44 protein-coding genes and 1 pseudogene (2 of these 45 running past the window's edge) are annotated in these 57,671 nt (G+C 50.2%); 6 read left to right on the top strand and 39 right to left on the bottom strand.

The annotated features are described in order from the left end of the window. The 7 genes from AC50X8_RS16430 to AC50X8_RS16400 all read right to left on the bottom strand — a co-directional run. On the bottom strand, window positions 1-73 hold the 5' end (the start) of the coding sequence (locus tag AC50X8_RS16430; RefSeq protein ID WP_494880412.1) for a dihydrodipicolinate synthase family protein. Its footprint begins 833 nt before the window's first position; 73 of the gene's 906 nt are visible here — the first part of the coding sequence; the start codon lies at window positions 71-73; its stop codon lies beyond the left edge, outside the window. A gap of 140 nt (window positions 74-213) precedes the next feature. Further along, window positions 214-903 carry a GntR family transcriptional regulator gene (locus AC50X8_RS16425; RefSeq protein ID WP_056028404.1) on the bottom strand — a complete coding sequence of 230 codons (690 nt, stop codon included), beginning with the start codon at window positions 901-903 and terminating at the stop codon, window positions 214-216. Between the two features lie 43 nt (window positions 904-946). Beyond that, on the bottom strand, window positions 947-2,398 hold the full coding sequence (gucD, locus tag AC50X8_RS16420) for an alpha-ketoglutaric semialdehyde dehydrogenase GucD (protein WP_494880410.1): 1,452 nt from the start codon (window positions 2,396-2,398) through the stop codon (window positions 947-949). 189 nt (window positions 2,399-2,587) lie between these two features. After that, complete coding sequence (locus AC50X8_RS16415) at window positions 2,588-3,187, bottom strand: DUF6630 family protein (protein ID WP_494880408.1); 600 nt, start codon at window positions 3,185-3,187, stop codon at window positions 2,588-2,590. Window positions 3,188-3,204: 17 nt separating this feature from the next. Then, on the bottom strand, window positions 3,205-4,182 hold the full coding sequence (locus AC50X8_RS16410) for a hypothetical protein (protein ID WP_494880407.1): 978 nt from the start codon (window positions 4,180-4,182) through the stop codon (window positions 3,205-3,207). A 19-nt stretch (window positions 4,183-4,201) separates the two neighbouring features. After that, entirely contained in the window at window positions 4,202-4,981 is a 780-nt protein-coding gene (locus AC50X8_RS16405; RefSeq protein WP_155972693.1) for an SMI1/KNR4 family protein, read from the bottom strand. 42 nt (window positions 4,982-5,023) lie between these two features. Next, the gene (locus tag AC50X8_RS16400) at window positions 5,024-6,691 is read right to left on the bottom strand and encodes a DUF6138 family protein (RefSeq protein WP_494880404.1); all 1,668 of its coding nucleotides are present in this window, start codon (window positions 6,689-6,691) and stop codon (window positions 5,024-5,026) included. 396 nt (window positions 6,692-7,087) lie between these two features. Here AC50X8_RS16400 and AC50X8_RS16395 point away from each other — a divergent pair, with 396 nt between their 5' ends. After that, the gene (locus AC50X8_RS16395) at window positions 7,088-7,510 is read left to right on the top strand and encodes a VOC family protein (RefSeq protein ID WP_056028419.1); all 423 of its coding nucleotides are present in this window, start codon (window positions 7,088-7,090) and stop codon (window positions 7,508-7,510) included. Between the two features lie 307 nt (window positions 7,511-7,817). On the opposite strand, the gene AC50X8_RS16390 is transcribed toward AC50X8_RS16395, so the two are convergent. The 12 genes from AC50X8_RS16390 to AC50X8_RS16335 form a co-directional block, all read right to left on the bottom strand. Next, window positions 7,818-9,035 (bottom strand): hypothetical protein, encoded by a 1,218-nt coding sequence (locus AC50X8_RS16390; protein WP_494880400.1) that lies wholly within the window; start codon window positions 9,033-9,035, stop codon window positions 7,818-7,820. A 21-nt stretch (window positions 9,036-9,056) separates the two neighbouring features. Next, window positions 9,057-10,277 (bottom strand): tetratricopeptide repeat protein, encoded by a 1,221-nt coding sequence (locus AC50X8_RS16385; RefSeq protein WP_494880481.1) that lies wholly within the window; start codon window positions 10,275-10,277, stop codon window positions 9,057-9,059. A 91-nt stretch (window positions 10,278-10,368) separates the two neighbouring features. Further along, window positions 10,369-11,718 (bottom strand): ATP-binding protein, encoded by a 1,350-nt coding sequence (locus AC50X8_RS16380; RefSeq protein ID WP_494880398.1) that lies wholly within the window; start codon window positions 11,716-11,718, stop codon window positions 10,369-10,371. 513 nt (window positions 11,719-12,231) lie between these two features. Beyond that, window positions 12,232-17,934 carry a type I polyketide synthase gene (locus AC50X8_RS16375; RefSeq protein WP_494880395.1) on the bottom strand — a complete coding sequence of 1,901 codons (5,703 nt, stop codon included), beginning with the start codon at window positions 17,932-17,934 and terminating at the stop codon, window positions 12,232-12,234. A gap of 23 nt (window positions 17,935-17,957) precedes the next feature. Continuing rightward, window positions 17,958-20,501 (bottom strand): NHL repeat-containing protein, encoded by a 2,544-nt coding sequence (locus AC50X8_RS16370; protein ID WP_494880393.1) that lies wholly within the window; start codon window positions 20,499-20,501, stop codon window positions 17,958-17,960. A gap of 21 nt (window positions 20,502-20,522) precedes the next feature. Then, window positions 20,523-23,045: a pentapeptide repeat-containing protein gene (locus AC50X8_RS16365; protein ID WP_494880391.1), complete on the bottom strand. Its 2,523-nt coding sequence runs from the start codon at window positions 23,043-23,045 to the stop codon at window positions 20,523-20,525. A 31-nt stretch (window positions 23,046-23,076) separates the two neighbouring features. Then, on the bottom strand, window positions 23,077-23,790 hold the full coding sequence (locus AC50X8_RS16360; RefSeq protein WP_494880389.1) for a hypothetical protein: 714 nt from the start codon (window positions 23,788-23,790) through the stop codon (window positions 23,077-23,079). Window positions 23,791-23,822: 32 nt separating this feature from the next. After that, entirely contained in the window at window positions 23,823-25,079 is a 1,257-nt protein-coding gene (locus AC50X8_RS16355; protein ID WP_056028445.1) for a hypothetical protein, read from the bottom strand. Between the two features lie 34 nt (window positions 25,080-25,113). After that, window positions 25,114-25,674: a hypothetical protein gene (locus AC50X8_RS16350; RefSeq protein ID WP_494880387.1), complete on the bottom strand. Its 561-nt coding sequence runs from the start codon at window positions 25,672-25,674 to the stop codon at window positions 25,114-25,116. Window positions 25,675-25,813: 139 nt separating this feature from the next. Further along, entirely contained in the window at window positions 25,814-29,725 is a 3,912-nt protein-coding gene (locus AC50X8_RS16345) for a hypothetical protein (protein WP_494880385.1), read from the bottom strand. 296 nt (window positions 29,726-30,021) lie between these two features. After that, on the bottom strand, window positions 30,022-31,062 hold the full coding sequence (locus AC50X8_RS16340) for a serine hydrolase domain-containing protein (protein WP_494880383.1): 1,041 nt from the start codon (window positions 31,060-31,062) through the stop codon (window positions 30,022-30,024). Between the two features lie 412 nt (window positions 31,063-31,474). After that, on the bottom strand, window positions 31,475-32,176 hold the full coding sequence (locus tag AC50X8_RS16335) for a hypothetical protein (RefSeq protein WP_494880381.1): 702 nt from the start codon (window positions 32,174-32,176) through the stop codon (window positions 31,475-31,477). A 293-nt stretch (window positions 32,177-32,469) separates the two neighbouring features. Between AC50X8_RS16335 and AC50X8_RS16330 the strand changes: the two genes are divergently transcribed. Continuing rightward, on the top strand, window positions 32,470-33,093 hold the full coding sequence (locus AC50X8_RS16330) for a hypothetical protein (protein ID WP_056032618.1): 624 nt from the start codon (window positions 32,470-32,472) through the stop codon (window positions 33,091-33,093). Between the two features lie 47 nt (window positions 33,094-33,140). On the opposite strand, the gene AC50X8_RS16325 is transcribed toward AC50X8_RS16330, so the two are convergent. Next, window positions 33,141-33,563 (bottom strand): DUF4259 domain-containing protein, encoded by a 423-nt coding sequence (locus AC50X8_RS16325; RefSeq protein ID WP_494864478.1) that lies wholly within the window; start codon window positions 33,561-33,563, stop codon window positions 33,141-33,143. A gap of 345 nt (window positions 33,564-33,908) precedes the next feature. Next, entirely contained in the window at window positions 33,909-34,286 is a 378-nt protein-coding gene (locus AC50X8_RS16320) for a MerR family DNA-binding transcriptional regulator (RefSeq protein ID WP_056028462.1), read from the bottom strand. Between the two features lie 133 nt (window positions 34,287-34,419). On the opposite strand from AC50X8_RS16320, the gene AC50X8_RS16315 reads away from it, so the two are divergent. Then, window positions 34,420-35,058: a nitroreductase family protein gene (locus AC50X8_RS16315; protein ID WP_056028465.1), complete on the top strand. Its 639-nt coding sequence runs from the start codon at window positions 34,420-34,422 to the stop codon at window positions 35,056-35,058. 300 nt (window positions 35,059-35,358) lie between these two features. On the opposite strand, the gene AC50X8_RS16310 is transcribed toward AC50X8_RS16315, so the two are convergent. From AC50X8_RS16310 to moaA, 4 genes are all read right to left on the bottom strand, one after another. Further along, window positions 35,359-36,447, bottom strand: coding sequence for a low temperature requirement protein A (locus tag AC50X8_RS16310; RefSeq protein ID WP_056032621.1), 1,089 nt, complete (start codon window positions 36,445-36,447; stop codon window positions 35,359-35,361). Window positions 36,448-36,621: 174 nt separating this feature from the next. Next, the gene (gene cysI, locus AC50X8_RS16305; RefSeq protein WP_494880378.1) at window positions 36,622-38,343 is read right to left on the bottom strand and encodes an assimilatory sulfite reductase (NADPH) hemoprotein subunit; all 1,722 of its coding nucleotides are present in this window, start codon (window positions 38,341-38,343) and stop codon (window positions 36,622-36,624) included. A 35-nt stretch (window positions 38,344-38,378) separates the two neighbouring features. Beyond that, the gene (locus AC50X8_RS16300; RefSeq protein WP_494880479.1) at window positions 38,379-40,241 is read right to left on the bottom strand and encodes an assimilatory sulfite reductase (NADPH) flavoprotein subunit; all 1,863 of its coding nucleotides are present in this window, start codon (window positions 40,239-40,241) and stop codon (window positions 38,379-38,381) included. Window positions 40,242-40,871: 630 nt separating this feature from the next. After that, window positions 40,872-41,882 carry a GTP 3',8-cyclase MoaA gene (moaA, locus tag AC50X8_RS16295; protein WP_056028476.1) on the bottom strand — a complete coding sequence of 337 codons (1,011 nt, stop codon included), beginning with the start codon at window positions 41,880-41,882 and terminating at the stop codon, window positions 40,872-40,874. Between the two features lie 160 nt (window positions 41,883-42,042). Here moaA and mobA (AC50X8_RS16290) point away from each other — a divergent pair, with 160 nt between their 5' ends. Continuing rightward, window positions 42,043-42,642 (top strand): molybdenum cofactor guanylyltransferase, encoded by a 600-nt coding sequence (mobA, locus tag AC50X8_RS16290; RefSeq protein ID WP_056028479.1) that lies wholly within the window; start codon window positions 42,043-42,045, stop codon window positions 42,640-42,642. 3 nt (window positions 42,643-42,645) lie between these two features. Here mobA (AC50X8_RS16290) and AC50X8_RS16285 read toward each other — a convergent pair whose 3' ends face one another. The 12 genes and pseudogenes from AC50X8_RS16285 to mobA (AC50X8_RS16230) all read right to left on the bottom strand — a co-directional run bounded on the left by AC50X8_RS16285 (window position 42,646) and on the right by mobA (AC50X8_RS16230) (window position 54,103). Next, window positions 42,646-44,364 (bottom strand): ABC transporter ATP-binding protein, encoded by a 1,719-nt coding sequence (locus tag AC50X8_RS16285; RefSeq protein ID WP_494880376.1) that lies wholly within the window; start codon window positions 44,362-44,364, stop codon window positions 42,646-42,648. Between the two features lie 178 nt (window positions 44,365-44,542). Beyond that, the gene (locus AC50X8_RS16280) at window positions 44,543-45,517 is read right to left on the bottom strand and encodes a diacylglycerol kinase catalytic domain-containing protein (RefSeq protein WP_494880374.1); all 975 of its coding nucleotides are present in this window, start codon (window positions 45,515-45,517) and stop codon (window positions 44,543-44,545) included. Next, window positions 45,514-46,578, bottom strand: a complete 1,065-nt coding sequence (locus tag AC50X8_RS16275) for an SPFH domain-containing protein (protein ID WP_494880372.1) — start codon at window positions 46,576-46,578, stop codon at window positions 45,514-45,516. Before AC50X8_RS16275 ends, AC50X8_RS16280 begins: the two co-directional genes overlap by 4 nt. A 154-nt stretch (window positions 46,579-46,732) precedes the next feature. Then, window positions 46,733-47,026 carry a hypothetical protein gene (locus AC50X8_RS16270; RefSeq protein WP_494880370.1) on the bottom strand — a complete coding sequence of 98 codons (294 nt, stop codon included), beginning with the start codon at window positions 47,024-47,026 and terminating at the stop codon, window positions 46,733-46,735. Next, window positions 47,026-47,379, bottom strand: a complete 354-nt coding sequence (locus AC50X8_RS16265) for a hypothetical protein (protein ID WP_494880368.1) — start codon at window positions 47,377-47,379, stop codon at window positions 47,026-47,028. The genes AC50X8_RS16270 and AC50X8_RS16265 overlap by 1 nt, the downstream gene beginning before the upstream one ends. Window positions 47,380-47,515: 136 nt before the next feature. Further along, a pseudogene (locus tag AC50X8_RS16260) lies at window positions 47,516-48,661 on the bottom strand (nitrate/nitrite transporter); the annotation flags it as partial. Continuing rightward, entirely contained in the window at window positions 48,658-48,843 is a 186-nt protein-coding gene (locus AC50X8_RS16255; RefSeq protein ID WP_046233447.1) for a hypothetical protein, read from the bottom strand. The pseudogene AC50X8_RS16260 and the gene AC50X8_RS16255, both read right to left, overlap by 4 nt. Beyond that, window positions 48,833-49,366, bottom strand: a complete 534-nt coding sequence (locus AC50X8_RS16250; protein ID WP_056028502.1) for a Rieske 2Fe-2S domain-containing protein — start codon at window positions 49,364-49,366, stop codon at window positions 48,833-48,835. Before AC50X8_RS16250 ends, AC50X8_RS16255 begins: the two co-directional genes overlap by 11 nt. Window positions 49,367-49,535: 169 nt before the next feature. After that, a complete protein-coding gene (locus AC50X8_RS16245) occupies window positions 49,536-50,099 on the bottom strand; it encodes a 4Fe-4S dicluster domain-containing protein (protein WP_046233445.1) in 564 nt (187 codons plus the stop codon). Continuing rightward, window positions 50,096-52,273, bottom strand: a complete 2,178-nt coding sequence (locus tag AC50X8_RS16240; protein ID WP_494880366.1) for a molybdopterin oxidoreductase family protein — start codon at window positions 52,271-52,273, stop codon at window positions 50,096-50,098. Before AC50X8_RS16240 ends, AC50X8_RS16245 begins: the two co-directional genes overlap by 4 nt. Beyond that, window positions 52,260-53,300, bottom strand: a complete 1,041-nt coding sequence (locus AC50X8_RS16235) for a hypothetical protein (RefSeq protein ID WP_056028508.1) — start codon at window positions 53,298-53,300, stop codon at window positions 52,260-52,262. Before AC50X8_RS16235 ends, AC50X8_RS16240 begins: the two co-directional genes overlap by 14 nt. A 182-nt stretch (window positions 53,301-53,482) precedes the next feature. Beyond that, the gene (mobA, locus tag AC50X8_RS16230; RefSeq protein WP_494864458.1) at window positions 53,483-54,103 is read right to left on the bottom strand and encodes a molybdenum cofactor guanylyltransferase; all 621 of its coding nucleotides are present in this window, start codon (window positions 54,101-54,103) and stop codon (window positions 53,483-53,485) included. Window positions 54,104-54,336: 233 nt separating this feature from the next. Between mobA (AC50X8_RS16230) and AC50X8_RS16225 the strand changes: the two genes are divergently transcribed. Continuing rightward, window positions 54,337-55,053 (top strand): Crp/Fnr family transcriptional regulator, encoded by a 717-nt coding sequence (locus tag AC50X8_RS16225; RefSeq protein ID WP_056032624.1) that lies wholly within the window; start codon window positions 54,337-54,339, stop codon window positions 55,051-55,053. A gap of 63 nt (window positions 55,054-55,116) precedes the next feature. Here the strand turns inward: AC50X8_RS16225 and ric are convergent, their stop codons facing one another. Next, window positions 55,117-55,824: an iron-sulfur cluster repair di-iron protein gene (gene ric / locus AC50X8_RS16220; protein ID WP_494880364.1), complete on the bottom strand. Its 708-nt coding sequence runs from the start codon at window positions 55,822-55,824 to the stop codon at window positions 55,117-55,119. A 106-nt stretch (window positions 55,825-55,930) separates the two neighbouring features. Continuing rightward, window positions 55,931-57,391: a protoporphyrinogen oxidase gene (gene hemG, locus AC50X8_RS16215; protein ID WP_494880362.1), complete on the bottom strand. Its 1,461-nt coding sequence runs from the start codon at window positions 57,389-57,391 to the stop codon at window positions 55,931-55,933. A 163-nt stretch (window positions 57,392-57,554) separates the two neighbouring features. Here hemG and AC50X8_RS16210 point away from each other — a divergent pair, with 163 nt between their 5' ends. Then, window positions 57,555-57,671, top strand: the beginning of a protein-coding gene (locus AC50X8_RS16210) for a Crp/Fnr family transcriptional regulator (protein ID WP_056028519.1). It continues 570 nt past the right edge of the window; only the first 117 of its 687 coding nucleotides appear in the window; its start codon is at window positions 57,555-57,557; the stop codon falls past the right edge of the window.

Genomic DNA, 57,671 nt, shown 5'->3' with positions numbered 1-57,671 from the left:
CGAGCTGTCCATCAAATGGTGTCACATTAATCGCATTGATGCCTCTTAGTTTAGCTTTAATGCCTTCATGCATCGTCACAGCATCTCCTTTCTCTTAATCTTCTATTGTTTGCTCCAGCGGTTTGCCTGCGGAATGAAGATCAGCCATCGTTTCATCCCGCCCGCTGCCGAAGCTGCTATTGCTTGGTGCCTGTCCCGTCTACTCCCAGCATGCTAGCTCTTCGCTTTCGCCGCCGCCTTGCTTTCCTTCACAAACTCAATCGTCCGGCGAATATGCCCAATCATCAGCTTCTCGGCAAGATCAGCATCTTTCGCCACAATGGCCTGATAGATGGCATAATGCTCCTGAAAGCCCCGCTCCAGCTCATCCTCATGCGACAGCGCCTTTTTACGGAAGGAACGGTCAAAGGAATGAATCGCTTCAATCTGTTGAAAAATATAATTATTTTTCGCATACGTTCGGATCAATTTGTGAAAATGTCCATTAAGCGCAATGAGCTGCTCTGTATTTTTCGCTTCGGTATAAATGCGCATCTGCTCCGTTGTTTCCGTTAGCACACTGGCTTCCTCGTCCGTTATTTTGAGCGCCGCGAGCCTTGCGGCTACACCCTCCAGAGCCGATCGCGCCCAGTTGATTTCCTCAACCGAATTCATAATGTCGCTGGAGACGAACGTTCCCCGTCTGGCGCTTGTCGTAACAAGCCCCTCCTGCTCCAGCCTTCGCAGCGCTTCCTTCAGTGGCGTTGTGCTGATGCCGAACTGCTTGGCCAGCTCCCGTTCCTTCAAATGATGGCCCGCCTTATATTGCTCGGACAAAATCGCTTCCTTCAGCTTCTCGTATATGACGTCGCGAATCGAGCGCGTCTGCAAAGCTATATCTTCCTCTTGACCATGTATGCTCATCATTACCGCCCCCTAATTTTGCAGCAGGCCTCGCGCCTGTTTCTCAGGATTTAATAAATACGGTTTTGATAGAGGTGAAAAATTCTATCGCTGCCTGCCCTTGTTCCCGCGAATGCGAGCTGGACTGCTTCATGCCGCCAAACGGCGCTTGCAGCTCCACACCCGCACTCTCCGAATTGATTCGAATAAGGCCCGCATCCATGTCCTGAATAAAGGATAGCATATGAGCGATATTTTGCGTAAATATGGAAGCGCTTAAGCCAAATTCCGTATCATTTGCAATCGCTAACGCTTCCTCTATCGTATCAAATCGCATAAGCGCCAGCACTGGGCCAAAAATTTCCTCCCGCGCAATCGCCATACCCGCATCTACCTGATCAAAAATCGCCGGCTCAATGTAATAGCCTTCCTGATCAAGCCCTTCCGGCTGCCCGCCACCATGCAGCAGCAACGCACCTTCCTCTACGCCTTGGCGAATATAGGAAGCAACATTATTATATTGCTGCTCGCTGGCGCAAGGCCCCATCCATGTATCGGGCGCCAGCGCGCTGCCGACTTTAAGCTCCTTCGTTCGGGCCAGCAGCTTCGCCACAAAAGGCTCGAAAATATCATTCGCGATAATAACCCGGCTCGTAGCCGTGCATTTCTGACCGGTTGAGCGGAAGCCGCCGTTTACAGCCGCTTCTACCGCTTGATCGAGATCAGCGTCAGCAGCGACGATTAGCGGATTTTTGCCGCCCATCTCCAGCTGATATTTCGCTCCCCGGGCGAGCGCCGCCATGCCAATCCGTTTTCCCGTCTGGTTCGAGCCGGTGAACGTAATTCCTTGGATGAATGGATGCTCAGCCATCGCTTGACCAACGACGGAGCCTTTGCCCGTTACGAGATTGACCGTCCCGGCTGGAAAACCCGCTTCTGCCAAGCATTCCATCAGTTTGACAGCGGTTACAGCAGTTTCCGTAGCTGGCTTAAGCACAACCGTATTGCCATATATTAGGGCGGGAGCCATCTTCCAAAGTGGAATAGCTATTGGAAAGTTCCACGGCGTAATGACGCCGACGACGCCAAGCGGAACACGGGTTGTCAGCATAAGCGCTTCGCTGTCCGTTGACGGAATGACATCGCCTGTCTTGCGCATGCCCTCGCCAGCGTAATACCGCAATATCGCCACGCCTCTTGCCGTCTCGCCCTTTGCCTCTGGCAGCGTCTTGCCCATCTCGCGTGCCATCGTTTCAGCAACTTCATCGAGCCTTCGCTCAAGCGCCGCTGCTGCCTTAAACAAATATTCGCCTCTTGCCGGAGCGGCCAGCTTGCGCCATATGGGCTGGGCTTCTTTCGCGGCCAGCACTGCTGCATTCAAATCATCGGTGCCGGAGCTTTGCACCCAGCCGACAATTTCGCCTTTGGCAGAAGGATTCAAGCTCGCTTCTACTTCGCCGGACGAGGAAGATACCCACTCTCCCCCAATGTAATTGAAAGCGGTATGCGTAGACATAGTTACCAATCGCCTCACCTCTGCAATTTTATATTTGATATCTGATATATCAGATATTATATTGAATCTCTTTAATCGTCAACCCCTTTCACGAAAAAAAACTCCCGCCAGCGAAATGGCAGGAGCTTCTTATCATTTTTCACAAGCTAATATTAGCTGCTTACGGCTATGCTTGAACAATTGCTATCCTTATTCAAATTCATGAATCCGATAGCCTGCACGCAGCGCGAGCGCTTGAAGCTTGCTAATCTCATCGGTAGGAACGGTGATCAGCACGTAGCAGTCACTATTAATATCCATGCAGGCGAGCGTGATCGAATGCACTTGAAGCAGCTTGAACATTTTCACTAAAAAATCGTAGGTTGGGATGATTTCTTCCACTTCATTTTCCCAATTCCACTCTTCTTCAGGCAGCAGCTGCTTTCTTGCAAGCAAATCTTCAATGACGCTAGCCACCTCATAGCTGTCCTCTTTCCAGTCGATTTCCCTTGCAAGACCTTCCGCTTGCAAGGAATCGACGAGCGCAAACCATGGAAGCTCAGGAATCGGGCAGCTAATTCCCCGCTCATCCAGTCGATCAAACCAGCGCACAAAATAGTCCTCTTCATGCAGCATAGCCTCAGTCACTTCGTCCACGATCTGCGACTGCCCGAAGGCAAGCCGTCTGCTCAGCTCCAGCAGCGCTGAGTTGCGAAGCTGCGGGTCATCCTTTTCAGCCGGAGAGGCTTGCTCCAGCCTTTGCTGCTTCAATCCTTTTTTCCGCGCAAATCCGAATCCGAACCATCCCACGCTGCTCGCCCTCCCTATTACAAACGGATTATACGTCTAAAACGCAAATTGCCGACAATATCCTCGAAGTCTAGCTCAAACACATTAGGATCGCGATAATAGACCGCTGCCGCTGGCAAATAACCGACAACCGGGCCTGTTCCGCCGCATACCAAGCTGCCCCCATCTCCGCCCTTTGGGAAAAACTCCGCATCCTTCAGCGTCATTTCATATTGATAAGGATCACCTGAGAAGCAAATGCCGAAAGCATTCGGCAGCTCCAAATCGTAAGGCCTGCTCTCGCCTTCGGCGAGCTCCTCAAAATGCCTGAGCTTCATCCCATAGTCAAAGCTGTCGCCCCATGGATACAACGTCCGGCAGCCGCCGCCGTAAAGATATTCCCACTCATCCTCCGTAGGCAGGCTAAAGCCGGATTGCTCGATTTGCTCAGCGACGCTATCCGCGTCCAGCTCATCGTTAAACAAATAAGCGATAATTTCCTCTCCATCGCGTACGAAGCGGAAATTTTGGTGACGCTCATATTCTGAATAGGTGCTCAGCTTGAATTTTTTCAATTCCTCCTGAAAATCTTCATCCTCCGCCAAATCCTCGTCATCAAGCTCTACCTCGTACCAGCCTAGCGAATGCGTCTCGCATTCGACGAGCAAAGCGCCAATTTGCGCCTCGCGGACCAGCGACATTTGATCACGAATAAAGGCATCCCGATCCTCAACACCAAACTCGTCCAGCGTCGCTTGAAAATCTTCAGCTGTTGCAGCATCCAAGCCTTGCTCCCAGCGATCCCAGCCCAGCGTCGCTTTATCTCCTGGCACATAAACGAACTTATAGCCCTCATATTCATAGACACCCGTTTCCATCCGGCTGCCATAACGTTCGAACGTTTCCAATCCTTTATATTCAAAGCCTTCCGGAAGCTTTTCCAGCAGCATTTTCAAGACAATTTCCTTCTCCTGGCTCGGCAGTCCGTTCCAGATCGATCGATTTAATGTTTCCATTGTGCGCCCACCTTTTCCATTAAGTTAACAATTTGCAATTATGAGCTACCAAAAAAGCGGTTATTTGTTGCAAAAGCGGCTCCTGCCCCTCCTCATAGAAAACGGCAACCTCCAGCCTGTAAGCATAATTAAACCGAATATATCCGCCCAAACGCTGCAAAAACAAAGTGCACGTATAGGCATTTTCAATCTGAAAATCCGGCTGGAAGCTTTCCTTGCACTCACGTGCCAGCTCCGGCAGCTCATATCCGGCCTTATCCGGGGCAAAATGAAAAAATTGATGCTTACGCGTTTGTGTCCATGGCTCAAAATAAGGCGGAGCCGCCGCTTCCTGAGCAAGCTTTTCGCTATAAATCTGATCCAGAAGCTCCGTATAGTCGGCATGCTCATTCGCAACCTCAGCATACAGTTCAATGATTTCCGAATGCCGCGGCAGCCAGAGAATGCCCTTTACATCGGAATGCACCGCGAGAAAATCGCCATCAATGGTCGTGCCAATCGACACGCATTCGGCAATTTGCTGCTGCGTAATCGGGGAGGCATCATTATGCTCCCAAAACTCCTCCTCGGCAAACGGCTCCAGCACGCCGGAATCCGGCACTTCAATATTAAACCAACCGCGATAAGTGCCGGGCCCGTTAAGAGTCAAAAAGCGCACATACGCTTCAGGCAGTGTCAACTGCCGCTCCTGTTCCAGCTGATGCAGCTTCGCTGCCGATATAGGTGAACCATTAGTCGATACGATATACATGGGCAGGCCTCCTTTTATAAAAAACGCTTCATATAGCTCATTGCTCATTACTCATTTGCTCCCGCTCCTGCATGCGCTGCTCGCGTTGTATTAATAGGCGGCTTGCAGCAGCTGCTCCATAAGCGGCTGGCGCGTATCCTTCGTTTTGCGAGCTGCTGCTTTCAGCTTGTCGGTCCCGCCCCAGATCAAATAAATGAGATGCTCCACTTCATAATTTTGCAGCCCCGCCGCTTGCTCCAGCAGCAGCTCCAAATTGACTTCCTCTTCAAAGGCCGGCTTGATTTTGAGCTTGAGCTCCTCCGTGCTATGCAGCATGCAAACAACGAGCGTTGCAATAGAATCGGCATTAACACCATAGCGGGCCGCGAACTCGGCGGTAAATTTATTTTGTACGGATTGATGCTCTACATCAACCAGCTTCATATACTGCTCGACTAGCGAAAAATACCGCGGATCGGCTAGGCCCAAGCCGAAAACAGCATAGCTACCCGGCATGCAGCTTTTCTCATCCTCCGCATCGCCATACCATTCGAACTCCTCCATTGCCTCGCGCGCATATTGCTCCAGCTGCGAATGCAGCTCATCAAAGGCGAGTGCATTTGCAAAGAAACGGTGCGTATCCGATTTGGCCAGCCCTTTCAGCGGCAAATAGTGCTTCTCGCTCGACTTAAGCTTGATCTTATAGCTTTTGGGGAAGCCCTGCTGCAGCAATCGAAGGATGAACGACACCGCTCGTCCGTAGCTCTGCTGCTCCTCCTGCTTGATGACGATCGTAATCGTTGAAAATACATCATTAGCTTTACAATGTACAAACGCATCACTATAATCGCTATCTTCCTTCGGATAGGCGCCGCTGCCTTCTTCAAGCAGCTGTGTTGCTTTGTCGCTTCCTAGTTGCCGAGCACAATCGATAAAGCTGAGCCCTCTTGACTTGCTATAGCTTGGCTCGAAGCGCAGAATAGCGACAGCCGCATAAAGCAGCAGCGTGATCAGCCCAGGCTGTACGGAGTCGTCAGCAGCCTCAGGCTTCAATATATACTGCTTCTGTCCATCCTCGCCCTCCTCTATGGCGAAATACGTAGGCAGCAGTTGGTTTTCCACCCAGGCTTTCAGCATCATAATGATATAGCTGCGATGTTCTTGGAGCGCTTCTTTACGGGATTTATTGAGCTCTAAAATTTTCTCGAATTTGGCAATGATCCATTCGCCGTCCAGCTGCGGGAAAAGCTGCTCACTCAGCAGGTGCCGCACCAAAAAAAACGTATCCAGCGGCTTCGTCGGAAATTTGCCGGCATCCAGCTTTTGCGCCACATAAGTTTGAATATGTCCCAGCAGCTCCTGCTTTTTCGCCTCATTCACGTATTCTACGAGCGTAAGCTCGAAGACGCTTTCCACAGCCCGGAACTTCCCGCAAAAAGTAAAGCGGTAATCCGTAACAGGTGAAGCCGCCAGCAATTCCAAACGTTCCCCGATTGCTTCCGCCAGTTGAGGCTTAATGAGCGTCTGGATCTGCTCTATCGTAAACAGCGCATGCGGATCAGGCTGCTCATCCTTTTCATCCGGCCAACCAAATCCCAAATCGTGATCTACAATTTGTATAGGCTCCGCCGTACAGTCTATTAACGCGTAATCAGAGACGCCTACTTGCAGCTTCGTACGTTTAACAGTATCCGCTGCATCCTGCTTCTCCAATTGGTCGAACCATTGGTGAATCTCTCGTTTCATCTCATCTATTGCCGCTCGTTGTGCTGCTTCCATCCAACTGTTCACCTTCCACTTTCCATATTTAAAGTTAAAGCAATAACCGTTATGTATCCCATCCATTAAATACCCGATTTCATTAAACCTGAACAGCCCGCTTTTTAAAAAATGAAAGGGCACCCGCTGCGGGTACCCGGCTTTTAAGCACAGCTATGATCATCTTCAGGGGCATGCTTCCAGCGTCAACTGCAAACGAAGCTTGTCCTCTTATTTTATCTGCGGCAGATGCCGGGAACAATAAGTCTTATGGACGGTTTTCCCCTAATTGCTGGTAAAGAAGCCCTCAGCTTAGCTGCACAGATTCCAAGTTTGAACATGCTCGGTTTAATGATACAATAGGAGCGTAATTGACCAAGCTTAACCCCAACTCAAACCTACGAAGGAGTGACGTAAGTGGCTGTTCAGGCGTATTTGAATTTTAATGGCAACTGTCGTGAAGCGGTATTGTTTTATGCAGAGGTTTTCGGAACGGACAAGCCTGAAATTATGACATTCGGGGATTCTCCTCCAAATCCGGAGTATGAGATGCCGGAAGCAGTAAAACCTTTGGTTATGCATACGCGGCTGAAAATAATGGGCAGCACAATTATGTTTTCTGATGTATTTCCAGACTCTCCTTACGTTGAAGGCACAAACATCAGCCTCTCCGTCGTCAGCAAGGACCTTGAAGAACTGCAGTCAGTCTTCAACAAGCTCAAAGAAGGCGGCACTGTAGAGATGGAGTTACAGCAAACCTTCTGGTCTAAAGGCTACGGCAGCCTGAAGGATAAATTTGGCATTCAATGGCTCATCAACCAATCCGACGAAGAGCTTTAATCAAGCCTCATTCATAAGGCTTTGCATATAAATACCCGCCTGCCCTGTTTGGAGTTCGTCCAAGCAGCGGCAGGCGGGTATTTTTCTGACATTTACTTGAACGTTTGTGGTCTTGCGCAGTGAGCAGAATATCGTATAGCCTCATTCCTGTTTCAAGGGAACGCTGAATTTAGCGTGATTTATCAAAAGCCGGTTTCAAGCTTTCGCCGACATCTTCAAGAAATGTGTCCATATGCCACTTCAGCCTCGTGCCGAGCTGCCTTCCATAAGGCGTTTCTGGCGGAAGAGCGGAGGGCCTCAGTCGATTTTAACCTTCCGCACTCTCGATGCGCTTGCCAATGACACCTGTGAGCGATTCAATGTGCTCGGCGTTTGTCCAACCGGAGAGACCTCTTCTCCATACCATGAGCATCTGCCAGTCGACCTGCCGCGTTTCTATCGCCCAAAGCAGCTCGTTCGTCCGCATCGGCGTTAGCGGCATGCCGTTCTCTGCCGGTATCCAAAGTGTATCGTCCGAATTGGAGACGGTCGGCATTGCTCGAACGTTGGAATAGGATGCGTCGTAGGCGTAACGGATTGGGCAGTCATCCGCCTCCAGGGCCTCCAAATACAGCCTGATATCGTCCAGTAATTTCTTTGCGGTTGATACATATTCCACAGGACCCTCCAGCAGCGGCGCTCCTCCCGCAGTAATGCTGCGGTCCGTCATTTCAAGCTCCGCATTTTTCAGCGCCGACCAGTTCCAATTCACGGGCGGGTAATCGTCCTTTTTCCACTGCACGCCGCGCGATTCGACAACCATACCGTAACGCCCCGACTTGAAATTGCGAGGATACACGATCCCATGGACCAAACTGGTATGGCCGATTGAATAATGGCTCCGTATTTTGTCCAGCTTTTTCGGCGACAGCGAAGCGCCCGCCGAAAAATGAGGGGTCCACTGATGCCGCGAGCAAAGCTCGCGCAAATACAGCTCGTCAACCCTGGCGTCGAGGCTGGACGGTTCCAACAACAGTGAACCGCCGTTAACGCCGAGATCGATTATTTCGCCGCTATCGTCTCCTTCAAGAACAATCATTTCCTCGACAAGCGGTACCTTCACCGCTTTAAGCTTATCCACGCGTTGAACGGCTAGCTTCTGTATTTCCCGCAGCATTTCCTCCAGCAGATATGCCGACATTCCTTCCCTCGTATTGACGCTTTCGTATTTCGAGAAATAGACGGTTTTTTCGTTACGGGCCTTTATATCCAAATGAACATAAGCCTCCCAGGAACAACGATAACGAAACCACAATATTTTTTCATACAATGCCATATCGGTTACGACAAGACTGTCTTTTGCACTGTTCATTAAGGATTGATCCAATACAGCGACGATGGTTTCGCTAGAGGGAATGCGATGCGCTCGCCGTATAGCCGGCTCCTTATTCGCCGGAATCTTACTCCAGTAATGCTTGTAGCCTTGCATATAACGGTCGAAAACCGCTCTCAGCTCGTTTTGCCATTCCATGCTTGTTTCGTCCACGATCCCCCCTCCTTTCGAACACTATACGGATAAAGAATTTTTACGATCGGCGCGTTTCTGACTCAGGTTTTGGAAATACGTGATAGAAAATGCGATAGCGATAGGAATGCTAATAAGCATAATCCACAACGTCATTCCTATCGCAATAATCGTAAAGCTTCTGGCCGAGCGAAGCGGGTTGGCAATCCAATAGCGGTAACGCACCTCGCCAGGTGTAAGATTCGATACTTGCTGAACCCACGCTTCAACTTGCGGGTGACCAGGATGCCGTTCCGAGCATTGCTTGAAATGCGCAATCGCTTGTTGGTAAAACTTACCCTTATACAGTATATTTCCGTAATGCAGGCTCATTTCCAAATCATTGGGATGCTTCTTCAAGTATTCCTTCAACAACGTATTCGGACTAATTTTCTTCTCTAATTGTGCGATCCTGATGCCCCGTAACAGTATTGCCGGATCGTTGTCGTTCAGTTTGGCGAGCACAAAGGTTTCGCTGAATAGACTGCGTAAATAATGGATATATCGTTCTTGGTTTTTGCGAACGCTATCGTGCGTGCCAACGACGAACTTGTTGAACGGATCGAGCTCCACAGCCGACTCTACCACCTGTACAGCCTCCTCAAGCCTGCCCAAATTTTGCAGCACGACTGCATGCTCCGCCAAAAATTCGGCGTTTTGCGGTTCAAGCTGAAGTGCGGTTACAATGAGCTTCTCCGATTCTTCCATCCTTCCTACTATCCGAAGCACATAGGAGAGGTAGGCATACGACCAACTGTATTCTGGATCGAGACGAATGCTCGTCCGCAGCAGCTTGCATGACTCGTCCAGCCGTTCCTTCAATCTTTTTTTCCAACTGACACGAAACCAAACTCTCTGGTATGGCTTTCTGCCGTAACGATATACTGCCTGTTCGCAGAATGTAACGGCCAAATGATAGTTGGATGGCGCATCGTTCGGGTCCAGCTCCAGGCTGCGCGTCAACGACTCTACCGATTCTTCGAATCTTGTAAGCTTTCTATAAATAAGGCCAAACAATCGATGCACATACAAATCGTCGGGCTGCTGCTTGATTAACAGTCTGCCAAACTCCAATGCCTCGCCGTATCTTGCTAGCTCGTAACAATTCCATCCGCAGGTGTACAAGGCGTCGTAATGCTCAGGATCGATTCGCAGCGCTTCGGCTGCTTGCTCCAACGCGGCCTCATGCTTGTTCATGTCCCAATAGTTTCTCGCAAGCTCCATTATCTTATCGATTTGACGTTCCTGATTTGTCATATGCTTATCTTGCCTTTCTGTTCCGTTAGTAAAATATCTAGTCCGTACACGGCTTCCATTAAATCAATCTCCCGAATTGCCGCAGATAATGCTCCACCTCGTTGTAGATACCGCTCTGATTGGAATATTTGACGTAGTTTTTCGCCGTGCGTAGCCATTCCAGCGTCGTCGGACGAATTTCTCCGAGCGCCTGCTCCATATCCTTTATTCCGATCGGCCGCTCGACGCCCGTCTCGAGAATATGCTCCAGCACGATTTCCGTCGCTCTTTCGACGACGTTGTCGATATCGGCGCCCGAATAAAACTCCGTGGACGCGGCCAGCTTTGCGATATCCATTTGCTTGACGTAACGGCCATGCAGCTTCATTTCGAACGTACGTTTTCTCGCTTCCACATCAGGCGGTGCCACAAATACCATCCGATCGAACCGGCCCGGCCGCTTCAGCGCGCCGTCCACATCCCACGGCAAATTCGTCGCTCCAAGAATAAGCACTTGATCTGTGTTCGTATCGATTCCCTCCATCTCCGTAAGGAAGGTGTCGATCACGCCTCGCATCGAGCTGCTTGAAGATTTGGAACGATTGTATCCTAACGTATCGATTTCATCGAAAAACATAATGCTGGGCTTTTGAGAACGGGCCTTATCGAACATGTCTTTTAAGTTTCGTTCGCTGACGCCTATGTAAGGATCCAAAATATCCGTAATATGGACGGGAATGAAGGACGCCCGGCACTCTCCCGCCGTCGCTCTCGCGATATATGTTTTGCCACAGCCGGGCGGGCCATACAGCAGTACGCCTCCGCCGATTTTTTTACGAAACTTGGAAAAGAGCCCTTGATTGTAAAACGGACTAATAATGCGGATATGAATCGACTTCTTGAGCTCGGTCAAGCCTGCGACATCCTCGAACGTAATTTTGGGCACGCTGACCGCTTCCTGCTTCGGGTCCACTTGTCCACCGTCAATCACCTTCAATCCGATATGTCCCTTTGTTAAAAAAGACCTGCCGTCCGCTCCCGGCTGTTCGGCGATACCACGATCTTCGTCGTTTTCACCATCTTGTCCATCTTCCTCGAACTCTTCTTCATCGTCGCTTGCTACAATACTATCGGATTTGTCCGTCCATCCGCTTGCTGAATTCTGATTCTGTTCGCTCTTCGCTTCGCTAGCGGCAGCAGCTAGCGCCACCGCGCCACCTTGTAGGCGCATCGATGCATGAGTAAGCTCCTGCAGCAGTTGAGCGCGAAGCTCTTCTTGCCCCGTACAGCATGAAAGCCCTGCGGAATAGGCGCCAATTGCTTCCACGTACTGTCCGTCTGCGGCATATTCCATCCCCAGCCAATAATGGGTTTGAGGGTCTTCCGGTCTTTCGGACGCCATCTGGCGCAGCCAATCGATTTTGTTCATCTGTGTATGCTCCCCACTCCTGAAAAATAGTCTCTCTATATATGTCGTATACTTTCTGTCCAATTTCAATAGATGCACAAAAATGGACCTTAATTTCCACCTGAACTCCATCATCATTCAAAAGGATACAATAGCGTTTCATTCATGATTTCTGATTTTTTATACTTTCTATCTCAACTTAAGCAGCATGAAATCGGTAAACAAGCCTTGATATAGCTATCCTGAAAATGTGTTCACGTTTACCATAAGTAGAGCGCAAGTTTTTTCCTATTATTCGATCCATCTAATATTTATATCAACCTTTCGTATGAAGGTATAAGTAATATCGGTAAAATATGGATGTATTATTATATTAAATGACGAAGATGAGCGCAATACGGGGAAAACCTTCTTTTAGCTTCATTCAGGCCTCAAAACAAAGAGAAACCCAAGCGTCTTGAGACAAGACGTAGGGTTTCTCTACAATTTGACAAGAAAAGCCGTCAAAACGGCGACTTTTTTTTGTTAGCACTATTACAGTACACTCGCTTCCAGATTCTGCTCTACAGCCTGTTGCTCCTCTTCCAATAAGCTGACTAACACATCCGATAGCATTTCAATCGTGTTGCCGCTGAGAAGATCGCCCACCATTGGCGCACAGCCAAATTCGCTAGTAATGCGATTACGGAGTTTAATAGCCATCATAGAGTCGAGGCCAAGCTCCGGAAGGCTGCGTGTCGTTTCAAGAAATTCCTGATCGTAGCGAAGCAGCTCCGCGATAATTGCCGTGAGCTGTGCCAATACAGCAGCCGCTCTTCCTGCTGGCTCTAATGCTGCCAATTTCTCTGACCAGTTAATGGTTTCCTCAATCTGCTGCCCCTCGCTGCGCGCCTTTTGTTCTAGCAGATTAAGCAGCGGCGTGTCCGGGTACAGCATGCGGACGGAATTCCATTCTGCGGAAAGCACAGCCACCTGAGCAATCGGTTGACCGAGCAAATGCTCCAGCAGTCGCTCCCCTTCTCCATCGAGAATGCAGTCTATTCCATTTTCCTGAAAATGGGCTGCTAAGTTCAGTCTGGTGACCATACCAGACAGCCATGGCCCCCAGTTAATGCTCATAGCTGGCAGCCCTTGACTAAGACGATAATGGGCCAATCCATCCATGAATGCATTGCCTGCGGCATAATTCCCCTGTCCCGCTGGCGGAAGCAGCGCGGCAATGGAGGAGAACATCACGAAAAATTCCAGCGGCTCGGAGCGTGTTGCTTCATGCAGATTCCAAGCCCCTTTCACCTTCGGTTCATAGGCTTCATCGAAAATATGTGCCGGCATTTGTCTCAGCAGCATATCTTGGACGGTGCCTGCACTATGAATGACGCCTCGAACTGGTGGGTGGCCACTGCTGATATAATTCTCCATAAAAGCTTTTAGGCTCTGCTGATCTGTAATGTCGATGCAAAGGGTCTGCACATAAACACCAGCAGCTTCCAGCTCGAGTACGAAAGCGATTCGCTCCGCTTGCACAGCCTTTGTCGGATCATCGGCAAGGTTCGCCAAATAGCCTTTCCATTCATGCCTTTCCGGCAGCGGGCTCCGACCGAGTAAAATCAACCTTCTAGCCCCCCGCTTGACAAGCAAGCGCGCAGCATTCTGGCCGAGCGAGCCGAAGGCGCCAGTAATGAGATATGCGCCGTCCTCACGGCAGCGCAGCGGAAGTGCCGTTCCTGGAATGCAAGTTGCCTGATTGAGGCGAAGCACATGGCGCCCACCATCCCGGAAGGCCAGCTGATCCTCGCGTCCCGCTTCTTCACTGACCAGCTCCCGAACAAGCTGCTGCGCCGCTTCTGCAGCGGCCGCATTCGGATCGATATCGCAAATGCCGCCCCAATAATCACGAAACTCTTGTGCGATCGATCGTCCAAGCCCCCATGCTGCGGACTGGAAGACTGCTGGCGGCTTTGTAACGGCGAGTTCATCCAAGCGATGGACGAGCTGTGCACCGCGCGTCAGCGTCCAGAGACGTACCCTCGCATGATGACTGGCTATGCTCTGCACCGTATAAAGCATGGAATAAAGGGATAGCGCTTTATGCGGTGTAAAGCTCTCATTCCCTTCCATCCATGGACTGCTCCAGCACCTGCTGCCCTGCTCAGCTTCCGCTTCAAGAGCATGCAAATGCATGCTCACCGGTTCAGGAATATCCAAATTCCAGGCATGAACAATGCCGCGAAGACGGCTTCCAAATGCCTGTAGTGCATCCTTCACCATGCTGTCGTAATGCTGCTTCGTGCCAGGGTGTATTTTACTCCCATTCAAAGCAGGCACAAAATGATATTCTCCTTCAACAGCGGGCCATACAATAACCGCCTCAAAATTCTGCTGTCGCAGTATTGTGCTTGCTGCCTCCGCCACACCGCTGTCATCGGCGAGAAACAGCCAGACATCCTTCTTTGTCACGCGCAGCGGCGAGTCGCTCAGCTCAGGAGCAGGCTGCCACTGCGGCTCATAGAACCAGCGCTTTAATTGTGCACTCCTGATCTTTCCTACTCCCGCATCCACCGCCTGTTTGACGAAGCCGAGAAACTCGGCTACCAGGCGTCCATCTTCGTCATAGACGCGCAGGTCTCCCTTTGTTATCTTATCGTTGCGCTCCGTCAATCGGCTGTGAGCCCATAGTTTCCCTTCTACCTTTCGATAAAAGCGAATTTCCCCAATTCGCACGGGCAGACGAAACTCATCTCTCGTTTCCTTTGGCGCCTCGCCTTCAAGCGGGAATTCAGCAGCCAGCATCGCCTGAAAACAGGAGTCCATTATCTGAGGATGGAAGATGTAACCCTCTGTCTCCGCTGCCGCTAGGTCCATTTTAATTTCTGCCCAGGCCTCATCCATTCCAATATAAGCTTGTTGCAAGCCTTGGAACATGGCTCCGTAATCAAAACCCATACGGTTTAAAATCTGGTAGGCCTGATCGCGCCCTACGGTACGGCGCATCGTTTGACTCGCAAGCTTCGGATTCTGCTGTGCCGCTGGCGCGACCGGCTGGAGCTGCCTTACCCGACCGGAGGCATGTAGCGTATATGGACTTCCTGACGTATCTGCCGCCGAATAAATTTGGAACGTGCCGTTCTCCACGTCGAGATAGTGCTGGGTAAGCATGACCGTGGAGAGCTGAGGCAGCGTAAGACTGCGGTGCAGTTCGATCTGCTCAAGCGCATACCCGCTTCCGCCCAAGGTGTGCTGAACCGCCGCCATTGACGCTTCAATATATGCTGCCGCCGGGAAAACCGTCTGATCCAGTACCCGGTGGTCACGCAAATAGGGAAAACGAATGAGCGAGACCTCACCCTCCCAAGCTGCCGCTGCGCCAAGCAATGGCCTGCCAAGCAGCGGATGATCACGCAATCCTAGACGAATTAGCCGGATGACCTCCGGCTCATGCCAGTAGGCCTCCTTCCGCCATGGATAGGCCGGAAGCTTCGTCCACTGCGCTTGCGGATAAAGGGCGGTCCAGTTCGGCTCAAATCCCCAAGCATAAAGCTCAGCAAGCGACAGCAGCATTGCTTCATGCTCGTCCTCCTTGCGGCGGATGGAGGCAACAGCCAAGGCCCGGCGGGCACCAAAGCATTCATTCAGCGCTCCATTAAGAACAGGATGCGCTCCGATTTCCACAAAAACCGTATAGCCACTCTGCAGCATTTGTTCAATGGCCGGTGCGAAGCGCACCGGTTCACGAACATTGCGCCACCAATAATGAGCATCTACAGACGCGCCGTCAACAAGCTCAGCAGTGACGCTCGAAAAAAGCGGGACGGACGCTGACTGTGACGGAATCCCCTGCAGGCTGTCCAGCAGCTCCTCCTCAATCTCCTTCATGAAATGGCTGTGAAAAGGGGCTTGCACCTTCAATTTTCGGTTGAATAATTTCTGCTCTGCCGCCAAGGCCAAAACATTGTCCAATGACTGAATTGTTCCTGCAAGCGTGACCGATGAAGGGCTGTTAATCGCAGCAATGCTCACCGTTTCTTCAAAGTCCTCCACTAGCTTCTTCGCTTCCTCCTCGCTGGCGCCGACAGCCGCCATGCCGCCTCTTCCACTTAAGCGCTGAAGAAGTCGGCTGCGGTGGTAAACGATCTGAAGCGCATGCTTTAAGGGATAAACGCCCGCCGCATAAAATGCAGCAACCTCGCCTGCACTATGGCCTACGATGGACTCCGGCACGATTCCCCATGAGCGCCAAAGCTCTGCCAATGCGATCTGGAGAGCACAGCTGATCGGCATTGAAATTTCGGTTTCGTCCATCAGACTGTCCGCTTCATCCTTCTCGAGCTCAGCCAGCATCGACCAGCCGGCAATTTCTTCAAACAAGCGGTCACACTGCTCCATCGTCTCTCGGAACACAGGTTCAAGCTTCAGCAGCTGCCTTCCCATGCCGTACCACTGCGGGCCCATACCTGAGAAAACCCAAGCAAGCCGCGGCTTGTCGCTTGGCCTATTCATGCCGGTGATGACGCCCTGTGCCGCTTTTCCTTCGCCAGCTGCAGCCAAAAGCTCTGCCAGCACATCACTGTCTTTCGCAATACTCGCTTGACGGTGAGCGTGATGCTCGCGGCGCTCGCCAGCGCTCCAGCACAGGTCTTCCAGCGCTAAGCCGGGACTGCTAAGCCGATGCAAGTAGCTTTTGCTGAGCAACTGCAGTCCTTCCGCTCGCCGTGCCGAGAACGGCAGCAAATACGAGCGCTGTGCAGCAAATCCTTTTTGCTCCACAACGGCTGATGGACCTGCTGCTGCCCTTGTGTCAACATCTGCCGCTGCCTGCCGCTCGCCATCACGGCGATAGCCAGCTTGAACGGCTATCAAGGACGCCTCTTCTTGCGGCAAAATATCCTTTTCGCTCACAGATGGCTCCCGGACGATCACATGCGCATTTGTGCCGCCATAACCGAATGAATTGACTGCCGCAATGGCTTCACCGTCATGCGAAGGCCACGGCTCAAGCTTGACGGGCACGCGGATGCCCCATTCATCAAATCGAATGGCCGGGTTCGGATTATGAAAATGCAGGTTCGGCGGAATTTGCTTATGCTGGAGGCAAAGCACCGTTTTTATTAGACCAGCTACACCGGCCGCTGCTTCGGTATGGCCTATATTCGTTTTACAGGAGCCAATGAACAGCTTTTCCGATTCCGTCCGCCCTTCTCCATAGGCTGCGGCAATGGCCCGCGCCTCGATTGGATCTCCGACCGGCGTGCCTGTTCCGTGCGCTTCAACATATTGCACGTCCGCTGCAGAAATGCCCGCCTTGCCCAGCGTTTTTCGAATCAGCCGCTCCTGCGCCTCGGAGCTGGGAACGGTAATGCTAGCCGTATGTCCATCCTGGTTGACACTGCTTGCCATAATAACCGCCTGAATCGGATCGCCATCTGCTAGAGCATCCTCCAGTCGTTTCAGCACGAGCATACCAACGCCTTCGCCCCGGACATAGCCGTCCGCAGAGTTGTCAAAAGTTTTGCACCGGCCTTCCGGCGACAGAAATCCGCCTCTGCTTTCTACCAGCGTGTATTGCGGGGTGAAAATCAGCACAACGCCACCAGCAACCGCAAGCTCACTCTCGCCCTTACGCAGGCTTTCGCAAGCCAAATGCAGCGAAACAAGTGAAGACGAGCAGGCTGTATCAATGGTCATGGACGGGCCGCAAAAATCATAAATATATGAAATCCGGTTTGAAATCATCGTGGTCATACTGCTTGCGGCGGTATACGGCCCGGCGTCCCGCTGGAATGGATCGCCGAATTGCAGCGCGTGATAATCGAGCGCGAATGCCCCTACGAACACACCTACCTCCCGGCCGCGAAGAAGGGCGGGGCGCTGCCCGCCGTCCTCCAGCGCTTCCCATGTAACCTCAAGCAAATGCCGCTGCTGTGGGTCCATATGATGCGCTTCATGCGGCGATATGCCGAAGAACTCTGGGTCAAACCGGTCGATGCCGTCAATAAAACCGCCGTGCCTGGTTACCATTTTACCCGGTTTGTCACGATCGGGATGATAGAAATCCGTGTTCTTCCATCGCTCTGGCGGAACCTCCACGATCGCGTCTGTACCATTTTTGAGCAGCTCCCAGAATTGTTCCGGATTGTTCACCCCGCCGGGAAAACGACATCCCATGCCGATAATCGCAATGGCCTCCTCATTAGTGTGAGTCTGCTCCTTCGCGAACTGCTGATGCTTTTGCTTAGACATCGTGATAGCCTTCCTTTCCAACCTCAAGTCGTTATCGGCGTCCATACCCGAATGGCAGGACTTGTATCTCCCTGCGGCCCTTGCATTAGGCTGTAGTCGAGCGCATATAAATTCCGCCATTCATCTACGGCAATTTTCGCTGCATTTACGCCCTCCGTTGAAGAAAGAAGCGCTCCCTGCCAGCTGTACACGTCAAGCAAATACTGACTTGCCTGATTTCCGCCGCCGGAATAAGACAGCACATACATATTGCCGTCCACATCGATATCTAGATCAATGTACGATATACCAGACGTCTGGCGAAGCTGCAGCACAGGGGACATAGCGAAATAATTCTGGCTGTTGCCGAACACGTCGAAGGCCTGCAGCCGCTTGTTCCCTGCCTCCAGTACGATAAGGGTACCGTCAGGCGCAGCTGCAACTGCTACGGGCTGCTGCATAAGCCCGGGCCGTGTCCCCACTCCACCGACCGAATAAGGTCCCGGCGCTGCGCTGTCCGCCACCGGCTGCGCGCTTAGCTGCACAATTTGCAGCATGCTTGCGGCTGTGCTGACTGCAGCCGCAAATCCAGCTGGATGAGCGGTCAAATCATCCACTGTACTAAGCGTTAAATACCCTCGGCTCGTTCCCGTAGGGAACTGAAAAACGCCAGCATCTCCGAGTGTGATGTCCCTGAGCGCATATGGCTCTGTACGTGTATCGAAGAACAGATTATTATCACAGTTGTGGCCAGCTGCAATGGTCGTCATCGTATAGAAGCCGCATGATGCGGGCTTAAGCGAATGGGCAGGCGATGACGAAACCGAAATGGCTTGGAGCCTGTACATTTGCGCCCCTGCCCCGCCGCCGCTGCATGGCGCACACGTCTGGCCCGATGCCCTCCAGCCATATACAAGCGCCGAAGCAGCAGCATTATATGAAATGCCAGTCAGTTGACATAGATTGGTTCCGACATTGCTGCAGTCCAAACTTGCAATCGTCGAGGGGTCTGCCTCAGTTGCCGGCTGCCAATTGAAACCCGCCTCAGGGCTAAAGGCCAGCGCCATCGTTTGCCGATAGCCCTTTGCTGCTGCAGCTGGGGCATTTTCTTGAATCACGATGCTGAGAGTGGAGGATGCTATTCCACTTGCTTCACCCTGCCCAACTAAAGCTCCAGAAGCGTCGTAGATGAACGCCTGCGCGGACACGGCAGCATTATGTGGAACATTGGCAAACGACGACTTTAACAGCGGATCACTCCAAATGCCGTTTATCAATCCGCTCTCTGTTTGCACATCGCCATTTCCTGTCCATTTAACTGTATATGAAGCAGCTGTAAGCGGCCATGTGCCATGGGCTGGGTCAGGATATACCTCAACCGTTGAAACCACGATCATATTCATGCTATAAACCTGCGCGAAAGTTGCAGGAACAGACAGTGTCTCTACCACACCGCTTACTGCGCCGCTCTGCAGAGAAGATAACATGCCCGCTAGCGGCCAATATGTGCTTTGGGCTGCCTGAATAAGAACATCGTCTTTGTATTTGAGACGCAGCGCAGCGAGCAGCTTAGGCAACGAGCCGCCGAACAACAGCTTGCCTGTCTGCGCACAGAGCAGATTGATTGCATCCAATGTTGAGACGGCAGATGACAAAATCCCTGCTGTCTTTTCCAATTCCATTACAATTCCGCTGTCGCTAAACAGCTCGTAATACCATGCCGCTGTCGCCGAAGTATACTCGCCGGCGGACTTCATGATCCATGGAACAGCGTAGCCGAGCACAGCTGAGAAAAAAAATGGCAGCGGATTGGCAACGCTGTTCCATCCAAGCGCACCCAATGTTCCGAAGGTAAGCCGGACAGATACCGCTGCACTCGGGATTTGAAATGACTGCGTCGTCTGCTGGGCAGCGGCAGGCATACCTGCTATCCCGAGTGTTGGCGGCACCAGTCCTATGAATTTCAACGTTGCTGTTTCAAAGGGCGAGCCTGATTGGAGTCTTGATGTCCATTCCCCAGCTTCAAGCGTAATGAGCGCACCGGAAGCATCGAGAAATTCCGTGTATAGACTGTAGAAAGCCGGAAAACTATTTTGCAGAACAATTTGGAACTGCTTCGATTGAGGGTCGGCGCTGACTGATTGCACCGTAATGCCGCATTGCGGCTGGAAATTATCCGCCGTCCACTGAAAACCAGCAGCTGGCGGAATAATCGGCTGATAAGCACCGGTGACGCCCTGCTGAACAGACCATAGCCTATTTAGCAAATTGTCGTCCTGTTTGACGAGTACAAGCGTTCCTTCAATAAGCGGGCCAGCTGCCGAGGTGATTGCAGAAGACAGCGTATATTGATAAACGGCATTCGTGCCGAGCTTCCCGATCTGCTCTATTGTGGCCCAGCCTCCGCTAGACGAAGCCGGCCCCTGTTTGCTGATCGCTGTCGCGAGTCCATAGAGCAGATTGGTCTGGCTGTTGATCAAGCTGTTGACCTCGGTTTGAATAACCGGATCCGGTGAAGACAGCTCCGGATGCGCCCCCGCAAGCAGAACCGCGTAATCCATCGGTGCTGGGATGACCTGGCTTGCCATTTTATAGACCTCCTTATAGGTTTAATTGCACCAATGAAACGGGTCCGGCACACATGCTGGCGGCTTCGGCGGCGCAGCAGCCGTCATCATCTGCTCCCATGTAATATGCTGCGGAGGCAGCTGGTTCAAATACTGCTTCAGCTTTTGCCCATTCGGACAAGTCGTCGTGCCGTCCATGACATCCTGAGTCATCTGTGTCGTAGCCAGCACGATTCGGACCTGTTCCAGCGTATGGGTATCATCGGGACGAATGACCATCAGCACCGAGCCGTATATATGAAGCGTTTGATCTTCGTTTGCAATAATATAAAATTCCACATAGCCCTGCTGTAATTGTGAAGTATCCGTGCTGATATTACTTAAATGCCATTTGCTGCCCGGGATGATGACTTGGTCGATGCTTGCAGAGGATACGAGCGGATATCCCGCGCTGCTGAAAGCGTTTTGAATGTCAGAGGCCAAATTTTTCGCATCAAGCTCCTTGCTCATGGACTGAGGCAAATTAAACAGATGAACGCCAATCGGGCCGCCGGATACGTATAACTGCGTACCTATTTTGACTATGGAATAGATCGGATAAATGGGATTAGAAGCGTTTTTAATCGTCCAATAGCTGCCCAGCGTTACAACTGTCACAGTCGCCCCCGGGTCCAGCGGAAAATGGTTGGTTTGGAACTGGCTGCGCAGCGCTGCTGATATCGTCTGATTGTCCAGATCGACGGCATACGATGACGCCAGTGTAAAAAAAGGCCCTTCGTTCAGCGATACCGCTGCATTCGTTAATACAGCATTCTGCAGCTGCGCCTGCTGGAAAACTGCACCTTGAATATTGGCAAAAGCAAGCGAAGCCTGCTTCTTGTTAATCGATGGCGTCAAATACGTGCCGTTCAACGTCGCTGCGATCAGATTGGCTGAATCCAAATTGCAGCCGTACATCCGGGCCTGCGAGAAATCCATGCTGCCAAGATTGGCATTGGCGAGATCAGCTTCCTCCAGATCGGCGTTATCCGCTTTTGCCGAGCTTCCGTACCAGTTGACGCCCGACATATTGACCGCATACAGGTTCGCATCGGTGAAAATGGCATTAGGCATATAAGCCCCCGCTAGAACGGCAGCATCATTGCTTGATACATAAAGCCATACGTTCAGGACAGCCCCGCCGTTCGTAATGGTATATACCGTGTTGTTATCGGTGATGATCCAGTTCTGGCTCGGAATGCGGACCGTAATGGTCGCGGCTTTCGAAAGCGGATACCCTGCATTCTGAAAAGCCTGACTGATCGCAGACGTGACGGCGCCGCCGTTCAAATCGGAGATGAGCGAGGTGCTAAGCGTAAATGCTTCCTGCTTGGCTCCAAGCTGCGCACCCGTCAAGTTTGCGCCTGTCAGCGTCGCATTGGACAATGAAGCGCTGAACAGGGCGACCCCGTTTTGCAGGGAAGCATTGGTCAGTGTCGCGAAGCTGAGATCAGCGCCGGTCAGATTGCTGCCGTCCAGCAGTGCGCCGGTCAAATCCGCATGCGTGAAGGTTACGTTCTTTAACGAACATTTGTTGAGACGAACCTTTTGCATGCTAGCCCCCGTAAAGTTCGTTTGGGCATCGATGATGGCTGTCGTCAAATCCTGGTTGTTTAGTGTCGAATTAGTCAACGTAGCCCCCGGAATTTGAATGCTGTCCAGATTCGCCAGCAGCAGATTCGCACCGGTCAGGTCGGCTTTCGTCAGGTTGGAATGAATCAGCACCGTGCCATAAAGGTTTGCACTTGCCAGGCATGCTCCTGTCAGGTCAACTCCGTCTACAGAAGCACTAGACAGGTTGGCAGATGTAAAATCACAGCCAGCCAGGCTCGCATCGGAAAGCGATACAAATTTCATAGTGGCGTTGCTGAAATCGACGCTCACAGCCGTACATTTATCCAGAATGGCGTAGCTCATCGACGCGCTTGCAAAGCTCGAATAAGAAATAATCGTATCCGGTCCTTGGAATGTCGCTTCAAACAAGTTGCAGGAGTCTAAATTTGCACCGCTAAGATTGGAGCCAGAAAAATCAATTTGGCTGAGATCCGCTCCAGCTAAGTAAGCCCACGACAAATCGGCCGAATGAATAACCGAGGCCTGCTGAATTTGCACCAGACCAGGTGTGATTGACTGCTGATGGAATAAAGCCGTCGCTGGCGAATTGTTCGATGCTATTCTGCTAATCGTGCCTCCGCTCATATTAACGTCATACTGTGTGCCCGATACTTGCTCGACGAGCAAGACGGCAGCGCCGCTTGAAACCAGTGTAAATATAGCAGGAGCCCCGCTCCGATCCTCTGTTGCCGCATAGCCGCTTCCAGCATAGACAACATATTTGCCGTTATTGGCCTGCAGCCAAAAACCGGTACCCATATCCCCATAAGCATTGAATCGCTGGTCAGGAGAGGCGGCGGTAGCCTGGACGGCCACCAACTGTGAGGTATATCCATCCAGGCTCATATACGTGCTTCCAGCTGTATCGCTGAATATCCATTTTCCGATAAATGTCATCATGGTCGAGGACATTCGGATTCCCCCCGCCGATTATTAATTAAGTTTAACTGCCTTCCTTGATTGAGACTTTACCGTTTGCGCCCGAATTACCGTTCACGCCAGGTGCTCCGTTCGTTCCGGAAGCTCCATTATCCGCATTGGACGGATTTTGCCCCGGTGCCGTGCCATTCGCGCCGCCTACCCCGCCTACGCCTGCAAAGCCCGCACTGCCTCCTTGCCCGCCAATAGCACCGTTTGATTGGGCAATAACCGGGACGGTAAGCGATGCGCTCACATAACGGACGGTAATATCGCCGCCGTTGCCGCCATTTCCGCCATACCCCCCGTTTCCACCGTTGCTCCCATTGCCGCCATTGCCTCCTGTAGCTGGGGGTATGGAGCTGGAGCATTTGGAATTTTGCTGGCCTGCGCTGCCGCCGTTGCTGCCATTTCCGCCGTTTCCTCCATTACCGCCATTTCCGCCGCTGCCTCCTGCGCTGTAGATGGTAATGGGGCTCTGAGCTACAATGGATTGACACTTGAAAATGAAATCGGAGGCTGAGGCGCCTGCGCTGCCCTGCTCGCCATTTTGACCCGAGCTTACCGCATTCTGTCCCTGCTGACCGTTCGTAGCACTGATACAATGCGGTGTATCCAATTTGTTATACGTCCCATTCGTGCCGTTGCTGCCGCTTGCGGCCGCACTCTCACCTTGCGCGCCATCCGCCCCATTGGTTCCGCTTGCCCCTTGAATGACAATATCGTAGCTTGCACTCATGATCTGCTGACCTCCTTATATATAAATAACGATTATTGCTGAGGGACGTTGTTAATATAAACCGTTCCATTCGTGCCGTTTTTGCCGTTTGCCCCTGGCGATCCCGCCGTGCCGCCGCCGCCGTTTGGATTTCCTTGACCGCCGTTGCCGCCGTTTCCTGCCGCTCCTCCTTGGCCGCCTTGTCCTTTCGTCGGAACGCCGAGTGAAATGGAGCCGTTCGGTCCAAGCGATTGATACGTACAATAAATATTTTGGCCATTGCCAGAATCACCGCCACTGCCGCCGTCCGCACCGTTGCCGCCTTGACCTCCTTTGCCTTGCGCGCCTGCCGAACAATGAGAGGTCGAGCTGCCACCCGTGCCGCCTACACCGCCAGCTCCGGCATTGCCGCCTACGCCGCCAGCCCCGCCATTCCCGCCGCAGGACATTAGCGATATCGGCCCTTGCACAACAGTTAGAGTAGCTTTGACCACTTGAGAGTCAGAGCCGCGAGAGCCGTTGCCACCTTGCGTACCCGGATTGCCCGTTCCCCCCGTGCCGCCTTGTCCCGCTTGCGTATCGCAGGAATTTTTACCGTCAGAGCCTGCGCTGCCCTGGCTGCCCGGATTGCCGTTGCCGCCGTTGCCACCTGCCGCCCCGCTTTGCCCGTCAGCTCCGATGCTTACAAAGCTGTTGGTCGGCTGCGTGTCCCCCAACTGGGTACCGCCCTCTTCTTGAATAAGCGTATCCACAAGCAATGTGGCATTAGCCTGGCTAATGATTTGACCGCCCGGCTGAATCGTAATGGTATTAAAGCTGTAGGTGATCGGATTATCGCCATCGCCAGCCAGAATTAGCGGATTGCCTGGCGTGACAACGACATCTTGCCCTGCACAGACGGCAAGCTGCGCCGGAAAGAAATGCTTCTGCAGCACAGCCTTATAAGATTTGACTTTGCTCGAGTTGCCGTAGATATAGGTCTGATAGGCGCTGCAGACAGCCGATTTCTCAAGTACGGACAGCTCCGAGTAAGCCTTTTCATTCTTGCTTGCATCCCATTCTGCGAGCGCTTCATGATGCTCTTGAAGCGTATTGTTCGCGTAATGCTCGTCGGAATTCCCGCCAAATGCCTTGAAATCGTCAATAGATTCTACCGTTACATAGAACGGCTTAATAGCAGTGTCATGATTGGGATTGGCCGAGATGTACGTGCCGCCTCCGCTCGTTGTTAGCGTTCCTTGTTGTATAATCTCCTCGGTCAAATTGAATTTCGCCATAAAACGGTTGCGGATATCTTGTGCAGTCAGCATTTTTTAGTTCCTCCTAAGTTATCGGGCGTGCCCGCTAGTTTTTGATAAACGTATTGCAGGTCAGAATAACCGGTGCTTCGCAGATGATTTGGCCGCCTTGCTCCAGCGTCAGCGTATTGCATGTGACCGACACTGGATCATGCCCTTGAGGGGATATAATAAGCGGGCTGCCTGCCGAAACGACTATGTCTTGAGTAGTGAAAACGCTTAAGCTCATTGGAAAATACCGTGCGTTCAAAATATCAGCGTAGCTCTGCACCTCGTTTTGCCGACCAGCCAGGCAGGCACGAAGCGCGTCATAGAGCTGCCGCTCATCCAACTCGGTCAGATCCTGAGTCTTCATGCCAGATTTGCTTGCCGGCCACGGCTTAGGAATATCAAGCTCCCCGCCGTTCGAATCGTTTGTCCCGATAATCGACTGCAACTGTTCCAAACTTTTCACAATAATCCTCTTGGCGGACAAGGCGGATTCATATTCCGGCCGCGTGGATAGATAGTTTGGCCCTGGCTTATCCCCTGTTCTAAGTGTGCCTTTGCTTACATCCGCTTCGGTCAAACCGAGTTGTTGCAGCGTTTGGCTAAATAAATCCCCCATGTTCATTCCTCCCGTTCCTCTGCCCATTAGTCTTGCAGACTGGCGCCATACAGCTATAGTATAAAAAGCTGTATGCGCTCAAGCTGCATCACATGCTCTTGCAATACTTCAATAGCTGCTATTAAAGCGAAGATTGCTCTTAGGTTACTGGAATGGAATAAACCTCAAGATTCGATCCGCTGCGGATGACATCATACGTCTGTGTCGAATCGGATACCTTCCAGTAGCCACTTGGATTTATCGTTTGGATCGTAGTCGGATTCGCCAGCGTAATGCCGTTTGCTGAGAAATCAGCCTGAACTGCCGCAACATTGGCATTATTGAAATCCGACTGGTCGCTGAGCGGCAAATCGAACAGCGGCGGAGTCGGAATCCAATGACTGATCGACGGCTCCGTCGTATTGTTCGGGCCGATAATAGGCTCGTAGTTCAGCGTATAGACATTGCGCCATACGTCAACGACAAGCTTCGCTGCGCTGATAAACTGCGGGCTCGTCGGCTGTAATTGCGAATCCGGTGTACGGACAAGGAACGTACCGTCTGGGTTATAGATATCCAAAAAGTAGTCACTTGGCTCCTTGCCGCCGGCTACATAAGAAAGCACGTAGAGATAGCCTTTCGCTTCAACAGCTACATCCAAATACGTAATGTCGGTGCGGTTCTCAGGGTTGTAAAGCAGCATGAAGGACAAATAGCGATTGACGTTAAGAGTCTGGCTGTCCGCTGCATCGGTGGAGATGTAATACGATTGCGCGCCGTTCCAATCCTCTACCACCCAGCTGCTGCCCTTCGCGCGGACATCAACGGTCACATTGTTCAGCACATCAAATACGTTGAGAACCAGGTCGTTTTTCTTAATATTGTAAACTGCATTCTTGTTCGGGTCGGTAATCGTCCATGCCGCTCCAGAAGTTACGACCGTGACGTACGTACTGACCTCATGATTGCTCATTTGATCGCTTTCGTAGGTCAGGAACACACCTTGGAAAGCGAAGGCATTGATGATATTGTCCGAGAGTTGGCCTTGATTCAAACTCGCGATAAGAGATTCATCCAGATCAAAAATATGTGTCAGGCCATTTTCCTGGAACTGGAGCTGCAGCGCATCCGAGAATATGCCATTATCCAGGTCTGATGAATAGACCGAAGCCTCAAGCGTGAACAGCTTATCACCCAGGAAGCTGGAAACCGGATTGCCTTTCGTATCGAAAGCTTGAATCCGCTTATTAAGCGTTTCCAGAATAAGCACGCGACCGTCTGGTGTTACGGAGATGGATTTTGGCCCTTGCAGGAGCCCTTGGCGAACACCAAGCCCGGATACCATCTGAGCGTCAGGCGCATGCGCATCGTCGGTCGGCGAATCTGGAATTTGAAGAATTTCCATCTTGCTGTCTTTCCAGCTGACTGCAATGACCGCTCCATCCGGATGAACGACCATCGCGTCGATATTGGACAGATTGAACCGTCCCCAGCTCTTCAAATTCGGATCATTCAAACCGAATCCGCTTTCGCCGTCCATCAGGTTAACCTGGCGCAAATTCATTTGGCTATTGCGGGTATCTAGAATGAAATTGTTCAGGCTGACAGTCTCCTGTCCACTTCCATCTGGCTCAAGACCAAATTGGTCATAGGCGATATAAGGCTGCACTGTGAGTTGAACCTCGGACGACTTGTAGCGTGACTGCGGATCAGCCAGCACCGAGACGTTCTGGGCCATATAATTCTGACCTGAGGCGCTCCATACATAGCCAATCTGGTAAGCTTGGTCATTCAGCGTAATATCGACCGGTTTGCAAATGTAATGGCCGCCGCTGCTGCAGTCCAGACTGGATAGGGTGGCCGTTGGCAGATCACCGGCATGCCACACATGCTTGTCCGAGTTTTGGTCGTATATGATTTTCTCTTTGTAGTTGTACTGTGTATCCTGCGTAAGCGGCACTAGAATTTCGGTAATATCCGCACTCAGCGAAAGGGAAGAGGATCCACTGCTCGGGAAGGCGTCCATCCATTCACTCTGGTATTTGCCACAGAGCCAGCCGTTGGCCGAATAGATGCCGGCTGTGATTTGAATGCTCCCGCCGACAGGCAGATCCGCGAAGGTCAGCTGCAGCGGCGTGTTCGAGGTTGTGGCAGGCATGTTGCCGCTAAGAACGAAGTTCGTGCCGCCCTTGTATTGCACCGTCACTTGGTAATGGTCAGACACGGCTGGCCATACGGCTGTCTCGGGATGCCCGGGCTCGCCATGGGTCGGATCCGGATGAAGCGTGAAATTCAAATTCATCGAACGGCAGATGTCAATGGAAAGAGTAGCCGGCGAGGACAGAATTTCTCCAGTCGTAACGGCCATTTCCGCAAAGTTGATCGCCATGTTGGCCGCACGAAGCGCCCAGCCGACAAACGGAACTTCATCCTCCAGCTCCGCAACCGTGATCTGGCCCGTTATATAAAGCGCCAGTTTCTCAAGCCCCTTAGCAAGCAGAATGCCGGCCATAGCGTCCGCAAAGCTGAATAGCACGGATTTTGCATTGGTTAAGGCTGCTGCTGTTGCAACGCCCCCGCCGACAATTGGGAAAGCAACCGCAAGGGCAGCTACGACATTTTCAGTGTCAGACACAAACTCATTAAACCATTTGGAGCTCGTAATCGCTGCCCCAGCAATTAGAAACACCGAAGGAATTCCGTATTGGAAAATACCTGTCAGTATTGCGCCTGAAGGGTCGACGTCTCCATCCCATTTTGAAGTGCCGAGACACCCGAAGAGCAGCTTAAGCTGAGTTGCTTCCTCCGGAAAGACGAACGAGAGCGTCTTCGGATCGGTCGGCATCGGAATGCCAAGAATCGTATTGACGGCGGATACGCTTGAGATATACTTCTTCTTGTCCGTCTCGAACCAGCTGGAAATCGAGGATGGCAGTTGATCCACCCAGCCTGACGGGTTGGAGATCGCATCCCCGTTCTCATTGAAAAATTCCGCATAGGCAGTCAATGTGCGCAAATACGTATTTTTCACCTGTATCGAAAACTTGCCGTCGTCGCTAAAGGAAATCGTATCGGCATAAACGCCTAAGCCATGATGCGGGGTCTCTTCTTTTACCGTCCATTTGAACGTCTGATCTCCCACCGCTGCGAGTTTTGCACGGGACGCCGAGAACGATTTTTCAACCGAGCCCGTTGTGGATCCTCCATCCTGCTGGTAGGCCGTCTTGCCCTGATTGACCGTCCATGTCTGATTTTGAAGGGAATTGTCGTTGCTTGCACTTTGCATGGCGCCAGTCATTGGTGAGGTTGCATTTTGTACGGTTAAATCTGACCAGCTGTAAATGAGGATTGGATCCCCCGCTTTATGCGTACCCATGTCATAGCCATAAGTAAGCGGAGTGCCGTTCTGGTCAACCGAATTTGTAATTTTAGCCCAGCCGCCTGTGGAGGATGCAGGACCCTGTTTGCTGATGATTGTCGCTAGATTGTACACTTGGTTATACTGGGCCGGATTAACATTTTGAGGTGGTGCGATGTGATCGTTCATCACGATATTCGCTGTATAAGGCTTATTAGAGGATAGCTCTGGGTAGTGGAACAGAATCGCTGTTGCAATATCCCATGGGCTTAACAGATCTTCGGCATCAAGGTTGACCTGAAGGGCATCAAAGGTGTTAAGCTGGGCGACACCAAGACTTGTTAGTTTGGGATGTAAATGCAGCGAGTTTGCGGCAAGCTTGCTCTTTATGTGATTGACTCGGTGTACTTTCGGAATGTGAAAGGAAACATGATGCAGCTTGGGGAGGTATACATTCGGATCGTGATCAGGAGAGGTTACACGGATGCGGGTTAGACGATCACTTTGGAACAGGGACTCGGAAATTTCAACAAAATGCGTGAATTTCTGTCTCTGCTGTTCAGGTATTAGTGCGAGAGCACTATTGGTCCGTGTCGAATCGAGCAGCGTCTGCGGCGTGTGATTGTGCAGCGCATACTTGTACTGCCCGATATGCAAGGTGAGCGGTACCTCCGTAGAATTAGATACGAGCTCAAAATGCAAGGTTTTGTTCATGGCTTCAGTCTCCTCTGAAAAATTAGTTATTTCCAAAAAAACTAGCATTTTCTGACTGCGCCATGCTGTTATGAAATTGGGGTGCGAATACTGACATCCGCCTTCTTCGTGGAAGAGTATTGCAGGTACTAGGAATGAAAGTCTCTTGCCCATTCGCAAGGAATATTATATCAAATTATATCGAATTTTGGAATAAAATATAAAAAATATCCTTGTAATTTTTTTACTATAATTCAACCCATACTCAGAAAGGCGCACAAAAAGACAGCTCTAAATACTTGCCGCTCTAGGAGCGTTTATTTTTGCATTGCATCCAATACCCGAAGCATCAGCCTATAGGACAAACTCGGAGTGGAAACCTGATTGACCGTACCTGTCAAATACAAATCCTTCTCTGGACAATAATACGCGAATGCTCCCGATAAACCGGAATGTCCGATTAGCTCTGGAATGGATCGCAGCGGCGAGAAAAACCTAGGAAGCTTGAATTTCGCGATTCCAATGCCGTACTGTAACGGAAAAAAGATTTTATTCCAAACATAAAGCTCGCTCAAATCGTGTTTAGGAAATAATTCACCTTCAAAAAAAGCCCTCAGAAAGCGCATCAGCTCGTCTGCAGTGGAGACAATTCCTCCATCCGGTCCGAAGGAGGCCATGGCCTCTGGTACATGCAAGGAAGATTTTTTATAGTAAAGAGGCTTGGGAGTTTGATCATGGTTGTTTGTATAGATGTAGGTTTCGGATAAAGCCAAGGGCTCGTAAATGAACAACTTGAAAACATCTTCTAATTTACTATTCATTACGTTCTCGATAATCTTGCCAAGCAATTGATAGTTGGTATCGGAATATAATGCCTTGCCTTTCTTACCAGGCGGGAAGTGTGAATTCATTTGCTTCACATCCTCCATCACCTTGTCGAACGACCATGCAGTATCGTATCCGGCAAGGAGTTCAACCTTTAGACTCTTACTGTTTTGTCTTACTTGCTCAAAGTAATCCGGCAGACCCGAAGTATGGGCCATCAATTGTCGAATCGTAATGTCGTAGGAATATTCGGTTCCTTGGTAGCGATGGATTCCCGAGAGAATCTCCTTGTCTAGGTAACGGCTTATTTTGTCAGTCAACTGGATTTTTTTCAGCTCTCTTAGCTTTAACATGGTTGCGGTTACAAAAAGTTTGGTCGTGCTCGCGATAAAAAACTGATTATTTTGATTCATATCGCCAGCCGCTCCGGTCCATATCAACTGTTTATTTCCCGATTCCATTCTCAGAACCGTCCCAAATATGTTTTTATGATCTACAGAAGAGACAAGAATCTCCTCAAGCTGTTGATGCAATCGTTTCTTTATTGAAACCAACTCCTTCCCCTGCTAATTTATAACGTGTACTGGTTAAGCTTATGTTATAGATAGAAGCAAAATACTGGATAGTAGGGCAACCATTTATTTTGTCATCCCTTATGATACTGTTTATCGCTCATGCTCTTAAACTTTCACTTAAACTTTCTTTTAAATGTCAGAAAAATACCCGCATGCCCTGATTAGAATTCGTCCAAGCAGTGGCAGGCGGGTATTTTTAATATGTATAAGAGTGAAAATATAAGTATAAAATGAAAGTCAATTGTTCTCCATTGTTATGCAATCCCCATCAACTCTTAGACGAGCTGGATGTATATTTTATTTTGTCAGGGAGCGCAAATCGGATTGCGGGACGTCTAAGAGCGGACTGTCAGTTGCTAGTTCAAAGGTATTATTCATCTTTCGTCCATTCAGTAAAGCCAAATGCTTCTTTGGCTTCTGGAATTTCAAGTTTATTGCCGTCAATAGTAAACTTGAACACATGACTTGTAGTATCCTCTCGAGTATTTTTATAGGTTCCAACGTGTATAGTCCATTTCTCATACTGGAGCTTCAAACGTGAGTTATCGCTAAATGAGTACGTTCCCGAAAATTCATTGTAATCGTTTTTAGCTTCATAAGTTCCTTTTGTAAATGTGCCATCCCGAAAAAACTCAAAGTATGCCTTCGGATTATCCTCAACTGTCCATCTACCAATAATGAGAATACTTGGATCCTCGGTTGAATGAACACTCGGCGCTTGTTCTACTAAAGTAGGTTCCGGAGAAGACTTCGGCGTTTCTTGTGCCTCAGTAGGTTCTGGAGATGGCGTCGTCGTTTCTTGTACCGCAGTAGGCTCTGGAGATGGTATCGACGATTGCATAGCTGTCGGTAGCGAAGGATTGGATTGATTAGGCGATGGTGATAATTCTAATGGTTCCTGATTAACAGTGACATCCACATCATTAGAATTTTCTAGAGAAGATGCCGTTGTATGCAGCCCGTCATTCGCCTTTAATTTATCCGGCTTGCTTACTACGATGTAAACGACTGCTACTGTAAATAACAATGCGAATATGGATAGAGTGATACTAAAAACTTTCAAGAATTTCATACGAAACCTCCGCTGATGTAAATTCATACCAATATGAAACCAAATTAAACATTATCACTATAGCCTTGAATGTTCCTCCAGCTCTCCGTCTTTTTCCCTGAGCGGATCAGTCAGCACCTACGTTAACTTTTGCTTCAATGAGAGTCTACACAAAATTTTTGACAAACCCAGTCGTTACACTTACCGTCGTTGCCGCTACTCTATGGCTGCATTCAGCAATGTAGATCGTAGATTCAATTTGTTAAAATGTGATAATATAAGTGGAGTCAACATGGGGTGGTGAGTGAAAAGAAATGGACAAATTAAAAAATAGCGGCTTTTATAAACTTAAATTTTTCATAACACCGGAAGAGTTTAAAAGCATTTTGATGCTTTTTGAGCATAAGCAAGTGCAGTTCCATCGTACCGATTATGCCCAAACGAAGCATGATTACGATCTGGTGTATGCCGCTTATGAAGCTTTTTATAAATATTTTACGGCAGAGGAACAAAGAATGGATTATCACCCCTTCTTTGTTTATTCCATTTCTGTTAAGTCTGATCATGAAAGCACCGGTTTTTTTGCGAGAAATGAAGGTATCTCATTTCCCTACTACGGACAATGGTCGGAGGATGAGCTGCCTTGCATCATGCTTTCCTTTCCTAAAGGCTTTCAAATTAATATGGCGGATGAGCAAGGAAATTATTATTTTTATGAGGATATTCGGGAGCATCAGCCGTTAGCATATGCTTTTTTTAATGAAATCACAAAAGATATTAAAAAAATGACAAAACCGCTTCGTTTTTCGGTACATGCAGCAACAGCAGATGTTTCGCAAGAGCAAAAACCACCTGCGCGCATAAGCAAACATGCAATGACTGACTTGGTTAACTCTTGGATTTTCAAGAAATATAAGCTTATGATGAATGGCAAATAGGCTGCAACCGCTTAAAGCGGCTGCAGCCAGTGTTTATTTTTTACTATTTAAAGCCGCTCCGCTAAAATGCGAACCACTTTTTCCAAATGGTTGATCCAATCCGGATCTCCATCCCACAGTTCATACAGCTCGCGTTCCCCGCCCTTATTATCCAACACCTGCTGAACCAATTGCTTTAGCTCAAGCAGATCTTCCTTATTCCAGACGATCTCCGCCAAACCACTCAGTTCTTCGTACTGCGTCCTGCCGTTTTCGATATAGACGCACACAATTTCTGCTAGAGCAATCGCTGTATTATCGTAAAGGAAATCCACCTCTTCCGGATCTTCCGCAAGGAATCCGAGCTCTCTATAATGAGCTAGAAGCTCTTTCAATTTAATAGACTGGCGGTCCACTGCATATTTGCCTAAAGCATCAAGAACATCAAGACCTTCATCGCTTTCCAGCGCTGCTGTTCCCCAAGATCCCATCGTATTTCTCACCTTTCTATTCGTAATTCTACCATTTTAACATGGATTGGAATTGGAATTAATCACCCTTAAGCAACAATAATATGTTTGAATATGAGCAATTAGGCATACATATATCTACCAAAAGGTGGATAAGACGAGCGTTTATCATCTATTTTGCACTTAGGCGGTTGCTTCTGAGTTCCAGCAGCAGGAATCGTTTGCATAAAGGTCTCAGACTGCCGCTACTTTATTAAATAAACTATGGTATCTGTTAGCTCAGTGATGAATTACAGAACTCATATGTTTCAATTGAATGATTAGTAGTAAGTCGATTTGCAGGCTAAACGATGGCTTCAAAAGGGTTTACACAGTTGTATCCATAGATCTGCATGGGGTCTGAAAATTTGCCTTGCCCTCTAACACATCAGCTAAAAATGTTTTTGATGTTTGCAATTTTGCTTCTAGCTCCTGGATCTGTTGAATTTTTTCCATCACCAATACTTTCTTTTCTATATAGAAATTTTCGTTTTCGTTTATGAGCAGGATTAATTCCTGAATAGTAAAACTTACGGTGAGCAAAGTTTTCACATCCTCCAGAAAACCAATCACACCCTCATGATATACGCGATAATTATTTTCATCTCTTGATACAAACTGCTCCGGAATCAACTGTTTGCGTTCATAGAATCGCAAGGTGGATACTGGCAGCCCTGTCAACTTGGACACTTCACTCGCTTTCATAGCCTATTCCCTTCTGAACACTAGAATAATTTATATTTGCTATAAACCAAGGTTCATAGTTCATAATAAAAACATGATAACCAGTGACATCACTTATGTCAAAAAAACTGGTCACATCAAAAGGAGAGATTACATGCTGGAACATATCCAAAATAACGATTTTGTCAACATTATTACTGGCCGGCGTTCCGTACGCCATTATGATGAGCAGGTCAAGATTTCAAAGGAAGAATTGCATGATATCATTAATGAAGCAAGTTTAGCGCCTTCTTCTGCAAATATACAACCATGGCGTGTTATCGTAGTTCATACCCCTGAAGGGAAAAACAAGCTTCGGCCACTTGTACAATTCAATACGCAACAAAATGATACATCAGCCGCTATGCTAATTATTTTGGGCGATACTCAGAGTGAACGGTATGTAGAAGAGATTTATAATGCAGCTGTGGAACAAGGGAAAATGCCGAAGGAGGTGCGCGACAAGCAGGTAACACAAATATTAAGTATGTTTCCTCTACTACCTCGAGAAGTAAAGATTGAGGTGGCCAAAATCGATGCAAGTTTATTTGCCATGCAACTTATGCTGGTAGCCCGCGCGCATGGGTATGACACCAATCCTATGGCAGGTTTTGAACGTGATAAGGTTGTTAACACATTTGATCTGGACGACGAACGGTATGTTCCGGTCATGATCCTTTCAATCGGCAAGGCTCAAGAAGAAGGACATGAATCGGTGCGTTTGCCTAGTGAGAAAATTACCTTTTGGCGCTGATATCCATTTATTTTGGGAATTCTATGATAGATATATTCCTTAGCCCATTAATGTCGATATGTTGACTGATATGCAGTATAGGTATTAGGAACATTGCAAATCCTTATGGTTACAGGTATTTAAAACGGCTTCGACATTCAAAAGAACATAACAATACAAGGTATGTCCGGATATGACTTCATAGTCACCTTCGGGATGGGGGCGTCTGGGCGGGCTGGTTCAAGCTGCCCGCCCAAACGCTCTCTTTTATGCACACTACCCTTACCCTTGCCTGTTAGCTTAACGAGCATACTTTGAACGCTAAGCCGTTGTTTTGGCAAATACGATAAAAAACAGCACTAGCTCCAGAAGCACGACCGTCGGCGGCACTACAACGAGCAAGTTCACGCTGAATAAAACAAGCAGCAGCAGCAACAGCAGCGAAATATGCTTCACGGTCGGGCGCAAATGCTCAAAGCGGTAGCTGTATAACACGCACATAACCGACAGAAAATAAATGAACACAGAGCCAAAAACAAATCCGAGCATAAAACCATATTCCAGTTTGTTCAAAAATACCAGCTGAATCGAAGCAGCGATCATGCAAAGCGACAAATAGATAAACAAGTGGCCGTAAATAATCGTCTGCCCTGCCGTTCGCTTCGTTTTGTCCACATTTTTCTCCATGTTCTCAAAATATTGCCACCAAATCGCAATGACGAGTATAAAGGAGAGCGCAACGAATGCAATAGAAGTAAAGCTCATATCTCCGGCATCCAATATCGAAAGCAGGCTAACGACCGATTCACCGAGCAAAATTAGCGTAAACAGCGAAAAACGCTCCAGTAAATGCGGGGTATGGATTGGCGTGACAACGAGATGCTTGCGGCCAATTAACGGAACAATAATGTCCAAAATTATGCCCGCATACAAAATAGCGTAACGCAGCCACGAGTCAAAAAACAAGGAACAAGACGATATTGCTATCCCCAGCCAAAAATAGGTGCCGAAAAATCGAGCGGTTTGCAGCTTATGCAGCACCTCTGAACGCGCCGTCAGCAAATATTGCACGGCCGTTATAATCCGAAGCCCTATATATCCAATAAAAAAGGGCACATAATACGCGTCAAAATCAACATTCAAGCTTGCCGTCATAATCAGGACGAAGAACATTTGTACTACGATAAATAATCGGTGCTTGGGCGTATCCTGGCCAAAACGATTGTTGTACATCGTCTGTCCAACCCATGCCCACCAAATCGGCACAAAAATCAAGATGAATTTGGACAAATGCTCCCAGGTAATGCTGCTATGCTCCACATGAAGCAGCACATGAGTAGCCTTGGAAACGGCCGCGACAAACAATAAATCATAAAACAGCTCCAGCCACGTTACTTTTTTCTCTGGCATCATCGCTATGATGTGCTCCTCTCTTGGCATTCATTCAATTTCACTCTCTATCTCTACTTCGACTCAATTATTATAAACATCCAGCCGCTCATTAGGCAATAAGCGAAATAAGGCCTGGAGCAAATGCCCCAGACCTTATTTCCTATCTATCGTTTTGAGAAAAAGCAAGCGCCTTTAATCGTGGAAATTGAGCCCTGACGTCGTCGCCTTCACATAGCCATTGCGAATGACGAAATCGCCGAAATGCTCGCCCTGCTCGCGCTCTTTCGCGAAGCGGTTAATAATAGGCGTCAGCGTGCTGATGATTTCCGTTTCATCAATGTTTTCTTTGTACATCTTATTCAAACGGTCGCCGTTGAAGCTTGCTCCCAAGTACATATTGTATTTCCCCGGCGATTTTCCAATAAATGAAATTTCCCCAAGCGCAGGACGTCCGCAGCCATTCGGGCAGCCCGTCATCCGAATTACGATGGATTCGTCGCGCAGACCCGCTTCATCCATGACCACATCGAGCTTGTCGATCAAAGTCGGCAAGTACCGTTCCGCTTCCGCCATGGCAAGGCCACAGGTCGGCAGCGCTACGCAGGAAATCGAGCTGCGGCGCAAAGCCGAATAATGCAAGCCATCTGTGAGCTTGTATTGCTCGATGAGCTCTAGGATTTTGCGTTTTTTCTGCGTCGTAATATTGGCAATAACAAGATTCTGGTTCGGCGAAAGGCGGAAGTCTCCCGTATGGATCTTCGCAATTTCACGCAGGCCCGTCATTAGCTTGTAGTCGCCATCATCTTGAATCCGTCCGCTTTGAATGTAAAGCGTCAGATTCCATTTGCCGTTGGTGCCTTTAATCCAGCCGTAACGGTCGCCATTGCTGTCGAAGTGGAATTCGCGCGGCGCTTCCAGCTTCCAGCCCATTCTATTATGCAGCTCGTTAACAAACCAGTCCAGACCGTGGCGGTCAATCGTGTATTTGAAACGGGCATTTTTACGAACGGAGCGATTGCCGTAATCGCGTTGAATCATAACGGTCTTCTCGGCAATGTCAATCGTTTGCTCAGGCGTACAGAAGCCAATGACGCGGCCAAGCTGCGGGTAAGTCGCCGTATCACCATGCGTCATGCCCATACCGCCACCGACGGTTACGTTAAAGCCGACAAGCTTGCCATTTTCCAAAATCGCAATATAACCAAGATCCTGGGAATAAACATCTACATCATTGGACGGCGGAACCGCCATCCCGATTTTGAATTTACGCGGCAAGTAAACCGGTCCATAAATCGGTTCCACTTCGCCAGCAGCTTCCGAGCTTTCTACCTTCTCGCCATCCAGCCAAATTTCATGATACGCAGGCGTGCGTGGCGCGAGGTGATTGTTAATGCGTCTCGCCCATTCATTCACCTGTTCATGTGCTTCGGACAGATGCGGATTCGGATTGCTCATCACGTTGCGGTTAACGTCGCCGCAAGCAGCAAGCGTCGTCAACAGCTTGTCGTTGATCGTACGGATCGTCTTTTTCAAATTCCATTTCAGCACGCCGTGCATTTGGAAAGCCTGGCGCGTCGTCAGACGCAGCGTCCCATTGCCGTACTTGTGCGCCAATTCATCCATAACCAGCCATTGCTCTGGTGTGGCTACGCCGCCGGGCGCAACTACACGAAGCATGAACTGATAGGCAGCCTCAAGCTTTTGCTTCTCACGTTCATTACGCAAATCCCGGTCGTCCTGCATGTAGCTGCCGTGGAATTTCATCAACCGGTTTTCGTCTTCTGGCAGGCTGCCCGTAATTGGATTGCGCAAATTCTCTACGAGCGCTCCCCGCAAGTAATTGCTCTCAATTTTGATAATTTCAACGTCGCTCGGCGGGCCGCCGATCGGCTTTACGATTTGATCATTTGCCATTGCTGCTTTCTCCTCTCGCACTCGCTTTGGTCCGTTTAGTACACGTCGCGCTGGTAGCGCTGCTGCTGCTGCATATCGGCGAGATAAGCTTCCGCCTTCTCACGGCTGATGCCGCCTTCCTGTTCAATAACCGTGATAAGCGCGGAATGCACATCATGTGCCATATGCTTCTCGTCGCCGCATACATAAACATGGGCACCGGCTTGCAGCCACTCATACAGCTCCGCTGCTTGCTCCAAAATGCGGTGCTGCACGTAAACTTTTTCTTCTGAATCGCGCGAGAACGCGAGGTCCAGCTTCGTCAGAACGCCGTCCTTCAGCATGCGCTGCCAGTCCGTTTGATACAGGAAGTCCGTCACGAAATGGCGGTCACCGTAAAACAACCACGATTTTCCTTCCGCTCCCGTTTCCTCGCGCTCCTCCATGAATGCCCGGAAAGGGGCTACGCCTGTGCCTGGACCGATCATAACAATCGGCGTTTCGGCGCTTGCCGGCAGCTTGAAATTCGGGTTGTTTTGAATATAGATCGGCACCGTATCACCTGGCTCCAAACGCTCTGCCGTATGAATCGAGCATACGCCGTAACGCTCACGGCCATTTGCCTCGTAACGCACAGCGCGAATCGTCAAATGCACCTCGTCCGGATTAGCCTGGAAGCTGCTTGCAATGGAATAAAGACGTGCGGGCAGCTTGCGCAACATGCCGACGAATGCAGCTGGCGTGAAGTTCCAAGGCGCAAAATCCTGCACCAGATCAAGCAAATCGCGGCCGTTGATATATTCCTTCAGCACTTTCTCTTTGCCTGGCGCTGCAAGCTCCTGCAGTCCGCTGTTAGCCGAAAGCTTCGCAGCCTGCTCCAGCAGCGGCTTCGTCAATACTGTAATTTCATAATGCTTCAGAAGCGCTTCGCGCAGCGAGCCTTCTTCGCCTTTTTTATTAAATGGAACCTTCTCGTCCGCGCTCCAGCCTAATGCCTGAATGAGCTCATCGACTAGCTTCGGATGATTTTCCGGAAAAAGACCTATGCAATCGCCGGGCTCATATTGCAAGCTTGATCCGTCAAGCGACAGCTCGAGATGGCGCGTCTCGCGGTCTGAACCGCGTCCGTTCAAGTTAATGTTCGCGAGCACTTCCGCTTGAAACGGATTCGTACGCGAATATTCGGATTCAGCCATGCCAATCGAGGCAGTTGTGGATACAGCTGCTGGCTGAGCAGATGCCGATCCATTCACACGCTCGCTTAACGCAGCGGCAACCTGATTGAACCACTCTGCTGCCAGCTCATCATAATCGAGATCGCAGTCCACACGCGGCGTCAGGCGCTTGCCGCCCAGTTCTTCAAGACGAACGTCGAAATCTTTACCCGTCTGGCAAAAGAATTCATAAGACGTATCGCCGAGCGACAGAACGGAGAAATACAATTCATCCAGCTGCGGCGCTCTTTTGCTATATAGGAACTCATGGAACGATATTGCATTATCCGGCGGTTCGCCTTCTCCATGGGTACTTGCAATAATCAATAAATTTTCAACCTTCTTCAAGCCATTTGGCTTGAATTTGTTCATGGCGGACAAGGTAACCTGAAAGCCGTTTGCCTCCAGCTTGCTTGCAAGCTTGCCAGACAGACGCTGGCTGTTGCCTGTCTGTGATCCGAATAAAATCGTCACTTCGCGCGAGCCTGCCGGCTGAGCGGGTGCTGACAGCGCTTCCTCTGCTACAGCAAGCGCCGCGCTTAATTGCGGCTCTGCACTAATAGGGGCAAAAGCTGCTGTGCTCTGAACTGCGGACAAATATCCGCATAACCATATATGCTGCGATTCCGTCAAAGTTGGCAGAAGGCGGTTAAGAAGCTCAACCTGCTCCTGATTAAAAGGACTGTTCGTCACCTGAAGTTGCAACAAAATCCACCTCTCATAAACATGAAATCATACTGTTTTTAAAATATAGGAAAGGATATGATTTTCTCATCCTTTCTCTATATTTCTCGGACTGAAACGCGCCGCACCGCCAAAGGACGGCTTTCGACCGTTTCACCTTGTAATCTGCGTTTACACACTTTAGTCCATCATTAATATTCAAACTAACATATTAAGTGCAATCGGGCAATGCACACATGATGACCTAATTTTTACCAATTCATCGTTTCGGAAGCAAAATACAGCTAAATCCGAGTAAAATGGGGGTAATTCACCCTGTTTTAGCTGTATAAATTAAGAATTATGATGATTTCTATTAGAAAAAGTGATAGACGATTATGATGTTTTTTTGCAAGGTGAAACGGCTGCCGCCATCCTTTGGTGGCGCGGCGCGTTTCATTCCAAGAAATATAGAGAAAGGATTACATTAGGATATCCTTTCCTATATTTCAAGCGTAAACGGCTGTTGCTGTCCTGTAGAGGCAAAGCCACCGTTTCGCGATGAAATATAAGCCCATTATATGGGGTAACTTATACATGCTTATATTTCAAAAAAAACCACGCTTCTGGAGGAAGCGTGGTTGGATGGCCTAGGCCGGGTACTTTATGAAATCAGCCGCCGATATGGGACATCTCGATTTTAGCTGGCGACTGGGTACGGGTAGCCCGTTCCTCCGAATAACGATCATTGCGATTTGTCCAAATGCGGGCGATGGATTCACGAACCGACTCATCCGTTTCATCAGCTCGCAGCAGCTCCATTAAATCGTAGCCCTTCGAGGCAAACAGGCAGGTGTACAGCTTGCCCTCAGCGGATATGCGCGCCCGTGTGCAGGTGCTGCAAAAAGCGTCGCTTACGGAGGAAATAAAACCGATCTCACCCGATCCATCCTGATAGCGATAGCGGGAAGCAACCTCGCCGGCATAATGGGCTTCCACTGGCACAAGCGGCAGGTGTTCTTCTAGAAGCTGCAAAATCTGCTTGCTAGAAAAAACGTGATCCCACTTCCAGCCATTTGAATTGCCGACATCCATATATTCAATAAACCGCAAAATATGCCCCTTCTCGCGAAAATAAGCAGCCATCGGCCATATGTCCTGATCATTGGCACCCTTCTGGACAACCATATTGATTTTGACTGGCATCCCTGCCGCAGCTGCCGCATCAATACCAGCCAGCACGGCCTGCACGCCGCTGCGGTTTCCGTTCATTAATCGGAACCGCTCGTCATTTAGCGAATCCAGACTGACCGTTACCCGACGCAATCCAGCTTCCGCAAGCGCAGCAGCCGATTTGGGCAGCAGAACCCCATTGGTCGTCAGTGCAATATCTTCAACACCAGCGATTGCATTCAAACGCTTGATCAGCGTCGGCAAATCTTTTCTAAGCAGCGGCTCTCCGCCGGTAATTCTAAGCTTCTTGACGCCCAATGATACAAATATCTTTACGAGCCGTTCTATCTCATTAAAGCTAAGCACCTTGTCTTCAGCCAAAAAGGGATAGTCCTTGCCAAAAATTTCGGCCGGCATACAATAACGGCAGCGGAAATTACAACGGTCGGTAACAGATAGGCGCAGGTCCCGCAAACCACGGTTCAATTGATCCTTTATTGAATGCTCCAAGCTCCTCACCTCAGGTTATGCAAAAGAGAATGTTGTTAAATGATAGCTTCATACTTTACACTATGGTAAATAGCGAACAAGTTCCTTACATTATGAACAGAGGTCAAGTGTTTGTCAATGTTCCTGACATCAATGATTATGGAAAGCAAGGTGACGAAGGATGAACCTGGAAGCTATCGTGCTTGCCGGAGGAGAAAGCCGCCGTATGCAGCAGCGTAAAGAGTTGCTCCTTATTAATGGCAAGCCCGTTATTCAAATGATAACCGAGCAGCTTGCTGTTCTAACAGACCGCATTTCTATCATTACGAATGAGCCTGAATTATATCCCTTCCTTGCTCCCTCTATTACGATTAAACCCGATATTTTTCCTAGCCTTGGCCCGATTGCCGGTCTGCATGCCGGAATGAGCGACCAAGAACCGGACACGATTTACATAGTGGCAGCCTGTGACTATCCGCTGCTTACCGCTTTGCCTTTTATTGAAATGCTGGCCCTGCTTGGCAGTCATCCGACCAAAGATGCTGTCGTCCCGATTATCGACGAGCGAAGCCACCCTTTGTTTGCCGTCTTTCATGGACGAACGCTGGGCAAATGGGCAGCCGCGCTCTACAGCCGAAATCTGAAGGTCATGGATGTGCTTCCTCAATTGTCCATCATTCATTACCTGCCCAATAATCCGGCGATTGCTGAGCAATTCATTAATATGAATACGCCGGAGGATTACCAGGCCATTCTAATGAAAAAACAGCTTTCGCCGTAATGGCTACACCGTGCTGTATTGCGCTTGATGCAGTTTGCTGTAAATGCCGCCGGCCGCAACCAGCTCTTGATGTCTTCCTTGCTCAGCAATGCCGCTCTCGTCGACGACAATGATGCGATCCGCATTTTTGATCGTCGTCAGGCGGTGGGCAATGACCAGCGTCGTTCTGCCGACGGACAGGTCGGACAGCGATTTCTGAATCGCGACTTCCGTCTCCGTATCCAGTGCCGACGTCGCTTCATCGAGGATGAGGATCGGCGGGTTTTTCAAAAACATGCGAGCAATCGACAGGCGCTGCTTCTGGCCGCCCGACAGTTTGACTCCGCGCTCTCCAATAATCGTATCCAGCCCTTCGGGCATTTTTTTGATCAAATCTTCAAGCGATGCCCGGCGCGCCGCTTCCCAAATTTCTTCCTCCGTCGCCAACAAATTGCCATAAGCGATGTTTTCGCGAATGGAGCCCGAGAACAGGAACACGTCCTGCTGCACGATTCCAATATTTTTGCGCAGCGATTCCAGCTTAATATCTCGAATATCTTTGCCGTCCACCGTAATGCTGCCTGCGAGCACATCATAAAACCTTGGCAACAGGCTGCAAATTGTCGTTTTCCCCGCTCCAGATGGGCCTACGAATGCCACAGTCTCTCCAGCATTAATATCCAAATTAATTTTCTGCAAAATCATATTGTTTGTTTCATAACCAAAGCTCACGTCATGAAAACGAACATTGCCGACGACTTTTTTGAGTTCCGTTGCATATGGCCGATCTTCAATGTCAGGCTCTGTATCAATGATCTCCGTGTAACGTCTGAAGCCGGCGATGCCTTTTGGATAGCTTTCGATAACTGCGTTGATTTTCTCAATCGGGCGGAAGAAAATGTTCGAAAGCAAAATGAACGCCATAAATTCACCCATATCCAGCTTGCCCTGAATAAAGAAATAAGCGCCGCAAATCATCACAAAAATCGTAACGAGCCGCATCATCATATAGCTGACGGAAATGCTTTTCGCCATCGTTTTGTAAGCGAGCAGCTTCGTCAGGCGGAAGTTTTGGTTGTCTACGGAAAACAGTTTTTTCTCATGCTCTTCGTTTGCGAACGATTGAACGACACGAATGCCGCCGACGTTGTCTTCAATACGGGCATTAAAGTTGCCGACATCGCCGAACAAACGACGGTACGTTTTGCTCATTTTGCCGCCGAAGACGATAATAAGCCAAGCCATAACCGGAATAATGATGAAGGTTATAAGAGCAAGCTCCAAGTTAATGTAGGCCATTAGCGAGAAGGAGCCGATAAGCGTCATAACCGCAATAAATACATCCTCCGGCCCATGATGCGCTACTTCGCCAATATCGTTCAGGTCATTCGTGATACGGCCGATCAAATGCCCCGTCTTGTGATTGTCGAAGAAGCGGAAGCTAAGCTTCTGGATATGGTCGAACATTTTGCGCCGCATATCCGTCTCGATGTTAATGCCTAGCATATGCCCCCAGTAGGTAACTACATAATTAAGCGCCGTATTGAGCGCATAAACAGCAAGCAGCCCCGCACAAGCAGCAACGATCAGCGTCCAGTTCTGGCTGGGAAGCAAATCGTTAATAAATTGGCTGACCGCAAGCGGGAAAGCCAGCTCCAGCAATCCGGCAAGAATGGCGCAGCCGAAATCAAGAAAGAACAGTCCCTTATAGGGACGATAATACGAAAAAAATCGACGCAGCATTTCAAAATCACTCTCTCATCTCTAGATTAGGTTCACAAGCGTATTCCTGCTAATCCGAATCATCCCCATCAACCCATGACCCAATTATAACATGATTGCAGTGGACTGGCGTGTGAATCTCCCTATAGATTTCCAAAATGACCGTGCGCATCGCCCACCTTCCTGCCTTGTCCTTTGCTTAAACGATGAGATATCCCTGACGATCTGCTGGCCCAATTGTCGCCTCAAGCCCGGAATGAAAGTTAAGGAAATCACTCTCTACCCCATTGCTGAAAATAACACCATCTTCCGGCATTTGCGACATGATCCGCAGCTTGCGCTGCTCGTTGATTTGCCCGAAAACGATCGAGGCTGCGGTCGTCCGGCTTGGAAATGGCTCTCTGACCGTAAAATAAAGCGAATCCGCCGACCAATCCAGCCGACCTTTCTCCTGTTCCTCAGCCGCGTCTAGATCTTCAGGCATGAGCGTCAGCGGCTGACGCGTCGCGCTGCTCACAATGCCGGCTGCCCCGGCAAGCACGCTTCGCAGCCAGCCGCTTGCGCCGAGGCCGGTCGATACAATAATGCCACTGGAGGACTGCTGCTCGGCATGCTCCTCCAGCTTAATTTCATACCGCGCCGACACATGGGTTTTGCGCCCGATAAACAAATCGTTAACGCCGTAGAGGCACTGGCCATTGTTGATCTGCGCCATTGCCAGTGTAACCGGCTGAACCCGGCGCTTCCCACGCAGCACCTCGGGAATAAGCAGGCGCAAATCTCCAACCGTGAAGGGCAGCAGCACGCCATCCCAGCGCTGCGGCTCCGGATTGACGCCAATGAGCGGCTGGCGGTCCAAATATTTGAGCGTACCCGCGACTAGCCCATCCGGGCCAATTGCGACAACGATATCGTGGTCGCCGAATAGGAAGCTGGGCACATGCTCGCGATCCAGCACTTGGACTCTGCCCTGCTGCTCCAGCTCGCTTACCGCCAATGAGACAGCATTTTGATACACTTCATTTTCCAGCCAATAGTCGCCAAAGTCCGCGCCAAGCCGTTCAATGTAAAAATTCGCCTGCTGCACCGTATTGTAGCGAACGAGCAGCTCCTCCAGCCTCGTCTTCCGCTTCACGACGATAAATTTTGCATCTGCACCCGCTGCCCGGCTCATCGTCCTGTCCCTCCTCTGGCTTCCGACTTGCCCAAGCTCGCCCCGTTCCCAGTCCCAGGAATCAGGCTTTGCAGCAGATCCGGCGAAATATTCAGCTGTCCAATCCGCTCCGCTTTTTCCGCCATCTCCTGAAATGCAATCGCAATAAGTTTATTCGAATCCATGCCCATATTTGTCATCGCTTGCAGCACATATGGCTGGGTATCATGTAGTGATTTCATAACAGCAGCGAGCTCATACGCCTTGGCATCCGCCTCAGACCGCCTGTTCGCAGCAGCGAGCTCAATCATCGCTTGCTTCTTCTCCTCAAGCTGCGTATCAAATTGCAGCTGCACCTCTTTAAGCTCGTTTTGCTTCTGGCGCACCGAGCGCTCCGCATCAAGCTGCGCTTCGCGAATTTGCCTCTTCTTCTGCTCAACCGCAATATCCGTGTTCAGCTCGTTTTCCTTCACGCGCCGCTCCTGCTCAATGGAGGAATTACGACGCACGTACAGCGCCTCATCCGCATCCTGAAGCATTTGCTCACGCGACTGCGCTTCAAGTGCCCGCATCGTCTCCTTGTTCGGCAGTACCGCCAAAATGGACAAGCCCATCAGCTCGATGCCCAGCTTAGCCAGCTCCTCATGCTGGCTGATCTCCTGTCTAATCATTTTCGCCAGCCGTTCGCTCGATTGGATCGCTTCCTTAAGCGGCAGCTGCGCCAGCTGTTTCTTCGTCAGCACCTTGGCAAGTTGAATCATGCGTTGGGACAGCTTGACCGGATCGTCGGAAATATAAGCTTTTTTCTTTATATTGTACGTATAATTCATAATTTCCATCATTTTGCGGTAGTCCACAATCCGGTAGGTCAGTTGTCCCTGCACCGTTACCGTCTGGTAATCGCGAGTAATCTCTTCAAACATAAACGGCACATCGATCGAGGAAATCGGAATGACGACCACCGAGGACGCCCGCTCATAATAATAGAAGGACAGACCAACGCCCTCTTTCACAACCTTCCCGTTCTTCACCTGAATAATATAATCGCTCGGTTGAAACTTAACGAATTCAAATCCAAACATGGCTCGTTCCCCGCTCTCATTTTTAATAATGTCGATTTGATAATATCTAAATGATAATTGATAAAATCCATACTGTCAAACCGACATTATAAAAACAAGCCCCGCCGTCACAACCCAAGCGACGTTGGAGCTCTATAGCGAAAAGGTAACGTCTCTATAAAAAATACACCCAATAATGCAGCTGCGACTGCTCATCATGCGAGACAAAGCGCGGCCCAGTCGGCGTCTGCTCTAGCAGCGTATTTGTCTCATCAAACACCGGAACCGACAGAAACTGCTCCTTGTTAAAATAAAACAACAGCTGTGCTCCATCGCTTGCCGCCGCCACCTTAAACAGCGTATATGGCTTCGGCAGTGTTTGCTGCTCGCCTGAGCGATCCTCCATCCACACCTTAATGCGGCTGCCCGCATACGGCATCAACTCATCAACCAAGCGCTGCATCGCCATCATGAGGCTGCTCCTGCTTCAGCATTTTTACGAGCCGCTTGCTCGCCGCAGTGCCGGCATTCCTCAGGACGCTTCAAATCCAGCTCCAGCCGATAGCCCTGAATCCAATCCCAAAATTCCGGTGGTGCCTGCTCCTCAATAAACAACAGCACCTCCTCATCCTTCTCCCAGTCGCTGTAGCCTTTCACCGCCGCATTGACGACCTGAAGCTCCCCCTCCTGCTTCTCTTCCAGAAACCAGGAGGATTTCTTAGCAAACAGCTGCTGGAGCAGCGCTTCAATTGATTTAGTAAATGAGCTTCCCTGCTCCTGCTTGCGGATGAAGCATAAATCCAGCATAAATTCCGATTTCATCGTCAATCCCTCCCTGAGCATCTATAAAATGAAGCCTGACCTGTAACCTTTAAGATTTGACCATATCGCCCGGCAGCCTATTTCTTGTGCTGTGAGCATTTTGAGCGTTTTGCTGAATCAAGCGCTCAGCCTGACCAAGCTTCTCTTGATAGAACAGCCAAATGACGAGTATTAGGCTCGCCAGCGCAACCTCGGACAGCGCCATAAATCCAATGGCGTAATGCCCCGTCCATTTGAACAGCACGGACAGCAGCAGCGGCGGAAAAAATCCGCCAAGCCCGCCCATAGCGGAGATCAGGCCGTTTGCAATGCCCGCCTGCTTGACGAAATACAGCGGTACCAGCTTGAAAATCGTCCCGTTGCCTGTACCGGCACAAAGCGCAATAATGAGGCAGCCGACCGTATACATGCCGATGGATGGTGCGAACGACAGGACAACCGCTGACAGCGTAAGTCCGCCAAACACGAACATCAAAATCACAAATGGATTGAAACGGTCACCGAGCCAGCCACCGACAGGCCGCATGATGGTCGCCAGTACGATGAAGCCAGCTGTGCGCAGCCCCGCATCCACCTTGCTCAGCTCAAAATGCGAGACGAGGAAGTTTGGCAAATAGACCGTAAAAGCGACGAAAGAGCCGAAGGTAATAAAATAAAACAAACAAAGTGCCCACAGCTTTTCATTGCGGTATACCCCTTTGATCTGCTCCGACAAAGAAGCCATCACCTTCGGCTCATTGCGGTCTCCCAGCATAAAATTAATCAAGATGAATATGGCCAGCAGCACCAGATACAGCAGCACTGTTTTGCTCCACCCCAGATAGTTAGCCGCTACGGGAGCGGTAAAAGCCGTAATCGCCGTACCCAAATTTCCGATGCCATAAATGCCGTTCACAAAGCCATGCCGTTCCTTCGGGTAATATTTCGGCAGAGAAGTGACGCCAACCGAAAACACCGCGCCCCCGATGCCAAGGAAAATCCCGCCGATAATCAGATCGGCAAAGCTATCTGCCAGGCTGACCCAATAGACGGGTGCAAGCAAAATGAGAAAACTAAACCCAAACAGCTTGCGCGCGCCGTAGCGATTTGTCCAATAGCCGACCGGAATCCGAAGCACTGAGCCGAACAGCACCGGAATGGCCGTCACCCAGGCAAGCTGGCCTGACGTCAGCTGGATATCCTCCTTAATAAACGGAATGAGCGATGAAAGAATTACCCAAACCATAAACCCAAGAATCAGGCTTCCCGTCTGAATGGATAGCTGCGTTTTATTTCCGTTCATCTGCGTACCTCCTTCTTATAAATCCATAGTGCAAGCGGGAATAGCAGCACATTCAGCAAAGCAAATACGAGGACAAGCTCATATTTTTCATGAAAATAATGATTAACGACATACTGCGTACAGACGATATTCAGAAAAAGCACGACGCTCAGCAAAATGACGCCTCTGTAGCTACGTTTCATACCGCTTCACCCCTGTCGCATAAATCGCTCCGCCTTCGATTTCAACCAATACCTCAGGCAGCGCTCTCCTCGGCGGTCCTGCTGTCGGCTTGCCCGATTGGGGGTCGAAAAAGCCATGATGGCAAGGGCAGACGAGCTGATCCTCCTCCCGGCTCCAGAACACCGGGCATTTCAAGTGCGTACAAGCATTTTGATAAGCCTTGTATTTATTGTCGCCCAGACGGATCAGCAGTGCTGATTCATGGTCGCCGGGGTAGTGGAATTCCACCGCCTCTCCTACTTTGAGCGCCTGCACATCGGCGATTTTCTTCTTCGGATGGCTGCTTTTTCCAAAGCCCATCAGCTCCTTTGCGGCAAGTCCGCCCCACGGAAGCGTGGACACGGCGAACACACCGGCTGCGCCAACCATCGTTTTCAGAAAGCCCCTGCGGTCCAGCTGGCGTTCATTGTTTTTGTGGATGTTATGCGTGTAATTATCCTCTTCAAATGGCACTTTATTGTTTTTGCCTGCCTCATTGTCCATTGCATCTGAGCCTCCTTCTACTAGCTAACCTTCTAAACAGCATGACAAGGTGAAACGGCTTTCGCCGTCCTCTGGCGGCGCGCGGCGTTTCAGTCCAAGAAATATAGAGAAAGTATGGCGAAAGCATATACTTTCCTATATTTTAAAAAATTCGATCCAGCTCTATCGTTTAAAATAGTTTTTGGACGCCCTGCAAAATGCCGGGAAGGCTGATCTTCACATTCGTCTCGCCTTCAAGCGGCTCGAACGGCTGGTGGCTGGAAACCCATTTGCCAAGTCTGTGGCGTTCCTGCTTCTCTGCCAGCTCCTCCTCGGTAATCCATTGCAGCGTATTGGTTGGGCAGACGGAAGCGCACATCGGCGGGATGCCTTCCTTCGTCCGGTCGTAACAGAGGTCACATTTATACATTAAATTTTGCTCTTCATCAAATTTCGGAATGCCGTAAGGGCAAGCAATCGTGCAGTTCTGGCAGCCGATGCATTTCTCGACAAGCGCGGACAGCACTGCGCCTTCCTCGGTAATTTGAATCGCTTGCGCCGGACAGCTTCTCGCACATGCCGGATTGACACAGTGCAGGCACATGAGCGGGATCGTCTGCCGATCCACCAGCGGGTTGACGTCATACACATAGTTGCGGTTGCGCTCGTCGTGTCCGCCGCATTGCGTACAAGCGGCGAGGCAGCTGCGGCAGCCGATGCAGTTGTCCATTTCGATATACAGCAGCTTCTTCATCGTACCGCCTCCTTTGCAGCGTCAGGCAACTTCGTGATTTGTGCGGCACAGACTTTAAATTCCGGCATACGCGACATCGGATCAAGCGCAGCAATCGTCAGCAAATTGACCGACTGCTCATAGCCATAGTGATAGGGCACGAATACGGTATCCTTACGAATCGCTTCAATCACCTTCACTTTATAAAAGCATTCGCCGCGGCGGGTGAACAGTCTGACAACCTCGTCATGTGCAATGCCATACTGCTGCGCCGTCTCGGGATGAACCTCGACGTACGGCTCTGGGCACATATCCCGCAAAAACGGAATCCGCCGTGTCTGATTGCCGGATAAATAATGATAGACGACCCGGCCTGTCGTCAGGCGGAGCGGATATTCCTCGCATGGCTCCTCCGCTGAAGGGCGGTATGGCAGCGCGCAAATTTTCGCCCGTCCATCGGGATGAAAATATTTGTGATCCTCGAACATATAAGGCGTTCCGGTATCCGCTTCGTCCTTGCAGGGCCAGAACACGCCATCCTGCCGGTCGATTTTGTCCCAAGTGGCGCCGTAATAGTCGGCGTAGCCGCCCTTGGAAGCGAGGCGGAACTCATCTGCAACCTGGCTTGCCGTCTGCAAATGGCGGAAATAGTCACCGCGTCCAAGCCGCTCTGCCAGCTCTACATGAATGAGCCAATCCGGCTTCGATTCGCCCAGCGGCTCCTGCGCCTTGTTGATTTTAATAATGCGGCCCTCCAAATTCGTCACCGTGCCTTCATCCTCTGACCATGTAACAGACGGCAGCACAACATCGGCAAATTCCGCTGATTCCGACAGGAAGAAGTCGGCGCACACCATGAAGTCCAGATCCTTCAATACCGAGCGCACATAATTGAGATGCGGTGCTGACACGGCGGGGTTCGAGCACAACAGATACAAGCCGCGAATCGTCTTCTGCTCCATCAACTCAAACATTTCAAAAGCCGATACACCCGGCAGCGGCATTTCCTCCGGCGTGATGCCCCACACCTCGCATACCTCCTGCACATGCTTCGGATTCGTCAGCTTGCGATAGCCCGGCAGCAGATCGGATTTTTGCCCATGCTCGCGTCCGCCTTGACCGTTGCCCTGTCCCGTAAGCGTCGCTACACCCGATTTCGGCCGTCCGATTTTTCCAGTAACGAGGCACATATTCGTGTAGGCCGAGACGTTGTCCGCGCCTTTAACTTGCTGCTCAATGCCTCTGGCGAACATGACGATCGCATTCGGCGCCTTGCCGAAAATTTCCGCTGCCCGTATCAGCTTCTCCGGCGCTACCCCCGTAATTTCACTCGTATATTCTGGTGTGAAAGTCTTCACAATCTCAAGCGTCTCCTCAAAGCCGCTCGTGTAATTAGCGATATATTCATGATCGGCATGGCCGTTTTGAATGAGCAAATTCACCATGCAGTTGGCAAGCGCCAAATCCGTCCCCGGCCTTAGATCGAGATGGACATCCGCCCTTCTTGCAATCGGCGTTTCCCTTGGATCGACGACGATAAGATAGCCGCCGCGGTTTTGAACCTCCCAGACACGGAACATGGAGGTTGGATGGCATTCCGCCGTATTGCTGCCCGCGATGAACAAGCAATCCGTCTGATGAATATCCGTCCACGGCAGCGTTGAGCCGCGATCAATCCCAAAACTCCGAAGGAAGCCCGCTGCTGCGCTTGCCATACAAAATCTTCCATTGTAATCGATGTATCTCGTTTGCAGCCCGACTCGGGCGAATTTCCCGGTCAAATAACATTTTTCATTCGTCATCGAAACGCCGCTGAATACGGACAGCGTGTCCTTCCCATATTCGGATTGTAGCTCCTTGAAGCGGCGGGCGATTAAATCATAGGCTTCGTCCCAGCTGGCTTCGCGGAAGCCTTCCTTCGTCCCTTTTTTCGAAGCGTCGTCCCGAATGAGCGGCTTCAGCAGCCGGTCCTGATGGTTCGTCTGCTGATAGGCGGTCACGCCTTTCGGGCACATTTTGCCGCGTGTGACGGGCCAGTCGTACCTTGGCTCCACGCCGATAATCGTATTTTTGTCGGTATCGACCCGCAAATTCATTCCGCACTGCATGCCGCAGTAGGAGCAGTGGGTTTTAACCAGCTTTTCCTTCGGATGATGCTTGTTCGCAATATTTTGCTGAAACTTATCCTTTAGCATGCTGGTTCGCCTCCTTGACCTTGATTTCATGTGTCGGAATGCCCGTAAAACGGGACATCCGGTATTTGCGCCTGCAAGGCAGACAAAGCTCGGCCAGATGGAAGCCTTCCTTCATCTCGAAGGAAATATCGTTTTGAGCCAGCACGTGAATGACATCGCTGGATTGCTCCGTCGATACGAAGCTGCTGCCGCATACTTTGCAGGCTTTCATTTGCTGCTCGCCGAAAGCTTCACGATAGTTTTTGGCGAGTACGCTCATCGGACGGAATGGAATATGCGCCAGCTTGCCAAAAGGCAAATAAATCAGCGTAAGGATGACCGACCATTGGTGGATTAGCGAGATAACCGGATGGCCCCAGCCATGCAGGAATATGTTGCTGAACGTCAGCAGCAGCCCCGTAATGCTAATGAAGAGCAGCAAATACAGCGGCAGAAAATCATAGGTAAACGTCTGCTCAGCCTTCGCTTGCATATTGTTAAGCCTGCGATACAGCGCCATGCACACCCCGGCAATAACCATAAAGGCGGTAATATTCAGCGCGTTGTAGAACAGAAAGGCGATCCAGCCGTCCGCCTTCACCTGCATCACATCAATACCGAAGGCGACGACGGTGTACAGGCCATTTTCCCCCATCGTAAAATACATCCATCCAAACACGAGCGGGAATGTGACGCAGCAGGATAGAATACAGCCCCAGCCGAGCAGCACATGCTGTGTCCAGCGGTAAACGCCGCGTTTGAAAATGAAACGGTAAGTTGCGAGATGCTCAACGGACGTTTGGGGCGTGCTTTTGCGAAACAGCAGCTTAAGCCCCTTCTTCATAATCAGCTTCGTTGGCGGACGCTCGGCCCAGGCGATAAAGCGGTAAAAAAATCCCCCGATAAAAACGAACGTGCCCACCATATAGCCATAAAGAGCAAGGTCGATATGGGTGAAAAATCGGGTGCCGACGTACACAAGAATCAGCAGCGCTACTACGGTCATGAAATACATTTTCGCAAATTTGGAAGCAAAGGCTCGATCCATGGCAAATTCTCCTTCTTCGATGTTTTCTGCCCTCATTAAATCATTCCGGCATGGTACATCGCTGTGATTGCCATCACAATAGCTCCTCTGTCACCTTTTGTTCAAAAAAAAAAACAATTTCCCTCAGCTCTTCGCAGCGTTAAGGAAAATTGAATTCAAAGTGGCTGCCGATGGCAGGCCTTTTAAGTTTGAGAGGCTGAGGCGGCGTCATACAAGCTGAGGATGCGCTCATATTCCTCAGGCGTGTTCACATTCGTCACACAACTGAGCTGTTCATCCGTCTGTTCGAGCTGCTGCGTATCTACACCATAATAGCAAATCCGATTCAAAAACGTCATCACTCGGTATTCTTTTATATCGAGCAGCTTCTCAATTTCACCAGCGCTTTGCTTATCATAGACGCCATGCAGCGGATGCAGCTTGCCAGCCGCAGATGGAATCGCCGCCGCAGAGCGACGCTCCCGCTTCACCTTCCACAGCTGCTCGGCCACCGTACTTGAAATAAGCGGCATGTCGCAGCCCACGACCCAGATGTCCGAATGCGTCGCTAAGGTTAAGGCGGCATGCATGCCGCTAAGCGGACCTTTGCCTGGAATATAATCCGTAATGATGCGAATGCTGCTGCCTAGAATAGGCAAAAAGCTTCGCGGGTCATTCGTTACCAAAATGACTTCAGCGCAAAGCTGCTTCATCGTACGGATCTGCCGCTCAACAATGCTTTCGTTTACAAAAGGAAGCAGACCTTTATGGCGACCGCCCATTCTGCGGCTTTGCCCGCCGGCTAATATGGCTCCCGTCAGCATATATGTCCCTCCGTTCTGTAGTGGACACCCTTTTCTGGCTACATTATAGAAGTTTTTATAAGGCGATACTGTTACAAATATCACTCTCTTAGGCCTTATTTACAATTTTTATGGCCAAAGTGTGATTTTAGTCACTCTGACAGTGATGGACTTCTGTTACATTGGGAGTAAGCTATTTCAAGCGGATAGTCCCGCTATACTAGCAGCAAAGGCGGTAATTGGGGATGAAACCAATGACAGTTGCGAGACCTTACACACAAACGGTATACAATACGTTTTGTTTTTCAGAGACCAGTTTTGAGAAACTCAATGAAATTATGTATACACACCATATTCCGGCAGGCAGCCATATTTTCTGGGAGGGCGATGCCGACGACAAGCTCTATTACATAATGGAAGGCCGCGTTAAGCTGATCAAACACAATACCGCCGGCAAGGAATTTGTCTTCTCGCAATATCAAACAGGTGATATTCTGGGTCAGTTCGATCCTTTCAAGCCTACTTGCCACAGCTCAAGCGCAAAGGCCGTGCTGGACTGCACCATTGGGGTTATTCAAAAAAGCGATTTGGAAATATTATTGTGGCAGCATGGCGATTTGGCGATTGAATTCATGAAGTGGATGGGACTTATGCATCGCCTGACCCAGACCAAATTCCGCGACCTCGTCATTTATGGGAAGCAGGGAGCTTTAGCCTCGACGCTTATTCGGCTGGCGAACTCTTTCGGGAAGCAAACGGAGGATGGCGTGCTGATTTCTGAAAAAATAACGAATACCGAGCTTTCGGACTATATCGGCGCTGCTAGGGAAAGCGTCAACCGTATGCTCGGCGAGCTAAAAAAACAAGAGGTACTGTCATTCGATCACGGTTATATCGTGCTGAAAGACATTGATCATCTGAAATCGATTTGCAATTGCGAGCAATGTCCGAAGGAAGTTTGCCGCATATAATAAAGCCTTCCTGCAATGGTTCAACCTGTAGGAAGGCTTTTTTTCTATTTTATTCAAATGCAGTTATGCAATCTGAAGAACGCGCGGGAACAAAATATTATTTTCCAAGTGAATGTGCTGGAATAGATCGGTTTCTAGTTCCTCCAGCTTCTGAAAGGTTAGCGTATACGTGCGGCACGCCCCTTCAGGAAGCTCGTAATGATGCGTAACCGCACGCATTTCCTTGAGCAGATCGCCGACCTGGCTGTGCTCGGACTCAAGCTCCGTTATCGCCACTGTCAGCTTCTGATGCAGCTCGGGGGATGGCTCCTGTTCATATTGGCGGATGAGTGGAAAGATTTGCTCTTCTTCGTCGATTAAATGCTGCTCCAGCTCCAGCTTCATTTCGTGGAACAGTCGGTGCAGCCGGGGCAGCACATCAGCCTGCTTGTGTCCATGCACCCGCAAAATTTTCGTCGTAAACTCGCTAAGCAGCGGAAGCTCCTGCTGGACATAGACATGATGCGTCTGAATCACATGCTCGATCAGCTCCGTATAAGATCTGCTGCTCCAGTCAATATCCTCGCCCTTATGCTTGCTGGCCTCGGCATAATTTTCATTGAGTGCGGATAAAAATAAAGCTGCATCCGTTCCCTGCTGCCGCAGCACCGTATGCAGCGAGCGATTGCCCCCGCAGCAAAAATCAATGTTATAGGCTCGCAGCAAGTTGCTTGCCCCCGGATAACGCGTCACTATTTCACCAATTTTCTCTGTACCGTTAAATATGGTCATTTGTCGCACCTCCATAAAATAATGTTGCAGCTCCTGCCTTTTAAGATGATGAAGCTTGAGCTGCTGTTAGTATAGCGCAGGCTGGCTAGCGTGTTTGTGATGAGGATCACTGCTTGAAAAATGGCAGCAGCGCTTCAGCCGCTCGCCTTCCCTGTCCGATACAATCCGGCAGCCCGACTCCCTCATAGCCGGAGCCGCATAATAATAAGCCGGGATGGCTAAGCGCCAGCCCCTCGCGCTGCTTGGCCAGCTGCTCCAGATGCCCCACCGGATACTGCGGCATCGACCGTTCCCACCTGGTCAGCTCCGTAAAAAGCGGCTCAGCTGCAATGCCCATTATCGCCTGCAAATCTTGGCGGACGGCGTCCAGCACTTGACGATCCGTGAGCTTCGTCCAGGCTTGCGCCCCCGCATGTCCGATATAAGCCCGCAATAAAATATGACCATTCGGTGCCGTATGCAGCCATTTCGACGACGTCCAGGTGCATGCGGTTATCATTCGTCCCTCGCTTCGCGGCACTACAAATCCGGAGCCGTTCAGCGGAAGCTTAATGTCCTGCGGCTTGTAGGCTAACGCGATATTGGCAACCGATACATAGGGAATGTCGCGCAGTGCCTGTAATTGTCCCGGCATCTTCGCTGGCATTCCCGCACTTCCTTCCAGCAAAATGGCCGCCTCGTAAGCAGGCAGCGCCATAATAACGCCATCCGCCGGCAGCTCCTCTCCGTGCTCAAGCCGAACCTGATAACCCCGCCCTTCCCTCTTCACTTCCGTGACCGCCTGTCCTGTCAGCCGGCGGATCGAGCTCAGTTGCTCGTCCAGACGCTCAACCAGGCTTCCAAGCCCGCCTTTAAACGTGAGAAATAGGCTGCGGCGGGCTATCTCCGGCAGCTCCTTCGGCATTTCACGCGCCTGCTTCTTGCTCGCGAGCATGCCTAAAATCAAGCTGCGATGCCGCTGCTCCAGCTGTCGAAATTGCGGGAAGGTCGCTTGCAGGCTGAGCGCTTTGGCATCTCCAGCATAAATGCCTGCCAGCAGCGGCTCCGTAACCTGCTCCAGCACCTCCCGTCCAAGCCGCCGCTCAATGAAGCCGCCCAAGGATTCATCCCCTGTCGCCTCCCGCTTCGGCAGCCATAAATCAAAGGCTGCACGCAGCTTGCCCAGCGGCGACAACAGCCCGGTTTTCATAAACGGAGTCACTTCCGTCGGAATGCCGAGCATAAGGCCCATGGGCATTTGATGCAGCCTGCCCTTATGCAAAATATAGTTCGCCCTCGCTTTCGGATTCGCCGCAACCAGCTCCGATTCAAGGCCAAGCTCCCTCGTCAAATCCAGTATGGGCTGCTTGCGCGCCATAAACGAATCCGGCCCCTGCTCGATGAGGAAGCCATCCCGGCGCAGCGTTTTTATTTTTCCGCCAAGGCTGCCGCTTTTTTCAATAAGGGTTATTTCTGCCGATATTTGCTGCCCATCCAGCAGCTTTCGCATGTAGAAGGCGGCGCTGAGGCCTGTTATGCCGCCCCCAATTATGATGATTTGCTTAGGTGCTTCTCCCACTTCTGCCATCCCCCTTCTTCCGTCCAGCTTACGATACCATGCGGGAAACGGAGCGGATGTGATATGCGTCATAGCTTGATAAATGGAATCGATGATCGACTAGACCTGTGACTAGCGTCACATAACGTCTAAATCGTCTAAGGTATAATGGAAAAAACGGAGGTGTACGGCGATGCAGCAGCAAATGGAGCTTTTGCGCCAAATTTCTTTATTTCGCGATTTGACGCCGGATGAGCTGGCCCGGATATGGGCCATCGTCATTCCTCGGTCATACCGCAAGCGGACCGCT

This window comes from Paenibacillus sp. JT22N15 (assembly GCF_059383755.1).
The sequence above is the reverse complement of the archived record's forward strand: the minus strand, read 5'-3'. Positions and strand labels throughout refer to the sequence as shown.

What these genes read in the sequence shown, in the direction of transcription:
- AC50X8_RS16310 (WP_056032621.1), bottom strand. Translation starts at nt 36,447, where the DNA reads ATGCCAGAGAAAAAAGTAACGTGGCTGGAGCTGTTTTATGATTTATTG.
- AC50X8_RS16350 (WP_494880387.1), bottom strand. Translation starts at nt 25,674, where the DNA reads ATGGGGGATTTATTTAGCCAAACGCTGCAACAACTCGGTTTGACCGAA.
- AC50X8_RS16360 (WP_494880389.1), bottom strand. Translation starts at nt 23,790, where the DNA reads ATGAGTGCAAGCTACGATATTGTCATTCAAGGGGCAAGCGGAACCAAT.
- cysI (WP_494880378.1), bottom strand. Translation starts at nt 38,343, where the DNA reads ATGGCAAATGATCAAATCGTAAAGCCGATCGGCGGCCCGCCGAGCGAC.
- AC50X8_RS16280 (WP_494880374.1), bottom strand. Translation starts at nt 45,517, where the DNA reads ATGAGCCGGGCAGCGGGTGCAGATGCAAAATTTATCGTCGTGAAGCGG.
- AC50X8_RS16375 (WP_494880395.1), bottom strand. Translation starts at nt 17,934, where the DNA reads ATGTCTAAGCAAAAGCATCAGCAGTTCGCGAAGGAGCAGACTCACACT.
- gucD (WP_494880410.1), bottom strand. Translation starts at nt 2,398, where the DNA reads ATGTCTACGCATACCGCTTTCAATTACATTGGGGGAGAGTGGGTATCT.
- AC50X8_RS16330 (WP_056032618.1), top strand. Translation starts at nt 32,470, where the DNA reads ATGGACAAATTAAAAAATAGCGGCTTTTATAAACTTAAATTTTTCATA.
- AC50X8_RS16245 (WP_046233445.1), bottom strand. Translation starts at nt 50,099, where the DNA reads ATGAAGAAGCTGCTGTATATCGAAATGGACAACTGCATCGGCTGCCGC.
- AC50X8_RS16255 (WP_046233447.1), bottom strand. Translation starts at nt 48,843, where the DNA reads ATGAAACGTAGCTACAGAGGCGTCATTTTGCTGAGCGTCGTGCTTTTT.
- AC50X8_RS16365 (WP_494880391.1), bottom strand. Translation starts at nt 23,045, where the DNA reads ATGTCCTCGACCATGATGACATTTATCGGAAAATGGATATTCAGCGAT.
- AC50X8_RS16265 (WP_494880368.1), bottom strand. Translation starts at nt 47,379, where the DNA reads ATGAAATCGGAATTTATGCTGGATTTATGCTTCATCCGCAAGCAGGAG.
- AC50X8_RS16400 (WP_494880404.1), bottom strand. Translation starts at nt 6,691, where the DNA reads ATGGAAGCAGCACAACGAGCGGCAATAGATGAGATGAAACGAGAGATT.
- AC50X8_RS16285 (WP_494880376.1), bottom strand. Translation starts at nt 44,364, where the DNA reads ATGCTGCGTCGATTTTTTTCGTATTATCGTCCCTATAAGGGACTGTTC.
- AC50X8_RS16410 (WP_494880407.1), bottom strand. Translation starts at nt 4,182, where the DNA reads ATGGAAACATTAAATCGATCGATCTGGAACGGACTGCCGAGCCAGGAG.
- AC50X8_RS16385 (WP_494880481.1), bottom strand. Translation starts at nt 10,277, where the DNA reads ATGGAGCTTGCGAGAAACTATTGGGACATGAACAAGCATGAGGCCGCG.
- AC50X8_RS16270 (WP_494880370.1), bottom strand. Translation starts at nt 47,026, where the DNA reads ATGGCGATGCAGCGCTTGGTTGATGAGTTGATGCCGTATGCGGGCAGC.
- AC50X8_RS16370 (WP_494880393.1), bottom strand. Translation starts at nt 20,501, where the DNA reads ATGGCAAGCCAGGTCATCCCAGCACCGATGGATTACGCGGTTCTGCTT.
- ric (WP_494880364.1), bottom strand. Translation starts at nt 55,824, where the DNA reads ATGACCATATTTAACGGTACAGAGAAAATTGGTGAAATAGTGACGCGT.
- AC50X8_RS16425 (WP_056028404.1), bottom strand. Translation starts at nt 903, where the DNA reads ATGAGCATACATGGTCAAGAGGAAGATATAGCTTTGCAGACGCGCTCG.
- AC50X8_RS16240 (WP_494880366.1), bottom strand. Translation starts at nt 52,273, where the DNA reads ATGCTAAAGGATAAGTTTCAGCAAAATATTGCGAACAAGCATCATCCG.
- AC50X8_RS16275 (WP_494880372.1), bottom strand. Translation starts at nt 46,578, where the DNA reads ATGTTTGGATTTGAATTCGTTAAGTTTCAACCGAGCGATTATATTATT.
- AC50X8_RS16225 (WP_056032624.1), top strand. Translation starts at nt 54,337, where the DNA reads ATGACAGTTGCGAGACCTTACACACAAACGGTATACAATACGTTTTGT.
- AC50X8_RS16325 (WP_494864478.1), bottom strand. Translation starts at nt 33,563, where the DNA reads ATGGGATCTTGGGGAACAGCAGCGCTGGAAAGCGATGAAGGTCTTGAT.
- AC50X8_RS16355 (WP_056028445.1), bottom strand. Translation starts at nt 25,079, where the DNA reads ATGCTGACTGCACAAGATATCCGCAACCGTTTTATGGCGAAATTCAAT.
- mobA (WP_494864458.1), bottom strand. Translation starts at nt 54,103, where the DNA reads ATGCTGACGGGAGCCATATTAGCCGGCGGGCAAAGCCGCAGAATGGGC.
- AC50X8_RS16335 (WP_494880381.1), bottom strand. Translation starts at nt 32,176, where the DNA reads ATGAAATTCTTGAAAGTTTTTAGTATCACTCTATCCATATTCGCATTG.
- AC50X8_RS16345 (WP_494880385.1), bottom strand. Translation starts at nt 29,725, where the DNA reads ATGAACAAAACCTTGCATTTTGAGCTCGTATCTAATTCTACGGAGGTA.
- AC50X8_RS16405 (WP_155972693.1), bottom strand. Translation starts at nt 4,981, where the DNA reads ATGAGCAATGAGCTATATGAAGCGTTTTTTATAAAAGGAGGCCTGCCC.
- AC50X8_RS16250 (WP_056028502.1), bottom strand. Translation starts at nt 49,366, where the DNA reads ATGGACAATGAGGCAGGCAAAAACAATAAAGTGCCATTTGAAGAGGAT.
- hemG (WP_494880362.1), bottom strand. Translation starts at nt 57,391, where the DNA reads ATGGCAGAAGTGGGAGAAGCACCTAAGCAAATCATCATAATTGGGGGC.
- AC50X8_RS16320 (WP_056028462.1), bottom strand. Translation starts at nt 34,286, where the DNA reads ATGAAAGCGAGTGAAGTGTCCAAGTTGACAGGGCTGCCAGTATCCACC.
- AC50X8_RS16315 (WP_056028465.1), top strand. Translation starts at nt 34,420, where the DNA reads ATGCTGGAACATATCCAAAATAACGATTTTGTCAACATTATTACTGGC.
- AC50X8_RS16380 (WP_494880398.1), bottom strand. Translation starts at nt 11,718, where the DNA reads ATGAACAAAATCGATTGGCTGCGCCAGATGGCGTCCGAAAGACCGGAA.
- AC50X8_RS16235 (WP_056028508.1), bottom strand. Translation starts at nt 53,300, where the DNA reads ATGGATCGAGCCTTTGCTTCCAAATTTGCGAAAATGTATTTCATGACC.
- mobA (WP_056028479.1), top strand. Translation starts at nt 42,043, where the DNA reads ATGAACCTGGAAGCTATCGTGCTTGCCGGAGGAGAAAGCCGCCGTATG.